Raw genomic sequence first — 53,957 nt, 5'->3', positions numbered from 1 at the left:
CGCCACCGTCGAGGGCGTCTGGGAAGGCGAGTCGGTGTCGGCCGAGTTCACCAGGTCGGACGGGTGCGAGATCGCCCGCTGGGACGCGTTGGTGCCCGCGCTTCCCGAGCTGGTGCCCTGAACGTGCCTGAACAGCAACTTTGTGCCGCCCCGTCGCGCCCGTTGCGGCGGGCCGTAGACTCCCTAATGACGCGCACGGGACGTGCACTACAGACACGTGGGTAGAGGGAGGAACCGACGTCGTGAGCAGCAGGCCAGCGAGAGGCGCTGCTCGCCTCGCCGCGATACTCGACGCGCTGCCCGACGCGCTGTTGCTCGTCAACGGTAACGGCACCGTCGTCAACGCCAACGCCATCGCGATGGAGACCCTGGGCGCCCCGGGCGCCCCGCTCGTCGGGCGCGGACTCCTCGACATCGTCCCGGAGTTCGACCCGCGCCGGATCCCCGGCTCGATGCGTCGGCCCGACGACGACCCGGCCGCCAGGACCAAGCCGACCCGGATGGTCGCCCGGCGCACGGACGGCGTGGAGCTCCAGGTCGAGGTGACGAGCGCCGGGCTCAACTCCGCGCACTCCCCCTACGCCTCGGCGATAGAGGCGGCGTTCGCGGACGACTACGGCGGCGAGGAGCTGTTGGTCCTGATCATCCGCGACCTGTCGGGGACGTTGGACACCGAGGCCGAACTGGTGCGCCAGCAGCGGCAGACGGAGATGATCCTGCGCGCCGCGTCCGAGGGCGTCATCGGCGTCGACACGGCGGGCCGGATCGTGCTGGTGAACCCGGCGGCCGCGCAGATCCTCGGCCACCGGGCCAGCCAGCTCGGTGGCCAGGAACTGCACCCGTTGGCGCAGCACTCGCGAGTCGACGGCACGCCGCTGGCCTTCGAGGAGACGCCGCTCCACGACACCCTGACCTCGGGCCGCAAGCACCGGGTCCGCGGCCAGGTGCTGTGGACCAGGGACGGGCGCCCGGTGCCGGTCGACCTGACCACGGCGCCGGTCCGGGACGGCGACCAACTGGTGGGCGCCGTGCTGGCGTTCAGCGACCGCCGGAAGTACGACGCGCTGGCGGCCCGGCACGCACAGCTGGTGTCGGTGCTCGGCGAGAGCCTGCGTGGCCCGCTCGACCAACTGCGCGGCGAGCTCGGCTCGCTGGCCGCCGACTCGGCGGGGCAGCTGTGGCCCGAGGCCAACCAGGTGCTGCACCATCTGGCCGCCGGCTACTCGCGGATGACCACGCTGCTGGACAACGTGCTGAGCTACCAGCGGCTCGACGAGGGCCGGGAGAAGCTGTCGATCGAGCGGGTGTCGCTCGACGAGGTGGTCTCGGCGGGCGTCGAGGGCGCGACCGAGCTGATCGGCCCGGGGCGGGCGCAGTTCGCGGTGCACGCCCCGCCCATCGAGGCCGAGGTCGACCCGGAGCGGATGGCGCAGGCCCTCGCCCATCTGGTGGCCGACGTGGCCGGCGTCGACGCGACCGGGCAGACCGCCGCCGCGGGCGGCGCGCCGGCCGGCGACTCGACGATCGTGGTGGCGGCCGCGCAGCGCGGAGACGTGGTGCGGATCGAGGTGCGCGGCCCGTACGGCGGCGGCAGCCCGGTGCACGAGCCGATCGTGCGCGGCATCGTCCGGATGCACGGCGGGGTGTTGCAGACCCACGAGGTCGGCGGCGCCGCCGCGTACGTGCTCGAGGTCCCGGTGACGGCCGGCGGCGGCACGTTGGCGCCCGGGACCGGGGCCGGCGCCGTGCGGGACGGCAGCGGCGACACGACGGTGATGCCGGTGCCGGCGCAGCCGGCGCGCGGCACGGGCGGCCCGGCCCGCCGGCCCGCGGCGGCGATCGAGCCGGCGCACCTGCAGAGCGACGGGCAACCGGCCGGGCAGCCGCCGACCGGGCGGCGGCGCAGGGCCGCCGCGTCCGAGGACCGTCCTTCGCCGGTGGAGCACGTGCCGGAGCAGCAGTCCGGGACCCTTGGTGGAAACGGCAGGCGGCGGCGTTCGCTGGCGGCCGCGCCGCAGGTGCAGCCGCCGGCCGAGGAGGTGCCCGCGGAGCCGGCACCCGGCGGCGAGCCGGCGGCGCAGCCGACCGGCCGCCGGCGGCGCGCGGCCGGCCAGGGCGGCGGCCAGGAGGGCAGCCTGGGCGGGGGCGTGCAACTGCCGCAGCAGCAGGGGCAGCCCGCGCCGCAGGAGCCGATCGCGCTCGGCCCGGCGCCGGTGCCGGCGCAGGGTCAGCCGCCGGCCCAACCGCCGGCGCCGGCCGGGCCCGTGGGCCTCGAACCGGCGATGGGCCAGCCGGGCGTCCCCGGGACGCCGCCGGGCGGCGCCCCCCAGCCGCCCCACCCCGGTCCGCAGCCGGGCCCGCAGCCCGGCCAGGAGACCCCCGCGCCGCCCGCTGTCCCGGAGGCCCAACAGGTCGCCCAGGGGCCGCAGGAGGAGGCCGGGGCCGAGGAGCCCCCGCCGGTCGAGCACTCGGTGGTGGCGGCGAGCCCGATCCTCGACGGCACCGCGCCGCGGATCCCCAACGTCCGGCCGCCCCGCGCCCTGCCCATGCCGGGCAGCGACCGCGCCAGGTCCGACCGTTCGCTGCCCGGCGTCGCCGTGCAGACCCTGGGCCAGGGCGTGCCGGTGGCCGGCGCGTTGCCCGAGCGCCGCCCGGTGGCCGGCGCACTGCCCGCCGCGGCGCCCCGGCCAGGGCCGCCGCGCCCGCAACCCGGGCAGCCCCAGCCGGCCCAACCCCAGCCCGTTCAGCCCCAGCCCGTTCAACCGCAGCCCGCCCCGCAGCTGCCGCAGCCGGCGGCGCAGCCCACGCGGCGCCGCAAGCTCGCCACCCCGCCCGCGGACGACACCCGCGGCGGCGGCCAGCAGCAGGCGGCGCAGTCGCCGGCGGCGGCCCCGGCCGGCACCCAGGGCCGCGGCCGCAAGTACGCGATCAGCGCCCCCGCCGAGGGCGCGGCCGAGGGCCCCGAGCCGCTGGACGGGCCGAACGGCGCGGTGGAGGTCACCGACCCCTCGCAGGGCGCGATGCGGCTGCCCGGGCCCGCCGACGACGAGCTGCCGCCCGAGCCGCTGGACAACCCGCGGCGGCTGCTGGTCTGGCCGGAGCCCGACGTGTCGACCCAGCAGGCGCTGCAGGACCGGGGCTACCGGCCGGTCATCGTGCACTCCCGCGAGGAGGTGGACGCGCAGATCGCGGCCTATCCGGCGGCGCTCTTCGTCGACCCGCTGACCGGGCCGATCACCAGGACGGCACTCCAGTCGCTGCGCGCCGCGGCGGTGGCGGCCGAGGTGCCGGTGCTGGTCACGGCCGGTCTCGGCCAGGCCAGCCGGGACGCGGCCTACGGCGCCGACCCGGCCGTGCTGCTGAAGGCGTTGGCGCCCCGGGACAGCGAGCAGCACCCGCCGCGGGTGCTGCTGGTCGAGGAGCAGCCGGCGATCGCGGCCGCGTTGACCGCCTCACTGGAGCGGCGCGGGATGCAGGCCGCGCACGCCACCTCGGACGCGCAGGCGATGGAGGTGGCGGCGCAGATCCGGCCCAACCTGGTGGTGATGGACCTCAACCAGGTGCGGCGCCGGCGGGCCGGGATCATCGACTGGCTGCGGGTGAACGGGATGCTCAGCCGCACCCCGTTCGTCGTCTACACGGCGGCCGAGATGGACCCGGGCCAGCTGCCGCTGCTGGCCTCAGGCGAGACGGTGCTGTTCCTGGCCGAGCGGTCGACCAATCCCGAGGTGCAGGCCAGGATCGTCGACCTGCTGACCAAGATAGGGGCCCACTAGCCCGGATCGGCCCGGCCGGCGTCAGGACGGCCGGGCCTCGGCCTCGGCCCCGTCCTCCGCCTCGCCCCGGCTCTGGCGTGGCAGCAGGGTGACGTCGAGGTCGCCCTTGGCGTAGCCGGCCCGCAGCGCCTTCTTGTCGAACTTGCCGACGCTCGTCTTGGGCACGGCCGTGATGGTGGCCCACCGCTCGGGCAGCTGCCAGCGCGGCACCCGCTCGCCGAGGTACGCGCGCAACTCGGCGTAGTCGACGGCCTCGACGCCAGGACCGGGGACGACGGCGGCCAGCGGGCGCTCGCCCCAGGTGTCGTCGGGCACGGCCACGACGGCGGCCTCGGCGACCCCCGGGTGGGCCATCAGGTGGTTCTCCAGGGCCACCGAGGAGATCCACTCGCCGCCCGACTTGATGACGTCCTTGGCGCGGTCGGTCAGCGTGAGGTACCCGTCGGGCGAGATGACGCCGACGTCGCCGGTGCGCAGCCAGCCGTCGGCGCTGAACCGGTCCGCCGGGCGCTCGGGCTCGGCACCCGCGCCGCCGTGGTAGGCGCCGGCGATCCAGGGCCCGCGCACCTCCAGCTCGCCGGCCGAGACGCCGTCCCACGGCAGGACCGTGCCGTCCGGGCCGACCAGCCGGGGTTCGACGCCGGCCGCGAACCGGCCCTGGGTGACGCGGTAGGGCCACTCCTCCTCGGGGGTGAGGCCGGTCGGCGGATGGCAGAGGGTGCCGAGCGGCGAGGTCTCGGTCATGCCCCAGGCGTGCTGGACGCGGACCCCGTGCCGTTCCTCGAAGGCCCGCATCAGCGCGGGCGGGCAGGCGGAGCCGCCGATCGTGACCCGGGTGAGGGCCGAGATGTCGCGCGGCCGTTCGGCGAGTTCGGCGAGCAGGCCCTGCCAGATGGTGGGGACGGCGGCGGCGTGGGTGGGGCGTTCGGCGGCGATCATGTCGGCGAGCGGCCCCGGCTGGAGGAAGCGGTCGGGGAGCAGCAGGTTGACCCCCGACATGAACGCGCCGTGCGGGATGCCCCAGGCGTTCACGTGGAACATGGGCACCACCGGCAGGGTCGTGTCGGCGGTGGTCAGGCCCATCGACTCGGCCATGTTGATCTGCACGCAGTGCAGGTAGACCGAGCGGTGCGAGTAGAGCACCCCCTTGGGCTCGCCGGTGGTGCCCGAGGTGTAGCAGAGGGCGGCGGCGGTGCGCTCGTCCAGCTCGGGCCAGGGGTACGAGGTGGGGCGGCCGGCGATCAGTTCCTCGTGGTCGTGGACGGCGGCGCGGGTGCCGGTGGCGGTGAGCGCCGCGTGGTCGCCGGGGCCGACGACGACCAGGTGCTCGACGCCGGGCAGCGCCGGCAGCAGCGGGGCGAGCAGCGGCACGAGGCTGCCGTCGACGAGGATCACGCGGTCCCCGGCGTGCTCGATGATCCAGGCCAACTGGTCGGGCGGGAGCCGCAGGTTGAGCGTGTGGAGCACGGCGCCCATGGCCGGGACGGCGAAGTACGCCTCGACGTGCTCGGCGTTGTTCCACATCAGGGTGCCCACGACGCCGCCCTCCATGACCCCGAGGTCGTCCCGCAGGGCGTGGGCGAGCTGGGCGGCGCGTTCCGCGCTCTCGGCGAAGGTGCGGCGGCGCGGCGCCCCCTCGCCGGTCCAGGTGGTGATGCGCGAGCCGGCGTGGATCGTGGCGCCGTGCGTGAGGATGCGGCTGACGAGGAGCGGGACGTCCTGCATGGTGCCGTACAACGGGGCCTCCAGGGGCACGCGTCGACAACGTTGTCCCCGCCGATTCTGGCGGCTGCGCCGATCCCCCGACACCCCCTGAGGGCGTGGTTCAGGCGGCGGCCAGCACGGTGTCCGCGCGCTCCACCCCGTCGACGATCCCCGCCAGCTCGGCGTCCTCCCGGAGCTTGGCGAGCGCCCGCGAGACGGCGCTCTTGACCGTGCCCACGGAGACGCCGAGCAGCTCGGCCGTGGCGGCCTCGCTCATGTCCTCGTAGTACCTGAGGACGACCATGGCGCGCTGCCTGGCCGGCAGCCGGACGACCGCCCGCCACATGGCGTCCCGCACGGCCTGCCGCTCGGCCGGGTCCGGCTCGGGCAGCGGCTCCGGCTCGGGAAGCTCGTCGACCGCGTACTCGTCGACGCGCCGCTTGCGCCACTGGGAGGTGCGGGTGTTGAGCAGGGCCCGGCGGACGTAACCGTCAAGGGCCCGGTGGTCCTCGATGCGTTCCCACGCCAGGTAGGTCTTGGTGAGGGCGGTCTGGAGGAGGTCCTCGGCGTCGCTCGGGTTGGACGTCAGCGAGCGGGCCGTGCGCAGCAGCACCGGGCCGCGCGCCTGCACATACGAGGTGAAGGTCGGCGGGGTCCCCATCTGGACCGTCCTGGGCGTGGTCATGCCTTACAAACTAGGAGACATCGACCCCCCTGCGGATCGGCCACAGGTCGCGATGGGACATCCCCCCCAGGGTGTAGAAGGGGGCCTGGCTCCACCTCCCACAGGTGGAGGGGGCGGTCGTCCTTCGTCAGGGACCCTCAGGGATACACCTGATGATCGTCAGGCGGTCAGCTCCTCGATGCGCTGCGCGAAGTCCTCGTCGGGGAGGGGGAGTTCGATCTCGTCGACGAAGCGCATGGCGTCCGGGACGTAGTGCACGACGGCCGCCGCGGCGGCCGTCAGATAGCCCGGCTCGCCGCGCAGCAGGGCCAGCACCCGCAGCACGAGGGCCGGGTCGCTGCCGTCCTCAGGATCGCTCACTGGGTCGTGCGGGTGCCGGTCGGGCTCGGCCTGCCGGTGCCACAGCTCGGCCTCCCACTCCTCCCCGAGGGTGAGGTGGTGGAGGTACAGGCAGTAGGAGGCGACCCCGTCCCCGGCGCCGGCGGAGAACTGCCACCAGAAGCGGGCGCCGTCCTCCTGCCCTGCCAGCTGGAGCACGCAGCCGAGCACCCGCGCCCCGTCCGGCTCGGGGATCCGGCCGCCGAGCAGGTCCGCCATGTGCTGGAGCGCGCCCTCCTGCTCGACCACCGTGCGACAGAGCGTCCGGAGGGAGCGGGCGATCTCGGCGGCCCTGCTGCCGGGACACGACAGCAGGTCGGGGCCCAGCGCCTCGCACCGCGTCCGGTCGGCCACCCTGGCCGCTATCCGCGACTCGGCCGCGTCGATCTCCTGCCGGGTGTAGGTGCGCGGCGCGCCGGCGAGCACCGCCCGGGCGAGCACCTCGTCAATGGACCTGCTCATCGTCACCGCCCTCCTTCGCCGCCTCGCCGCTCAGCCCCAGCGTCTCCTTGAGCCGGTGCCGCGCGTAGCGGGCCGTCGAGCGTACCCCGGGCTCGCTGATTCCGAGGATGTCGGCGGTCTCGGCGGTGCTGTAGCCGATGCAGTAACGCAGCACGATGACGTCGTGCTGCCGCTCGGGCAGCTCCCGGATGGCCTGGTACACGCTGAGGGACTCGGCGAGCTCCCCGACGGGGTCGACGGCGTCCCGCAGGGCCACGGTCTCGAAGGCGGCGGTGTCCATCACCACCGGCCGCCGCCCGCGCACTCGCGCGGCCTCCTCGGTGTGCCGCTTGAGCAGCGCCCAGGCGTGCCCGGCCGGGCTGTCCGCCCTGAGCACCTCGCCCCACTCCGCTGCCATCTGCTCGAACGTGCGGTCGACGGCCTCCTCGGCCTCGTCCCGACCGCCGAGGTGAAGCTCGGCCCAGCGCACGTACGCCGGCCGGTAGAGCTGGTGGAAGGCGCGGAAGTCGGCGGGCAACGGGGTCAGCGGAGCGACCCCTTCACCTCGTAAAGGGGATGTCTCAGTCACCGGTGAACCTCCTGACGGCCGCCCGTGTCGCCTTGTCCGGCGGATTGAGCACTTCCCCGAGAGCTTTCGTTGTCTGACGGAGCGTATCGGTCATCCAGATGGCGCACCAAGTCGCGAACCGGCGCACTTCGGGTGGCTTTCGTCACCACCGGCGGCTATGCCGGGACCATGCGTCTCCCTTCCGCCACGGCCCGTCACCTCGTCGCCGAGGCCCGCGTCCTGCGCCTGGCCACCGTCGCCCCCGACGGCACCCCCCACCAGGTCCCCGCCACGTTCGCGGCCCGCGGTGACACGCTCGTCACCGCGGTCGACCACAAACCGAAACGGCATCAGCGGCTGCGGCGCCTCGCCAACATCGCCGCCAACCCCCGCGTCAGCGTCCTCGTCGACCACTACGACGACGACTGGACCCACCTCTGGTGGGCCCGCGGCGACGGCACGGCACGCGTCCTCCCGGCCGACCCCCGCATCGCCTGGCTGCGCGCCAAGTATCCGCAGTACGACGACCACCCACCCGAGGGACCCGTCATCGAGATCACCATCACCCGCTGGACCGGCTGGTCCTACGCCGACCTCCCGTGATCCCCTGCCCTGCGTGGAAGCCATCATCGCCAGCGCGATAGCCGTCCTCGGCACACTCCTCGGCTCCGGCCTCACCCTCGCCTTCCAACGCCGCACGACCGACCGCACCCACGCCTTCACCCGCGACGAACGTCTCCGCCAGGAACGCCTCGACGCCTACGCCACCTACGCCGGCACCCTCCTCAACTACCGCCGCTCGCTCATCCACCTGTGGTTCTGCCTCCACGAACAGCCGCCCCCGGAAGACCCGGAGACGGTCCGGCCGCGCACCTACGACCTGCGCTCCGAGGCCCAGGAGGCCCTGTTCCGCGTCCAGATGCTGACGGACGACGACACCCTGAGCCGCACCGCCGAGGACGTCCTCGCCGCCGTCACCAAGCTGTACAAGACCGACACCCGCCCCGAACTCGACACCCGCCGCCGCGAAACCCGCGACGCCATCAGCGCCCTCGTCCGGGCGGCCAAGCGGCACCTCTGACGCCGGTGAGATCAGGCGTCAGCTCCCGTCGGCCGGGTCGCCCCAGTGCCACGGCACGACAGGAGGCTGCCACGCTTCGCCTTCTGGGCGGTCGAGGACCGGCGGATCGGCTCGACCGGGAAGCGGGCGTCCATCGATGACGGTTTCGAGCGAATGTTGGACGTAGCGAAGGTAGTGCTTCACGTCCCGTATCTGTCGTTCCCTGTGCCCCGAGCCCACCCCTCTCCACCCGACGTCGTAGGCCAAGCGCACGAGTTCGCGGTAGCGCTCACGGGTAGCCTGATCGCTGATCGCGTAGAGGTCGGTGATCATCCCGCGTCGGACGGACTCCATCGCCTTCTGGCATTGATCGCGTGCGTGGCGGCTGAAGTGGGGGTGCTCGGCGGAGACATCGGGGAGGGAGGGCAGCCATGCGTACAGATCTGCCAGCCGTTCCAGAAGCGTTCGAGCGGCGTCCGTCGACCTGGCACGTTCTCGGCTCACCTGGTCGAGACGCAGGCTGGCGGCATGCTCTGCGGTGGCCAGAGAAGCCTGAGCCGTGATCGACTTGTTGGTCTGCCAGCGCGCCACCAACACGGTGATGGCCCCACCGGCCAGGGTGCCCACCAGTGCGCCCAGCGACTGCGTGGCGATGTCTGCCCAGTAGCTCATACTGCATTGCTTCACCGCGCTACGGCCGCCCACTACCGTGGCCATGGGCGGCAGCGAGGTCCGCAGACCGAAAGGTTGAGTTCGAGCCACTCCGACTCGCAGGGCTGCTGCCCCACCGACCGCTCGCAGGGTGCCCTTCTTCCCCGCCTAGATGGCAGGGAGTTGGTAGGCGAGGACGTAGGCGTCAGCTGCCATCACGGTGTCGCACACCTCTACCGGCCGCCCCTTGGTATCGAAAGCGGTGCGGATCAGGTGGATGACGGGGACGCCGGCCGCCAGGCGCAGGAACTTGACCTCGTTCGGGATGGGCATCCGCGCGCGGATCTCTTCCTCGAAGTGGTCAAGTTGGTGGCCGAGTTCTTCGAGCCGGGCGTAGATGCCACCGGGCCCCGGGTTGGGCTCCGCGATCGGGGTGCCCCGGGCGATGTCGAGCGGAAGATACGACGTCGCGAACTCCACCGGCCGCCCATCCAGCAGATACCTCCGCCGTCGAGCCAGCACCCGGCGCGGGGTGCCCAGTCGCGCGGACACATCCTGTGTCGGTCGTTCTTCCTTGACTTCGAGGCTGTCGACTTCCGGGTGACTTCCCGCGGCTTCGGCCTCCACGGTGAAGGCCGCCTTGCCCTGGTCGCGGTGGCGCCGGGCGAACCGGTCCGAGGCCAGCCGCCGCACGGGCGGGCGAGGACGGACGAACACACCTCGGCCGTGCTCGGAGTGCACCAGGCCCTCGCCCTGGAGGACGGACAGCGCGTTCCGCACCGTCATCCGCGAAACCCCGTAGTGTTCCACCAGCTCGGCCTCGGACGGGAGCTTGGCACCCTCGGTGAACCGCCCCTTGTCGATCGCTTCCCGCAGTTGATCAGCGATCTGGCGGAACACCGCCCGGTCGCTGGTGGAATCCAGCGCGCCCAGCACGCCGGAGGGGATAGCGGCCATCACCGATTACTCCTTTAGATATCTAGACAAGTTGCCAAGCGTCCTTGCTACGGTGTGATCCTAGTCAGCTACCGAGAGAGTTGAGCCCGCGTGAGCACCACCCAACGCCTGCACTCCGTGAGCGTCGCCGGAGTCATCATCGACGACGCCGGCCGCGCGTTGCTGATCCAGCGACGCGACAACGGGCACTGGGAGCCGCCGGGCGGAGTCCTCGAAGCAGGCGAGACCATCCCCGAAGCCCTTGAGCGCGAAGTCCTCGAAGAGACCGGCATCAAGATCGCCCACCCGGCCACCTTGACCGGCATCTACAAGAACATGAACGCGTTGATCATCGCCATGGTCTTCCGCTGCGAAGCACTCGGCGGAAGCGCGACGACCGGCGCCGAGACCAAGGCCATCCGCTGGGCCACCCGAGACGAAGTCAGCCAGCTCGCCGACGAGGCATACGCCGTCCGCGTCCTGGACGCCATGGACACGGCCAACCCGCCGGCCATCCGCGCCCACGACGGCGTGAAACTCATCTAGCACAACCGACCTGCCCATAACCGTCTACCAGCAGAAAGGAACTTGTATGCACGAGTATATGAGTCGTTTCCGTGTCTGGGTAGTCACCTGTCGCGGCATTCCGCAAGAGATCACCAGGGCACGCAAATTCGTTCGAGAAATCTTCGAGGGCGAACCATGGGCCGACGACGCCGCCCTGATCGTCACGGAACTCGGCACCAACGCCCTCGCCCACACCACCGGCGGCGGCTTCCGCCTCACCCTCACCCGCTCCCCCGAAGGCATCACCATCGCCGTGACCGACTCGGGAGGCACCACCACCCGCCCCCACGTCCAGGACCCGACGACCGACAACACGGGCGGTCGAGGCTTGGCACTCGTCCACGCCTACGCCGACACCGTCACCATCCACGGCGACCACCGAGGCCACACCGTCACCGCCGAACTCCACCCCAACAGCACAGCACCCGAAACATGCTGACCAGGGCCCGCGCGGTCCGCCTCGAACTCCGCCTGGGCTACTGGTGCGAAGCCATCGCCTACCACCCCCAAGGGCACCGAACGTTCTGGCTCGGCTCCCACCCCGCAGCCACACCCCGCCTGGCGATGCGCTGGCTCCACACGCGCGCCGCCCACATCGCAGACCAACTCGACCCACCAGCCGCCACGATCGTGCGCCACTGGCTCACCGACCAAGCCGAGCACGAACACGCCCTTGCACTCCTCGTCAACGGCGAGCTCTACGCCCACACCATCCACGAAGACAGCCTCCACTACCTACTGTCCGCACGCCCCGCCAACCGCACCGCACTCCCCAAGCAGGCCCCATGACCAACCAACACCCCACCCACGACGACGACCAGGACCACGAGGCACCGCTCCGCCCCGAGATCGAACAGGGCTACCGCGACGAGTTCCGCGTAGCCATGAACGCCGTGATCCAGTACTGCCGCAACGCCGTCAACGAACACGGCCACCGCGGCCTCTGGGCACCACGCGGCGACAGCCCAGACCACTACGAACTCATCAGCCAGGCCCGCCGAGACATCCTCACCAAACTCCGCCTCGTCCTGGACTGCGCCGAAACCGCCGCCTACCAGATCGAACGCGACCGCCAACGCCCCCACCGCCGCCAGACCAAGTGACTTACAACCTTCTCCACGACTTCAAGGCGCCGCGCCCCAGGCGCGGCGCGCGCGGCAGCGGCGGCCCCGGGCCGCCGCTCCTGTCTCCGCCCCGCTCCGACCCGAGCCCGCCGGCCGCGCACCAACACAGGCTCAACCATGGTTGCGATGAAAGCGGGTCCATCGTGGCTGGGAGTCGGCTCCACGGCTTTACCCACCTCCCCGGTCCGGGGCCCTCATCGAGCAAGACCAGGTGGCATCGGCCGGATTCACCGGGCAGGGCTCCGCCCCGCCCGATTCGCTGAGGAAGCGTAAGACCCCCGACCATGCCCGATCCCAACCCAGGCGGGACACCGGCCAAACCCACTCCGCCGACCTCGTGGGATGACTTACCCCTGTGAGACAGGCACCGGTTCAAGATCGTTCTCATCAGCTGATCCGTTGTGGATCGCACCCATGGCAACCGATACGCTTACACCGCCAGCGTTCATCCCTCCATAGTCAGGGCCGGTAAACTTGTCGAGCATTTACGATTCGGGAAAATCCGCTCTTGATGAACTAATCGAGTGGGCTGAAAGTAATGCGGTCGGCGATAAGCGTAACGAGGCAACTACTCGACTCCACCTGATCGATAAACTTCTTATCGATGTGCTTCGTTGGCCAAGGGCTAACATTAGGGCAGAAGAAAAGGCTGGCACAGGTTGGATCGACTACGCCCTAGGTTCTCCTGCTACACAGCTCATCGTTGAGGCGAAGCGCGAGGGGATTCATTTCGAGCTGCCGGCAGGAATCGGTACCGGCATTCATAAAATCGAAAATCTCACCATCGGGGACAAAGGGAAGTCCCTCAAAGATGCCTTGACGCAAGTCGCAGAGTATGCCGCGCGCAATGGTGTGGCGCCTGCAGGCGTGACTAACGGACATCAGCTCGTCCTCTTTATTGCGGCCCGGATGGACGGGGTGCCACCCCTAAAGGGTAGGGCATTGGTATTCCCCAGTCTTGCCGATATGAGAGCAGACTTCAGACTATTGTGGGATAACGCTTCCGCGAGTGGTGTCGACGCCAAGGTTCTTCACAGCACGGTGAGCCTGCTTGAAGCACCTCCGCCCGAGCCTCTTTCGATGCATTTGGTCAACTATCCAGGATCGAAGCGGAGAAATAGTCTGCAATCCGGACTTGACATTTTGGGCGAGCTTTTCCTAGAAGACGTCACTCGCCTCGAAGAGTTGCGCAAGGATTTCTTGCGTGAATGCTATGCGTCGAGTGGTGCGCTCTCGCAGTATGCTGAGGTGAGTAAGCAAATCCTCCGAACCCGGTACGCATTGCTCAACGAGGAGGACGGGCCGGATGTATCTCCTATCGAGGGCAAGAAGGGCCTTAATCAGCACCTGACGCAAGACATGCTGGCAGCCGCAGCGGCGCGGAGGCCAATCGTGCTTCTAGGCGATGTTGGAGTAGGTAAGACAACCTTCATTCAACGACTAGTGCATGTCGATGCGGAGGAGTTGTTCGATAAAGCAATCAGCCTGTACATCGATTTTGGATCTTCTACGACACTCACCCGGATTGATTCACACGTGATTGAGGAGTCTATTCGGCAATTGCGCGAGAACTATGATGCTGATATCGAAGATGCTTCTTTCGTAGAAGCAGTGCATCATGGTGCGCTGAATCGGTTCGAACGGGGTGTGGTCGGCCGCCTCAAAGATATCGATCCTGTCGCATACGAGAAGGAAAAAATTAATCTTCTTCGGCGGGCTGTCGAGGATCGCGCTGGTCATTTGAAGGCCAGCCTAGAACACCTTCGATCCAACTGGCGCAGGCAACTCGTCATCTTCTTGGATAATATCGACCAGCGGAGCAGTGAAGATCAGGAACAGGTATTCCTAATCGCGAATGAGCTCGCGCAAACATGGCCAGCCACAGTCTTTGTAACGCTGCGTCCTGAGACCTTTTATCGATCCAGTCGTAGCGGCACCCTTTCTGGATACCAAGCACGCGTTTTTACTATCGCGCCACCGCGAGCAGACGTGATGCTGCAGCGGCGAGTTGATTTTGCTCTGGGGCAACTGCGGACAACGGGGCGCTTGGGTTCCTTTCCGGCTAACGTGACTGTCGATAGCGAAAGCCTTGAGGTCTTCCTCGAAATTCTCGCAGAGAATTTTCGATCGAATGATAACTTGCTCGCGCTCATCGATAATCTCGCCGGAGGCAACATGCGACTGGCGCTCACCTTCGTTACAGGATTTATCGGTAGCGGGCATATCGATACCGCCAAGATGATCCGAATTTTTCAAGAGAGCGGTCGCTACACCGTACCACTGCACGAGTTCCTTCGGGCTCTACTGTTCGGTGATGGGGTTTACTACGATCCGCAATCTTCCCCAATTGCGAATCTATTCCGAATCACCCAACCCGACGGCCGGGAACACTTCCTATTGCCGCTGCTTCTCAGCCAGGCCCAAATTTTGGGCGAGCGAGTCGGGGATGAAGGGTACGTTTCGGCGGAATCGCTTTTCGAATTTTCTCAGAATCTAGGCTTTGACATCGGGCAAGTGACAAATGCGCTTGACTATGCTGTGGAGAAAAGGCTTCTTGATACCGCTCCGCGCCATTCAGGAGAGACTCCGCGGCTTCACTATAGAATCACCACCGTGGGTGCATACACGACTCGTGTGCTGCTTGCCTATTTCGCGTACGTTGATGCGATGCTCGTTGACACGCCGATTGTTGACGATCAGTACAGAAACCTGATTAAAGATGATCACACCTTGCCGGAACGGGTCACTCGAAGTGAGTATTTTCGCCTCTACCTGGATAGGCAGTGGTCGAAAGTGAAAGACTCGGGATTGCCTTGGCGATGGTCGGATACTAGCGAAAAGCTGTCCGCAGATATTCGCCGAGTGGGCCGGAAGGCCGACCCTCAAGCTTGGAATTACTAGGGGCATGTGTATCATCTTCCACTTCAGTCAATAGGGTGTCGCTGTGGAATGGACTTCACGGCCAGGTAGTCGGTGACTGTTTGCCCCTGACCTCGCGCGACGGGTCGCATTCCGGGTGATGCCCAACTGGCACTGAAGGAGTACTTCGTAGTTTATGTGCGGATTGCTGTTCGACTGGTTCGCGACCGGGGCGTTCGTGCGACTGGCTCAGGGACAGCGGGCCCGTGCGTCTGGCAGGCCGTTCTACAGGTGAAGCCCTGTAGGGCGGGCTGGCCTCAGCGGTGACGACATCGGGGTCTCCTGGGCCGTCCGAGGCCCGCCGAGGTTGACCAACGGCGACCAGGTCAGCGCCCTACTGCAATACGGGTTTCCATCGCACGGTGACGTCAGGCGAGATGGGGTGTTTCTTGCCATGCCCCGGAGCTGCAACGCTTAGCTCATCGAGCGGTTGTGGGCACTGCGTCGGCACTGTACGTTCCTGTTCGCGGATCGGTGACCTCAAGGGGCGAGGATGGCTGGATACGGGCGCACGGACAGTGAATGGGAAGAGTTGGTACACGCTGGTCGTGGTTTCCTCGTCGAGCGAGCGGAGCTGGGCAAGCTCACCTCCTACACGGAGCTCAACGTGACTCTGGCCAGGCGAACCGGCTGCCGTCCCTTCGACTTCGAGCGTGCTGACGAACGAGCCGCGATGGGGCATCTGCTTGGACTGATCGTGGAACGAGACCAGGAGATCGCACCCTCAGACCCGCCTGTCATGCTCTCGGCCCTGGTGAACTACCTGGGGGCCAATGACGCTGGCTCTGGCTTCTACCAGCTGGCCAAGGAGCTCAAGCTTCTGCCCATGAGCGCGTCTGCCGATGAGAAGTTCGGCTTCTGGGTCAAGCAAGTGAAACAGCTTCACGAACGGCATGGAGCTGGTCCGACGGTGGCCTGAGATGCATCCTGAGTGTCTAACTGCGTGACATTGTCGACAGACAGCGGCGGACACCTGCACACATCTGCGGACCACGGCAGTAGGTGAGAGGCACAACCGCCCGAGGCCAGGCGCCCACCCAAGTTGCTTCGGGACGAAGAGCTCTGAGCGCCTCTGGTTGACAGGGCGGCTCCTGTCTCGCCCTCGCTACGCCCCACGGGCAAGGCCACACGCGGCCCACAAGGCAGGGCAGAACCCCGTTGAAGGCGCCTTCGCGGCTGGGGGTCGGCTCCAGGGCTTTACCCACCTGCCTGGTCCGGGGCCCTCATCGGGCAAGGGCAGGGGCCATCGACCGGATTTACTGGGCAGGGCTCCGCCCCGCCCGATCAGCTGGACGAGCGTAGGGCCCCCTGCCCATGCCGATCCCAGCCCAGGCAGGACACCGGCCAAACCCGCTCCGCCAACCACGACGTCGACCGCACCCACCTTGGATTCCAAGGTTATACGTCTCAACTTGCGCCAACCGATACGTAAATCCAAGGGAAGAAGGCCTGGCGGCCTTCGAAGTTGCGAGCGCTGGGCGTACTGGTGCAGAATCGCGGCACGCTGCGCGAGGCCCGCGCGGCGGCGAACAAGCTGAAGCCACCCGCGAACCCTTGGCCGGAGGGCGGGTGGCTGAGGCTCCTATCTGAGAGGTGCCGTGAGCATTATGGCTCAGCGCGCGCAAGATCATCAGTCAGTCCCGCCGTTAGTGACGGGCATCGTGTACACCACCGCCTTCGCGGCAGGCGTCGTCCTGATCAGCAGCGGGCAAGCATCCGCGTCCGAAGCGTCCGGCTACGTGGCCCCTCTCCTCGTTCTGTACGAGCGGCTTCTGTCCCGGCGTTAGCGCGAGTCGGGTTGCGGTACAGCAGCGAAGTACCGTAACCACAGCAACCGCAGGCGGCCAGGCCTGTCCTTCGCCGGCCCGCATATGACCTGTGCGTCCCTTAACGCCCGATCTCTGTTGAGCTACGGATCAGAAGGTGGGCCGTGCCGGCGGCGCGGCCCACCTTGGTCCAGGTCCAGGCATAGCTCAGACGACAAGCCCATGTCTGACGACGGGCCATCTTCTGCATCAGCTCACCGTGAGGCAACGAAGCCGGCGGATCTGTCGAGGTGCAAAGGGGGCCCGGGGACCGCTGGGGTCCAGCATTGGCGGAGGGCATGTTCGATGGCGTGAGCGACGTCGTACGGCAGCAGAGGGGTGGCCGGACGGCCGACCCAGTTGCTGACGTGCGGCTGGTTGGTGGTGACGACGAGCGTCGTCCCTGGAGTGTCTTCGTGTTCAACCGCGAAAGTGCAGGGGGTCCAGCACAGGGCCTGGGCGTACGTGGGGCGCCGGCGCAGCTGCCACCGGTAGGTCGTGCCGTGGACGACGATGCGTCGTGAGCCCTTGCGGGGCAGCGCCATGGGGCCTCCTCGACCGTCAGGATGCCCAGTGGGGCCCGTCCGCTGTCCGTCTCATTCAGCGCCGTTCACGGCCGTTCGGACGGAGCCGCCGCTCATGCTGCGGGCGACCTCCGGCCGTCGAGGACGCAGGCGGACGGGCCCGGACAACGCTCAGCGAAGCACGAACAGACTTGGCAAGTGTGTTGGTGAGGCCGTGGATGGCCGCGTGGCTCTGTCGTCACGGTTGGGGCCGGAGGCTCGCGCCTCAACCCGCCGTGCCGTGTTCTCGGCGCATGGTCTGAATCAGGGTGGTGAGCTTCGGTTCGGCGGCCTTGAGGGCCAGGAGGGCCTGGTCGGGGGTTCGCCGGCGCGGGGGTGGCCGCGGTCGATGCGTTTGGTCACGGCGTCGATGTCGGCCAGGACGGTGTTGAGGTCGCGGGAGGCGGCGAGGACCGGTTCGGGGCGAGGAGTTGGGCCTCGGTGCACCGGTCGCGGTCGTCGAGTCAGGCTGCGTTCCGGGTCCGTGTAGACGCCGTCGCGGAGGCGGTGGAGGGCGTCCTTGGTGAGGGCGTGGAACTGGCGGGACGCGCGGTTCGTGGCGAGGGAGAGGGCGCGGCGGTCCTCGGCGTGGGGGTGGTGGTTTTCGAGTTCGGCGTCGTGGTGACGCGGTGGGTCACCCAGGGGGAGAGCGGCGCGGCGGCGTTGTCAACGCGCGTTGCGTGCGCGGCGGTTGGCTTCGGCTACGCGGTGGCTCAGGGATTCGCTCGCGCTGATGGGGCGGACGTCCTCCGGGCGTGCGGTCCATTCCTGGCCGCCGCCGGGTGGGCGGAGCCAGATGGTGCCGTAGAGGTGGGCCATGACTCTGCCGACCCGGTCGCGCGCGGTGTCGCGTGCCATCGTGCCGATCTCCGGCACGGAGGAGGGCAGGGGGGACGGCATGGGGGAGGAAGTTCCTGTCATGGCCACACTCCGAACGCAGGTCCGGTCCCGCAGGGTCGCCTTCACATCACCACCATGCCCGAGCAGGGGCCCCTCGAAGTGTGGGGGCCGCAGTCTCAGAGCGAAATTTGAGGTTGGCGGTGGAGCAGGGACAGCGCGGCGTCCACGGCCTCGTGTTCGCCGGGGCGGAGGGTGGGGTTGGCGGCGCGGCGGGCGTGGGCGCGGGGGAGGTGGGCGGGGATGGTGGCGGCGGTCGGGCCGAGGGCGTCGAGGAGGGCGGTCAGGAGGGCCGCCGAGGGGCCGGCGATCGGGGAGTCGGCGACGGCGACCTCGGCGAGGATCATCGCGGAGACGGCGAGGTCGTAGCCGGGTGGGCCCTCGGCGCTGTCGTGCCAGTCGATGACGACGGGGCCGCGCGGTGTGAGGAGGACGTTCTCCGGGTGCAGGTCGAGGTGGAGGATCGGGTCGGCGTGGCGGGGTGGGACGGCGTGGAGGCGGGTGAGGAGGTCGGCGAGGAGCCGGCCGCCGGCCGGGATCGGGGTGTCGCCGGCGAGCAGGGAGGCGAAGAGGGTGGGTCCGGTGAGGCGTTCGAGTATCAGGTCGGCGGGCGTCGGGGCGCCGGGGTGTACGGCCGGGACGGGGTAGCCGTGGGTGCCGAGATACGCCATGACCGCCGCCTCTTCGGCGGCGTCCCGGCCGTCGCGGTAGCGGCGCAGCACGCGGTGGTCGTCCAGCGCGTGGACGTCGGCGGTGCGGCCGGAGCCGATGAGTTCCCCCAGGAGCATGAGGGGGAGGCTACGACTTCGCCGCGCGTTTCGCGGCCTGTTTCGTCTCGCGGACGCGGGTCAGGGAGTCGGGTCCCGTGATGTCGGCGACGGAGCGGTAGGCGCCCTCCTCGCCGTAGGCGCCCGCCGCCTCGCGCCAGCCGGTGGGGGTGACGCCGAGCTGCTTGCCGAGGAGGGCCAGGAAGATCTGGGCCTTCTGCCTGCCGAAGCCGGGCAGCGCGTTGAGCCGGCGCAGCAGCTCGCGGCCGTCGTCGACGTCGCGCCAGAGGGTGCCGGCGTCGCCGTCGTAGTGGTCCACGAGGTACTGGCACAGCTGCTGCACCCGGCGCGCCATCGAGCCGGGGTAGCGGTGGACGGCGGGCTTGGTGGCGAGCAGGGCGGCGAACTCCTCGGGATCGCGGGCGGCGATCTCGCGGGCGTCGAGGTCGTCGCCGCCCATCCGCCGGGCGATGGTGTAGGGGCCTGTGAAGGCCCACTCCATGGGCACCTGCTGGTCGAGGAGCATGCCGACGAGCCGGGCCAGCGGGCTGCGACCGAGGAGTTCGTCGGCCTCGGGGCGCTGGGCGAGGTGGAGGGTGTGGGCGGAGGGGTGGGGGTCGGGAGTGGTCATGGGGGTCATGATCGGGGCCGCGGGGCTATTTCAGGGGGAGCGCCTCGGCGAGAGCGCGGTAGGCGGCGAGCGGGAAGTCCTCGTGTCCGTCGCCCGTGACCACCTGGAGCGCGACGTGGTCGGCGCCGGCGGCCAGGAACTCCTCGGCCCTGGCCCGCACCGTCGTCGGCTCGCCGAGCGCGAAGAGCGCGTGGACGAGGCGGTCGCTGCCGCCGCCGGTGAGGTCCTCCTCGGCGAAGCCGAGCCGCAGCAGGTTGTTGGTGTAGTTGGGGAGCGCGAGGTAGCGCGAGAGGTAGGCGCGGGCCGTGGCGAGCGCCCGTGCCGGGTCGGGGTCGAGGACGGCCTTGAGCTCGGGGGCGAGCAGCGTGTCCTCGCCCAGGGTGGCGCGGGCCTGGGCGGTGTGTTCGGCCGTCACCAGGTAGGGGTGTGCGCCGGCGGCGCGGTCGCGGGAGAGTTCGAGCATCTTCGGGCCGAGCGCGGCCAGCACCCGGCGCCCGGCGGGGACGGGGCGCGGCGCGTCGTCGAGCGCCGTCAGGTAGTCGCGCATCGCGGAGTACGGCTTGCGGTAACGGTCCGTCAGGGCGCCGTGGCTGACGCCGAGGCCCAGCAGGAAGCGGCCGCCCGAGCTCTCGTCGGCGTCGGCGTAGCGGGCGGCGACGTCCTCGGCCGAGTGCAGCCAGATGGAGAGGATGCCGGTGGCCACGGTGATCCGGCGGGTGGCGTCCAGCAGCGGCACGGCCTGTTCGACGCCGGGGCTGCCGCCGAGCCAGATGGCGCCGTAGCCGAGCTCGTCGAGCTCGGCCGCCGCGTCGGCGATCTCCGCGCGGCGGCCGGGCTCCTCGGACTTGAGGGTGGCGCTCCAGACGCCGAAGGCGCCGAGCGTGGCCTTGAGGGTGGGGGTGTCTGCACTCATGCCGGGGCAAACCCGGCGCCGGAGGCGGCTATTCCGTCACGATCTGGTCGCCCTCGATCCTCACCCCGATGGCGGGCAGCGGCTCGGGGGCCGGGCCGCCGAGCACCTCGCCGGTGGCGGCGTCGAAGACGGACTGGTGGCAGGGGCAGCGCAGCTCCACGCCCTCGGGCTGCACGCTGCAACCGGCGTGGGTACAGATGGCGCTGAAGCAGGCCACAGTCGTCTCGTCGGCGCGGAAGAGCATGGCCTCCTGGCCGTCGGCGGTGACGGGTACGGCCTCGCCCACCGGCACGTCGGCGACGTCGGCGATCGCGGTGCCGCCGGCCGAGCCGGATCCCGAGCCGGCCGAGGCCTCGTCCCCGCCGGCCTCCGAGCCGGCGCCGCCGTCGGCGGCCTGGCTGGGGGAGGGGGAGCCGGAGGAGCTGTCGTCTTCGCTGCCGCACGCGGCCAGGGCCAGCGCTCCGGCCGAGGCGGCGGTCGCGGCGAGCACGGTGCGGCGGCTGTGTGAGGTCGCTGTCATACCCCAGCAAACGAGGTCCCGGGAGATTCGGTTCAACGGCGGGCGGAAAACGAGGGGAAACAGGAGGGCGCGCGATTGAACCCGGGGGGCGCGCGTCTCGTGTCAGGGGCGAACGGGTGCGTGGACGGAAGCGCGCATGGCAGCGTGGGTGCGTCGTGGGAGCGCGGCGGGAAGGTAGCGAGGGATGGTCATCGGCTGGCTGTCGCGACTGCTGGTCGCGGCGGGACTTATCGGCTCGGCGTGGGTGCACTGGGTGGTCTGGGACGACTGGGCCCGCTTCATGGACGTCGTCGGGCCGCTCTTCATGGTCAACGTGGTCGCGGGCCCGGTGATCGCGCTCGCCGTGCTGCTCTGGCGCGGCCACTGGCTGCCCGAGCTGGCCGCGGTCGGCTTCGGCGTCGCCACCCTCGGCGCCTATGTGATGTCGCTGACGGTCGGCTTCTTCGACGTCCAGGAGCAGTTCAGGACGGACGAGGAGCTGTGGGGCGTGATCACGGAGGCGGCCTGCGTGGTCTTCGGGCTCGTGCTGCTGGCGCGGCGGTACGCCGCCAGGTCGCGGAAGCGGGACCTGCCGCCGCCCGCCGGCCGCCGGGGCCGGCACCGCGGCGGGCTCCAGGGCCAGGGCCAGGGGCAAGGGCAGGGCCAGGGCGGGCAGGCATGAGCGATGCCGCGGAGGACGAGTTGATGCGTGCCCTGCACGAGCAACACGCCGCCGCGCTCTGGTCGTTCGCCCTGCACCTCACGGGGGGCGACCGGGCGCGGGCCGAGGACGTGACCCAGGAGACGCTGCTACGTGCCTGGCGCCACCCCGGCGTGCTTGACCAGACCGCGCGCTCGGCGCGCGCCTGGCTGTTCACCGTCGCCCGGCGCATCGTCATCGACGGGTGGCGCTCGGCGGCGGCGCGCTCCGAGATAACCACCGACGAGCCCCCCGAGCTCGCCGTGCCCGACGACACGGAGCGCGCGGTGCAGGGCTGGCTGGTCGCCGACGCCCTCGCGGAGCTCTCCGCGCGCCACCGCGAGGTGCTGACCCTCTGCTACTTCCAGGGATACTCGGTGGCCGAGGCCGCCGCCCGCCTCGGCGTCGCGGAGGGAACCATCAAATCCCGGACGCACTACGCCCTCCGTGCGCTGCGCCTGGTGCTCGAGGAGAAGGGCGTGACCCGATGAACGGGGTGGGGGCAGCGGGCGTCGACCCGTTCGAGACCTGGGACGGCGCGTACGTGCTCGGCGCGCTCTCCCCGCAGGACAGATCCGACTTCGAGGAGCACCTGCGCGGCTGCGACCGCTGCGCCGAGTCGGTGCGGCAGCTCGCCGGCATACCCGGGCTGCTCAGCCAGGCCGACCCGGACGGGCTGGCCGCGGCCGGCGTCGAGCCGGCTCCGCCGGAGGACCTGCTGCCGGGGTTGCTGACGCGGGTGGCGCGGGAGCGCCGCCGGCGCTTCACGACCACGCTCTCGGCGGCGCTGCTGGCGCTCGCGGCCTGCCTGGCGCTGGTGTTCTCGGCGGTGTTCGCGGGCGGTGGCGACGGCTCCGACGGCGAGGGCGGGCCGGACGGCGGTCCGCCGGTGGCGGCCGGCGGCCCGATGACGCCGCTCGGCGACTGGCCGGTGCGGGCGGACGTCTCGCTCGCCGACGCCGACTGGGGCACCAGGGTGGAGATGGAGTGCCAGTACGGCGACGGCGAGGGCGGCGCGTACGTGCTGGTCGCGGTCGGCAGGGACGGCGAGACGGAGGAGCTGGCCAGCTGGCGCGCGCTGCCGGAGAACAGCGCGTCGATGACGGTCGGCACCCCGATGTCGCGGGCGGCCATCGAGTGGCTGGAGGTCCGCACGCTCGACGGGGTGCCGGTGCTCAGGCTGGCGGTGGCGCCGTAGCGGGCCGGCCGCCGCCGGGCGTCAGAGGGCCGGGCGTCAGGGCGCCGTCCACTTCTGGTTGGCGGTGCCCGCGCACGTCCACAGCTGGAGCCGGGTGCCGTTGGCGGTGGAGTTGTCCGTCACGTCCAGGCACTTGTCGGCCTGCGGGTTGACGATGTCCCGGGCGGCCGTGACCACCCACCGCTGGTTGGGGCCGCCGGTGCAGTCCCACAGCTGGAGCCGGGCGCCGTCGCCGGTGGCGCCGTCCACCACGTCCAGGCACTTGCCGAGCGCGCGCAGCGTGCCGTCGGCGCCCACCGTCCAGGACTGCGCGGCGGTGCCGTTGCAGTCGTACAGCTGGACGGGGGTGCCGTTCGCGGTGTTGGCACCCGCGACGTCCACGCACTTCCCGCCGAGTCCGGTGATCGGCCCGGTGCGCGCGCCGGCGTCCGAGGTGCTGACCCGGACGTGGTCGACGACCAGTTGCTGCGGGAAGACGGTGGTGGAGTCCGGGTTGCCCGGCCAGTAGCCGCCGACCGCGAGGTTGAGGATCAGGAAGAACGGCTTGTCGAAGACCCAGGGGTCGCCGCCCAGGTCGGCCGGGGTGCGGGTCTGGTAGACCTGCCCGTCGACCGACCAGCTGATCCGGCCGGGCGACCAGTCGACCGCGAAGGTGTGGAAGCCGTCGGCGAACGCCTGGCCGCCGGGCAGCGTGTAGGCGGATCCGATGCCCTCGCTCCCCGAGTAGCCGGGGCCGTGCAGCGTGCCGTGCACGGTGCCCGGCTCGAAGCCGACGTTCTCCATCACGTCGATCTCGCCGCTGGCCGGCCAGCCGATGGAGCCGATGTCGTTGCCCAGCATCCAGAACGCGGGCCACATGCCCTGGCCGCGCGGCACCCGCAGCCGGGCCTCGACGTGGCCGTACTGCGCGGTGAACCGGCCCGCGGTGTTGAGGCGGGCCGAGGTGTACTCGCACCGGCCGTACCAGCAGGTGTAGTTGCCCGGGTTCTCGCGGCGGGCGGTGATCACCAGGTTGCCCTGGCCGTCGAGCGCGGCGTTGTTGGTGCCGCCCGTGTAGTACTGCAGCTCGTGGTTGTTGACGTTGTCGCCGGTCTCCAGCTGCCAGCGGGCGCCGTTGACGGCGGTGCCGGCGGGGCCGTCGAAGGTGTCCTCGAAGACCACGGCCAGCGGCGCGGCGAGGGCCGGGTCCTGGTCCGGCGGCCGGGCCTCGGCGGCGGCCCCGGCGGGGGTCTGGAGGAGCGCGCCGGCCAGGGCCAGCAGCAGGGTGCCGGTGAGCAGCCGGCGGAGGCGTGGGGGTGAGAAGCGTCTCATGTACACGACATAGCGCTTGGCATAGACCAATTCAAGAGCCTGGACCGAACCGGATGCTCGCCGCGAGGCGGACCGGGCTGTTCCGCTCCGGCCGGGGTTCGCTAGGGTCGGCAGGCATGGCTCACAACCCCCAAGCGCCGCAGGGCCCGAACCAACCGGACCCGGCCGGCAGCACGCAGATGTTCCAGGCGTTCGTCGACCAGGGAGGAACCGCCGGCGGCACGGCGAGCCGGCAGCCGACGCCGGTGGCGCCGCAGTCCTCAGGGCCCAGGATCGGCGTCATCCTGGGCATCGCGGCCGCGATCACGGTGCTCGCCGTGGTGGCCTGGCTGGCGTTCAGCTGACGGGCTGACACGCGGACACACCCGGACACACCCGGACACACCCGGACACGCGCGGACACGCGCGGACTCCGAAACGCGAGAGCGGGTGAGGGCACGCGTGGGCGTGGGATCCACGCGCCCTCTTCCCGGACCGGCGGCCCACCGCCGGTCCGGGCCTCCTCACTCCTCGGCCGTCAGGCCCTCGCGCAGCTGCGCCAGGGTGCGCGTCAGCAGCCGCGAGACGTGCATCTGCGAGATGCCGACCTCCTCGCCGATCTGGGACTGCGTCATGTTGCCGAAGAAGCGCAGCATGATGATGCGCCGCTCCCTGGCCGGCAGCCGGGCCAGCAGCGGCTTCAGGGACTCCCGGTACTCCACGCCCTCCAGGGCCGTGTCCTCGTAGCCCAGGCGGTCGGCGAGCGAGCCCTCGCCGCCGTCCTCCTCGGGCGAGGGGGAGTCCAGCGAGCTGGCCGTGTACGCGTTGCCCACGGCGAGCCCGTCGACGACCTCGTCCTCGCTGACGCCCAGGCAGACGGCGAGCTCGGGCACGGTCGGCGACCTGTCGAGACGCTGGGACAGCTCGTCGCTCGCCTTGGTGAGGGCGAGCCGCAACTCCTGGAGCCGGCGCGGCACCCGCACCGACCAGGACGTGTCACGGAAGAAGCGCTTGATCTCCCCGACCACGGTGGGCATCGCGAAGGTCGGGAACTCCACGCCCCGCTCGCAGTCGAAGCGGTCGATCGCCTTGATCAGGCCGATGGTGCCGACCTGGACGATGTCCTCCATCGGCTCGTTCCTGCTGCGGAACCTGGCCGCCGCGTACCGGACGAGCGGCAGGTTCAGCTCGATCAGCGTGTCGCGGACGTAGGCCCGCTCCGGGCTGTCCGCTTCGAGCGTGGCGAGCCGCTGGAAGAGTGAACGGGAGAGGGTGCGGGTATCGAGGTTGTCGGTCTCCGCGGGAGCTTCGGCCGGCAACGAGGGTACGTGCGGCGCGGGAACATGCGGCGTGCCGGTCGTGGTGAGCACCTTGGAGCTGCCCAGTTCTACGGACATGCCACCCCCTTAGGTCGTGGACGGGTCGCGGCGGCGCGCTGACGGTGACACAGGACGAGAGAACGCGCCCTCGTGGAGATACCGGCTCTGCCGCCACGGCAAACACGGTTTCCACAGAATGTCACCTGTCGTCAACGCGACGTAGCTTCATGTCGATAAAACGGCACAGCTGAGGTGCGAGTTCCCGGAGTTGGGTCCTTCGTCAGGCTTAGTTCTCGATCGGATTTGCGGAGCGGAGCCGGGTGAAGCTTCGCGACAGCAGCCGGGACACGTGCATCTGTGACATACCCAACTCCGCGCTGATCTGCGACTGCGTCAGGTTCCGGTAGTAGCGCATCAGCAGGATCCGCCGCTCCCGCTCCGGCAGTTGGACCAGCAGGTGCCGCACCAGCGCCCGGTGCTCGACATCCGCCAGCCCCGGGTCCTCGTAGCCGAGCCGGTCGATCGGGCCCTGCCCGCCGTCCTCCCGCTCCTTGGCCGCCTCCAGCGAGGACACCCGGTAGGCGCGGCCCGCGTCCATGCTCGCCAGCACCTCGTCCTCCGGGATCCGCAGCCGCTCGGCGATCTCGGCCGGCGTCGGGTGCCGCTCCAGCGTCACCGTCAGGTCCTCGGCGGCCGTCCGCACCTGCGCCCACAGCTCGTGCAGCCGGCGCGGCACGTGCACCGTGCGCACGCTGTCCCGGAAGTAGCGCCGGATCTCGCCGACGATCGTCGGCATGGCGAAGGTGGCGAACTGCACGCCGCGCTCCATGTCGAAGCGGTCGATGGCGTGGATCAGGCCGATGGTGCCGACCTGGACGATGTCCTCGAGCGGCTCGTTGCGGCTACGGAAGCGCAGCGCCACGAAGCGGACCAGCGGCAGGTTGGCCTCGATCAGCGCCCCCCGCACCCTGGCGTGCTCGGCGGTCCCGGGCTCCAGGGCGGTCAGCCGCTCGAAGAGCGCCTGCGTCACCGCGCGGGCCTTCGCACCCCGGGTCCCCGTCGCCGCCACCTGCCGACCACCCCTTACGGTGCACTAGCCGCATAGCCACACAAAGGCAGTCATAGCATCACAAGACATGTCCGTCGTGTGCAAGCACCGGCAAACCCCGTGTTAGTCGGCCGAACCGGTCACCAGATCCCCGACCCCGGTCGCCGCGTCCGCCACCGCGGTGAACGCCAGCTCGGCGAAGTCGGCCGAGCGGCTCGGATAGCTCACGATCGAGTAGAACACCAGCACGCTCAACAGGAACAGCGCGCCTCTGCGCGCCCGCGCCAACGTCATGTGCCTGCCCGCCTTCCGTCTCGGTGCCGTTCGTCTCAGGGACGGAACATAGCGGATGGCGCCGGGCGGCGGTGGCCGGCGACCCCCCTCCCAGTCGCCGGCCACCGCGAGCCGACCGTCAGCCGGCCGGCCCCACGGAGCGCCGAAGCCGCTCGATGCGGACCTCGGCGCTCGGATGGCTTCTCAGCAGTCGCTCGATCAGCCCCTGCCTGCCGCGCGGCGCGGACCCGCGGGCGGCGCGCTCCGCCAGGTCGGCCTGGCGCAGCACCTCGACCAGGGTCGGGGCGAACCCCAGCTGAGCGGCCTTCTCGTCGGCCCGCAGCTCGGCCCTCCGGCTCACCGCGGCCAGGATGTAGGGGCTCAGCAGCATCGGCACGAAGACGAACGGCATGGTGAGCACGGCGGCGGCGAACGTGACCAGCATGGCGAAGAGCACGGCGAACCCGCCGAGGCAGAACGTCTTCCGCGCGATCCAGAACACGGCGGCGGTGAGCAGGCGCAGCAGGAACCAGGTGACGCGGGTGGGCAGGGCGTACCAGGTGCCCATCAGACCGGCCCAGGGGTGACCGCCCACGTGGTGGCCGAGCTCGTGCGCCAGCACGGCGGCCAGCTGGCCGGGCGGCAGGGTGGTGACCGAGTGCCGGGTGACGCCGACGATGTGGCCGGCCGCGGCCACCGCGTTGATCTCCCCGCTCTCCTCGATCCACAGCTCGTAGACGGTGTGGTCGACCTGGGCGCGCTTGCAGATCTCGATCCAGATCGGCGCGAGGTAGGAGAACTCCTCGGCGGTCGGCGGCCGCAGCTTCAACAGCCGGTGGGCGAACCGGCGTTCGGTGGGACGGTGGAACACCAGGCCGCCGGAGAGCACCCAGCCGGCGGTCAGCAGCCAGCCGAGCACGTCCCCGAAGACGGCGAAGGCGACCGCGCCGACGATGAAGAAGCTGCAGAGGAAGTGCGGCAGGTGGATCAGCAACCGGGTGACGGCCGCGGAGTCCGCGCCGCGCTGACTGGCGGCGATGTGGTGGCGGCCCTGGTGGAGTGCGAGATCCCTGGCGGGATCGAAGACGCGCGGCGCGGGCGGCGCCGTAGGCGCCGGGAGAGCCGGGGCGTGGGCCGCGTTCGGGTACGGCGGTGGGCCGGCCTGCGGGATCGGCGCTACCGCGCCGGGGTACGGCGGTGGTGCGGTCGGCGCCGGAGGCCCCGGGGAAACCGGGGCGGGCGTTGTGTTCGGGTAGGGCGGCGGAGTGGGGGCGGTTCGTGGTGGGATCGGCGCAGCCGCGCCGGGGTAGGGCGGTCCGGGCGGCGCCGGGGGAGCCGCGGTGGGGGGCGTGTTCGGGTAGGCGGGCGGGGATCCCGGTAAGGAGGGAGCGGGGGCCAGCCTCGGGTACGGCGGTGGGCTGCCCTGCGGAGCCGGGCTCGCGCCCGGGTACGGCGGCGTGGGTGGGGGCCCGCCGGGGTACGGCGGTGTGCTGGCCTGCGGTGCCGGGCTGCCGCCCGGGTATGGCGGCGGAGCTCCCGGGCTCGTGCTCGGTAAGGGGGGAGCGGGAGCGGGGGCGGGGGCCAGGCTCGGGTACGGCGGGGGTGGTGCGGTCGGCGCCGGAGGCGCCGGGGGAGCTGGGACGCCGGCTGGGTTCGGCTGCGGGATCGGCGCTGCCGCGCCGGGGTACGGTGGTGCGCTGGCCTGCGGCGCCGGGCTGCCGCCCGGGTACGGCGGTGCGGGCGGCGTGGTCGGTCCCGGGTACGGGGGCGGGGTTCCCGGGCTTACGCCCGGGTACGGCGCCGCGGCTTCGCCGGTGGGTGCCGCCGTCGGCGGGGGGCCGCCGGGGTAGGGCGGCGGTGGGTCGTGTGGGGGCATCGTGGTCTCCGAACCTCGTCTCTTCCTGGTCGTCTCTCGGCGGCCTCAGCCGACGAGCAGTGCGGTCGCCAGGGCGGTCGCGCCGGTGGCGAAGGTCGCGAGGCCGACGCGGACCCAGCGGAGCTTGATCGCCGCTATGTGGCTGTTGACGGTGAGCGCGTGGAGTAGCCGGAGTTCGGCCGTCTCGGCGGTGGTCTCCAGCGCCTCCCGCAGGCGGCCCGTCCCCCGGGCGCGGTCGATGTCGCCGAAGTAGGTCAGCGGGTCGCCCGGCGACCAGCGTGGGCCGCCGTACCGTGGGGTCACGGCCAGCAGCAGCGCGGCCAGGGAGGCCACGCAGGCCACCGCGCCGAGCCACCACAGGATGCGGCCGGCGGGGGCCAGGGAGCCGGGTGACCAGTCGCCGCCGGCGGCCGCGCCGCCGAACAGCGCGACCGCCACCCCGAGTCCGGCCACCAGCACCGACGCCTTGCTGTCGGCCCGGTTGATCTCCACCCGGATCTCGCCCAGCAGCCGCTCCGCGAGCGCCTCGGGGAACGGGCGCCGCGTGGGCCGTGGCGGATCAGGAGCCGGCACCGTCGGCTCCGTCCCCCGACGGCAGTTCGGCGGCCGGAGCCGCCGGTGCGCGCGTCTCGGCGAAGAGCCGGTGGATGGCGCGCAGCGTCTGCCGCAGCGGCTCGGCCAGCTGGTGGTTCTCGAAGTGGCCGCTGGCCGCCACCCGGTCGAGCATCTCCAGGTTGCGGGTGACCAGCGCCTGCTGTTCCCGGCTCAGCAACTCCCGCGCCCGCGGCAGGTCCTCCGGGTGCTCCGCGAGTTGGAGCGCGAACGACACGACGCCGCCCTGCTCCAGGTACCAGGCGTAGTACTTGGCCTTCTCGGCCAACATCTGCTGCTCGTGGGCGAGCTGGGCCTGTTCCAACTGGTGCCGGTGGGCCTGCTGGAGCCGCTCGAGTTCGAACTGGGGGACGGCGCGATCCCGTTCGTAGCCGATGTCGCGCAGGGCGGTCTGCTGCGCGCGGGCGGCGTCGTCGAGGTCGAGCCGGACCCGGAACGTCAGGTGGAGCCCGAGGTCCTGGGCCAGCTGCGTCCCGGCGAGGTCGTTCCGCACGGCCGCCTCCGCGCGGGCGCTGTCCTCGATGGCGTAGCCGCGCGAGACCACCCGGAGCCGCTCCTCCAGCCTGGGCGTGACGTGCGCCGGCACGTCCCGCACCTGGCTGGCGACCACCAGGTCCGCCGCCACCACCCGCCACGAGACGTCGAGTTCGGCCCGGAAGGAGAACGCGTCGTTGTTGGAGGGCAGCGGGAAGAGACGCTGGAAGTGGTGGATGCCGAGGTCCACCTCGTGCACCGAGACGAAGCGGCCGGAGCTGAGCTCGCCGCGGCTCGGGCGGTGGGGCGGGACGTAGACGGCGTAGCCGCCCCGCGCGCTGGTGAACACCAGGGCGCTGTCGACCTGGTTGACCGGCTGCCGGGTGGTGAACTCCCAGCGGGACAGCGGCCGCACCACCAGGACGGGGTCGACGATGTCGCTGTCGCGGTTGGCGTGTTGGTCCCACTGGGGGGAGTAGCGGTATCCCGCCATGGTCGGTGGCTCCTCGCAGGCGTGTCGGCAGGTCACTTCAGGTCGTCAGGTCGTGAGGTCGTGCAGGCGCTCGGGGGCGCCGATGGCGGCGAGCAGCCGGTCGGCCACCGGCGGCGGCGGGCCGTCGTCCGCGCCCGGCATGGTGCGCAGCAGGTGGGCGAGCCGGTCCCGGTCGGTGACGCCCTCGGCGTCGCCCGTGGCGATCACCTGCCGGAGCAGCCCGCCGAGCACGGTCTCCGCCTCGGCGTCCCGGTCGGCGAACAACACCCAGTCGCGGAGCCGCCGTTGCGCCTCCACGGTGATCGGGCGCTCGCGCAGCACGCGCCGCCAGAGCGCGGCGGTCGCCTCGCGGTCGCCGGCCGCGTCCGCCTCCCCGTACTGCCGCAGCAGCAGCGGCCAGCTGGTGGGGGCGTCCGCCGGGTCCTCGTGGCGGGCGGCGGCGGTCAGCAGCGTGTGGTGGGCGAGGGTCCGGAGCACCGGGGCCTGGGCGTCGCACCAGGCGGTGAGCCGGCGCGCCACCGAGGTGCCGGGCACCGAGAGCAGCAGCAGCTCCGCCGCCTCGACCAGGCCGCCGAACTCGCCGTCCGCCTCGTTCCGCGCGGCGGCCCGCCGGGCCAGCTCCTCCAGGCTGTCCAGGGTGCTCGCGGGGGCCAGCGGCCCGATCAGCGCGTGCGCGCGCAGCGCGGTCCACCTGCGGCGGCCGTTGCCGTCCGCGCTCCAGTCACGCAGCACCCGGTGCACCCCGGGGTTGCCGGCGTACGCGGTCAGCGCCAGCGCGTTGGCCGCCTGGGTGCAGAGCCGGTAGTCGCCCGCCCCGGCCCAGCGCAGCAGCAGCCCGTGCAGCACGGCGGCGAAGTCGTGGGCGGCCAGGGTGGCGGCGGTGGCGGCGGCCCTGGTGCGCACGAACGGGTCGGCGTGCCGGGCGAGGTCGCTCAGCCAGGCGGCGAGCGGGGCGCGGACCGCCGGGTGGCCGGACCACGCCTCGCGGAGCAGGACGCCGGCGGTGTCGCGGTCCCGGAACCGGCACATGGTCTGCGGGAAGGCGCCCCACGAGGTGCGCTCGTTCTCCTGGTAGGAGACCGCGCCGGCCAGCTTCATGCGGTCGGGGAGCGAGGTGCTGAAGAGGGTGAGTCCGGGGTCCTTCTCGGGGGACTCCACGCCCTGCATCCGGCGGCACAGCAGGTCGCCGAGTTCGGCGGCGGTGGCGTAGGGGCCCTCGTCGCAGACGGCGAGGGCCAGCAGGAAGCCCTTGTCCCGCAGCGTGACGCGGTCGTCGGGGGCGCCGCCCTCGGCGGGCGCGCCGAGCAGGCCGCGCACCCGGGCGAGCAACGCCTCCTGGCCGAAGCGCGCCAACTCGTCGGCGCCGATCTCGCCGCGGTGGTGGCCGGCCAGCCGGGCGGCGAAGCCGGCGGTCTGCGCCACCGGGCGGTCGTCGGCCGCGAGGAACTCCCGCACCTCGGGCAGGTCGAGCAGCGCCGCGACCGCCTCCTCGGCCTCCGGGCCCAGGTGGGCGCGGAGGTGCGCGGCCAGCACCTCGGCGGGCCGTGGCGGCCGCCAGTCGACGGACGGCACGTCGCGCAGCACGGCGGAGCTCCCCACCGTCACCACCTGGTAGGCGTCCCGCTTGCGCAGCAGCTCCTGACGGCGCAGCACGTGGTGCTTGGCGAGCGGCCGGCTGCGGCTGGTCGGCAGGTCGTGCGCCACGTACCCGTCGGCCGGCTCCACCTCCCCGACGAGGCTCGTCGGCCCGGCGTCCGGGTCGATCTGGCGGACGTGCGTGGCGCCGACCCGGCGCAGCAGCATCAGCGCGGCGGTGTACCGTCCCGAGCCGTGCTCGCCGCGGAGGACGACGATCCTCGCGGCGCGCAGTTCGGCCAGGGCCTCCTGGAACGCCGGGCCCTCGTGGAAGGCGGCGGCCCTCGCGGCCAGCTCGGCGGCGGGCACCTCCCCCGAGCCGTGCGGCCGTTCGGCGGCCGTGGCGCCGAGGTAGATCTTGTTGCCCATGACGACGTCGCCGGTCACCCGGCCGCCACTGACGCCGTGCTGGTGGCCCGTCACCAGCCCGTCGAAGGACCCCGGGACGTAGTCGTAGAGCTCCTGGCGGGCCGCCCATGCCTCGGTGGGACGCTCCTCGTCCGCCGGCTCCTGCTGCCCGGCCGGCTCCTCGCCGTCCGGGCCGTCGGCCGGCCGCTCGCCCTCGGGCCACTCCGCCTCGCTCACGACCGGTCACCGCCGCGCCGGTCGTCGACGATCTTGTTGCCCATGACGACGTCGCCGCGCACCCGGCCGCCCGTGACGCCGTACTGGTCACCCCTCACCTGGAACGCGCCGACCTGGCCCCGCGCCCCCGGGTCCGCCCGCTCCTCCGCCGGGGCCCGCTCGGCCCGGTCCCGCGGTGGCCCGTCGGTCGCGGGGCGGCCGTGGTACCAGCCGCGCACCTGGCCCTCCTTGCCGGCCGCCGTGAACTCGTGGAACGCGTCCCGCCTGATGCCCCGGTGGTCGTGCCGCACCACGCCCGCGTACACGGCCTCGGAGACGCAGATCACCACGTCCTCCGCCGGGTCGCCGGTGCCGAGACGGCGCCGCAGCTCCGCGCGGAGCGGATCGCTGTCCAGCAGCCGGAACGCCTGGTCCAGGTCCCAGCCGACCACGCCGCCGAGCGCGCCCGGCATCTCGTGGAGCGCCACCTCGCCGGCCGCGAGCACCAGGCGCAGCCGCACCCGGGTGGACTCCGCGGCGATCCGGTTGAAGTCGTGCAGCCGCGCCGGCACCTCGGTGAGCAGGGCGCGCAGCAGCGCCGACTTGGGCACGGCCGGGCTCACCAGCGCCAGCACGCCGTCGCCGCGGTCCTCAAGGCGCTGGTCGGTGCGCTGCACGCCGGCGCTCTCCAGGGCGTACTGCACCACCTCGTACATCTGCTGCCGCCGCACCCGCCGGACGACGTCGTCGCTCCGCCCCGAGCCCTCGATGTCGGCGAGCAGGATGGTCTGGTGCACGGGTTCCGACATGGCGGCCCTCCCACGGCGTTGGCTTTCCGGAGATGAGCAGCCTGGTGCACCGGCGGATCCGCCCGTAGGACGCCGTGCACAGAGTGACTGTGACCGATGACGCAGAACGGGGACGCGGTCGGTGTTCCGGGGTGGTTCAGCCGGGCCGGCTGCCGGCGGCGATGCGCCGCAGCACCTCCGGTTGCACCACCCAGATCCTGCGCCGCGCCGTCACCACCGTGCCGCTCTCCCGCAGCCCGGTGAGCAGTCGGGCGATCGCCTCCCGGGAGGCGCCGACCGAGCCGGCCAGCTCCTGCTGGCTGAGGGGCACGGTGAGCAGCAGCCCGCGCTCGGTGCGGCGGCTGTGCGAGCGGACCAGGTCGAGCAGCAGCACGGCGAGCCGCTCGCGCACCGTCAGCGAGGCGAACTGCAGCGCCCTGCGGTCGCCCGCGCGGATGCGGTCGACGAGCAGCCCGCTCAACTGGTGGTGCGCGGCCGGGTGGTCGGCCAGGTACTTCAGGAACGACTCGCGACTGACGAGCGAGCACTCGGCGCTCTCCAGCGTGGTGACCGTCGCCGAGCGCGGCTCCCCGGACAGGGCGGCGGACTCCCCGACGATGTCCCCCGGCCGGCGGAGCGCGAGCAGCGCCACATAGCCGCGGGCGGCCGCCGCCGTCACCATCAGTCGGCCCCTGAGCACCAGCACCACGTGCGTCGACGGCTCGTGCTGGCGGATCACCTCGGTGCGCGGCTTGAACGTGACGGGCCTGCCGAGCCCGAGCAGGGCCCTGCGCTCGCGGTCCTCCAGCCGGGCGAGATACGGGACGCGGTCGTCGAGCGGCGGGAAGCCGGCCACGTCGGGTAAGTCGATGTCGGCCATGGATGTCCCCCGAGAGTAGTCGCGTGACGCTCCACCGTAGCGGCGGTCGAGGGGGCACACCACAGAGTTCCGGCGACCGGCGGGGCCCGGAAGACGACCGAGGGGCGGGCCCGGTGTGGGCCCGCCCCTCGGCGGTGTAACGAGAGCGGTAGCGGAGGGATTTGAACCCTCGGTGGAGTCACCCCCACACTCGCTTTCGAGGTCTGTTCCCACCTCTCAGGGATCGGTCCGCGACCGTTCAGCACCGTTCGGACCTGCCGGTCCGCGCTCCGGGTGGCCGCCGGTGAACGGCCCCGGACGCGGGTGAATGAGACGGAAACTGAGACGGACGGTGGACGGGCCGAAGCTGTTTGGCTGGAACACCCCGGGCCACGGTCGCGCACGTCAGACGGTGCCCCACCCATTCCGGCACCGGACCGACCGGACAGCCGGACAGGTGGGACACCCCGGGTGTTACAGCTCATGCTCTGCGGTCGGGTGATTGAAGGGGCGAAGACGCCGCCTCGGGGCCATGACAATCAGGTTGTCATGGGGCTTCAGGCGTGAACCTCACATGGTGCCGCGTAGACTGACGCCGCTGCACCGCCCTCCCCGCTCGGCTCCCGGTCTCACTGACCGGGCCCCGCCGGCGGCGGGGAATCGCCCCGCTCTCGCTGCGGGACGAATGGGGAAGGGAGGTGCGGTGATGGCAAGAAGGAAGCGCCGGCAGCGCCACGACGGCGGGCGGTCGTTATGGACCGACGTAGTGATGGCTGCAAGCTCGGTGGCTGGTGCCATCGCGAGATGGTTTGACGCTTTGACGCGCTGAGTCGCGTCCGGTCGGTAGAACCGGGATGCCGTTGTGCGGGCCCGGTTGGGGAGAGTCCGACCGGGCCCGCTCAACATCTCGCGGAGCCGGGTCCGGCTTCGGGTGGCTCCGAAGCCGAACCCGGCTCCAACCCGCGAGTCCTCTGAGCCAGCGCATCAGGAGCCGGAAAGATCACTCGGGATTAAGCGCCTTGACTGTCGTCAGTCTAGCGGCCAAAACGTGCGTTTTAGCCAGGGGCGAGTGATTGGGGTCACGGCGCTCCTTGCGCCTCCCGCATCATGTAGACCGCTTCAGTCCGGTCCCCCGACAAGGTCATGAAGGCCACTTCCACGACTCGGCCGGTGGTGTCCGTCGACGTCCGTTCGATGACGAGTACGGACACGCCGATGGAGATCCCCAGCGTCTCCGCTTCGCCCGCCGTGGGTGGGCGGGCGGTGACGCGCTCCACGGTTCGGTCGAGCTGGATTCCCGCGGTGGCCAGTCGTGACCGGAGATCGTAGGCCCAGGGCCAAGGGCCCGAGGCCGTGACCGGTGAATCCGCGGTGGCCAGGTCCCGAGGCACGTACCCGCGAACGATGCTGTGCGGGGTGCTGCCGCGTCGCCGAATGACATAGACGCACTCGACGATCGGGGTGCCCTCGGGCACTGCCATGAGCCGCGCGACCTCGCCCTGGGCGTCCGTCTCGTATGTGGCAACGTCCGTCTCGATGCTGCCCACGGTCCACCGATCCGGCACGAGATCAGCGTTGGAGTACGTGACCCTGGGTTGAGGGGCGCGGACGAAGGTGCCGCGTCCGTGTTGCCGGTCGATGAGGCCCTCGGCTTGGAGGACGCCGATGGCTTGTCGCAGCGTGGGGAGTCCGACGCTGTACCGCTTGCTGAGCGCGGTCTCGGTGGGCAGGCGGTCACCCGCCCGGTACTTGCCGCTCTGGATCTGGAGCCGTAGGTGATTGGCGATCTTCTGGTAACGGGACATCGCCCGCTCACCGTCCCTTCAGCTGCCGGTACGGCCGCCTGAGTGCCGTGTTCGGCTGCACGCGGTCGACAGACATGAGGGTGGACGGGAGCATGGTGAACGTCTCTCCGGACTCGAACACCAGCCGCTTGGCCCGGCCAGGCAGCGCGATCATGTCGCACACCCGGAGTTCACGGCCGCCGATGGTGACGACGTCGGCGACCTTGATCGTGTCGGCGTTGACGTCCACCGGGATGACGACTCGATAGTTCATGCTCGGCCCCCGCTCAGGCGCGAGGCGCACGGTGGACAGACGACGATGGATCGCCGGGGCTTGCAGTCACTCGCCGAGATGCGCACGACACTCGGCTGTTCCGTGTTGCTCAGGCAGTGGCCGCACAGGTGGATTACTCGTCCGTGGCGGCCGCCGGATAGTGGCAGCAGGATGCGTACTGCCCAGGCGGCGGCACGCTCGATAGGCTCGATCACTGTCATTCAGCTCCCTGATGCTGGTGGCCATGCCCCCGCGCGGCGTAGGGCGCCGTTGCGGGGGCTTTCGTCGATGACGGCCCAAGCGATGTGGCGGTCGTCGATGCCGTTCAGCCCGAACCGGTCGCCGCGTTCGAGTGCGACTAAGAGCGCGCGCCAGCGCTCTGGGGCAACCGGTTCCGAGACGTCCGTCTCGATCCGGATGTGGGTCTGGTGGCGGGTTATGCGCGGCGTGAATCCCCAGGCGGTGAGGCGTGCGGCGATGTCCTGCGCGCGCGAGGCAGGTGCGTGCACGGGGTGCCCTCCATCACTGTGGATCACATACGGTGAAGCTAGTTAACTAGATTAGAGCTAGTGCACTAGATTTGCCATATGCCTGAGCAGCCGCCCTATCTCCGTGTAGCCGACGCTCTCCGGCAGCGCGTCGCGGATGGTGAGTGGTCCCCTGGGGACCGTCTTCCGTCTCGCGCGGTACTGGCCGCTGAGTACGGCGTCGGCGACAACGTCGTCAGGCGAGCTCAGGAGCACCTGATCTCTCAGGGCCTCCTTGAGGGCCGAGCAGGCTCCGGCACCTACGTGGCCGAGCCGCGCGATCGGGTCCGGATGGTGCGGTCGTTCAGCCGCGAACATCGGGGTGGCTCACCGTTCCGCGCGGACATGGCAGCCCTTGGCAAGGCCGCTACGTGGGAGCACCGGACGGAAGCGAAGGTGCCCGCGCCCGCAGCGATCGCGGCGCGGCTCGGGATCGAGGCCGGCGGCCTGGCGGTACGCACCGAATACGAGTTCATGGCGGACGGGAAGCCGGTGCAGCTCTCCACGAGCTGGGAGCCCTACGCGATCACCGGCGGCACCATCGTGGTGCTGCCTGAGGGCGGGCCCTACGCGGGCAAGGGAGTCGTGGAGCGCATGGCCGCCATCGACATCGTGGTCAGTCATGCCGTGGAACAGCCGGAACCGCGCCAGGCGGCGCCCGAGGAGGCGAACCTCCTTGGCGTGCAGCGCGGTTCCCTGGTGACACATATCGTGCGGACCTATTACGACGTTGACGGCCGCCCGGTCGAGACGGCCGACATTATCGTTCCGGTTTCCCGTTGTGAAATCGTCTACGAATTTCCTATCGACAGACCGTAGACGTAGGTGGGTTTGTTAGCCGGAGACCGCCGAGGCGGATCCGGTGAAACGCCACTGCGCGAGTTCGGCCAGCGCAAGCGCTCGGGTCTCCGCGACGGAAGCACGCGCTTCGCGTTCTTCGCTGTCGGAGTGCGCTGCCTGGCCGGTGCTCTGCCCCGGCCACTTACGGTAGAGCAGTCCTGTTTCTCGAATGAACCAGCCGCGGCTGACCGCATTGAGTGCCAGAAGTAGCCCAGTGTCTTCTGATGCTGGCAGTGCCATCCACCCGCCCAGGGCAAAGACGAGTTCGCGCCGCATGCAGAGCGAACCCGGGATGACTGGGGGGAGGTAGTTGTGCGCTTTCCAGTGGGGCAAAACCGAGCCTTGCTCAATCGGCCCGCTTGGCGGGTCGTCGAAGGCGACCGTGGAGCCATCGGGGAGTAGATCGAGGGCGCTTGAGGTGGTCCAGCCGATATCCGGATTCTCCAGGAGTATGGCCAGGTCCCGCGCCAACGTGCCCGGGGGCAGGATGTCGTCCGAGTCCAAGACCTTGATGAACTCCCCCGTGGCGCGTGAGAGTCCCAAGGTCCGAGCCACCGCAGCACCACCGCGCCTGCCTTGAGCGAAGCTGACGCGCGGATCGTCCGGCACGAACTCCGACACGGCGTCCGTCGTGCCGTCTTCCTGGATCACCCACTGCCAGGCCCAGCCGTCCGGCAGCTCTTGCTCACACAGCGATCGGTAGGCGTCGGGAAGGAAATGGGCACTCGGTCCGTGAACGGCGGTGATGACAGAGATGGTGCGTGTCATGGTCACCACCGCGCCAGGGGGGTGACGAACGTCAACTCCGTGCGGTCGCCCGGCAATATCACGTCGGCGACTTCCACAACTCGGCCGGTCACGTCGATGCACATCTTGCGCAGCTCCATCACGGCCATGCCTGGTGACATACCCAATGCCTTGGCCTCTTCCTGGGTTGGTGGGCGAGCGGCGGTAATCCGCTCAATAACACGGTCGATTTCGATGCCGACTGTGAGCAATTGATTCTGTGTTCCGCCGGGCCACGGCTCCTTTGTCTCGTCCAGAAGGTCGGGGTTCTTCTCGATGTGTTCCCGGACGAGATAGGAATGGGAGACGTTGAACGGTGCTGGTTCCTTTTCGTATCGAGTCTGGTAGACGCGTTCCAGCAGCCGGGTTCCCACGGGTACGTCAAAGGCCGATGCGAGATCCTCGTTCGCGTCTCGCTCGCGGAACTTGGCGCTGAACACGAGTTCGTGGACGGTCAGCCCCGTGTCATGCTCGGTGGCTCCGGTCTGCTCGCGCTCCGTCAGGGACTCCCGGGCGCGGTCCTTCTCCCACTGGTGCCGCTCGTTGGTTCGGCGCACGACCTTCCTGGGCACGCGAACGAACGTGCCGCGTCCGTGCTGCTTGTCGATCAGGCCCTCGGTGAGCAGTACGTCGAGAGCCTGCCGGATCGTGGGCCCGCCCTTCCGGTAGCTCTGCTTCAACTCCTCTTCGGAGGGGAGACGGTCACCGGGGCGCCATGTGCCCGCTTGGATCTGCTGCCGCAGATCGTCGGCGATCTCCTCGTATGCCTTGGGCATCTGCTGCTCACCTTCCTCATCAGCACCCGCCGTGCTGGCTGTGCGCGGCTCCTCGCGTGGGCGGGGGCGGGCACGTCTCAGGATAAGTCCTCAAGAGGACTTGACGACCCTGTGTGCGGGACGTCATAGTCTTCGACAACTCCTCAAGAGGAGTTGATGACTTGACCTCTTGAGGATCCAAGTCCCGTGCTGCTCAGTCGCCTTCAAGGGGGAGTCTCATGCGCATCTCGATCGGTGACGTGGTCCGGATCAAGAGTGACCAGACCCTCGGCACGGTGGTGAGCATCACCACCGTGGGCAGGGGTGCCATCGTTCACCTGCACACCAACGGCCTCGGTTCGCGCGTGGTCGCGCCGCAGAACCTTGAGCGCGTGGCCAGGGCTTACAAGCCCATGACCGCCGGCCGGAGCATCGCCACCCTGGCTTTCCTGGTGATCGGCCTGGTGATCGCCGTCCTCACCGCGCGGTCCGTGTACGCGCTCGGGGCCGGCCTCCCGCTGACCGCTTTCGTCGCCCTGGCGTCAGGGGTGACGGTCGCGAACTTCCTCACCGAGTTCTTCAACCGCTCGCGCGCGGTTCGGCTCTGACGCTCAACCCGGGCCGGCGGCACTCCCGCCAAGGTCTCCCGCCGGCCCGGTTCATCCCTTCCTCCACCACCACCCCGATCAGGAGTGATCGATGCAGTCGCTCTACGAGGAACTTTTCCTGGGCCCGCTGGGCCAGGAATCGGCCGACGACCGCAAGGCGCGTGTCGCGGCGGCCCGTGACGTGCTGGCCCACCTGCGCGAGTCGGCCGAGGACGACCAGATCAGTGCGGCCGACGCGGCCTACGCCGAGGCGCTGTCCCGCGCGGTGCGGTTGCGCCCGCGCTCCCGCCGTCAGGCGCTGCGGGGTGCCGCGTGAGGAACCTGCCGTCGCGTGACATCGACAGCGCGCTGACCGACGCCTACAACGAGGCACAGAGCCAGATCGCGCGAACCGACGCCAAGACCGCGAACCTGACGACCTTCATCGGTCTGCTGCTGACCGGGGTGACCGTGGCCGCCGGGGCCATGTCCCTGCCGCCTGCCGCGCGGATCGTCGGTGGCCTCGGGGTGGCGACCTTGATGGTCGCCGGTGGTCTCCTGCTGTGGGTGGCCCGCCCGAGGCTCAAGCCCCGCACGCCTGGGACGTTCCCGCACTGGGCCAGGCTCAGCGCTGAGCAGTTGCTCACCGCGCTGACCATCGACAACCGCGCCGAGGCCGTGGTGACGCTGGCCAAGCTGGCCGAGGCCAAGCACGAACGCGTTCAGCGCGCGGTTGACCTCACCCTCGCTGCCGGTGGACTTCTCGCCATCGCGGCCCTGATCGCGATCGGGGGCGCGCTGTGAGCGAATCCCGAATGGCGGGCCGCTGTGTCGCGGCTCACCCGCATGATCCGACCGGTTGTGAGGGTGCGCGGGATGTAGTGCGGATCGTGGACCAGCACGGCACCTCGGTGCTGGCGTGCGTCCACCATGGCGCCCGTCTGTACGCCTCGCTCATCCGGCCGCGCGTCTACCCGCTACCCGGGAACGACCAAGCGGCCATCGAGGTCTACCGGCGCGCCCAGGACCTCCCCCCGTTTTGCTGGACGACCGAGAACGGCGGTGGTGCGAGGTGAGGCGCGACGTTGCGGCGATCCAGTCGGCTGAGCGCGCGTTGAACGTCGGGACGTGGGCGATCGTGTGCGGCGCGATGCTCTACAGCGTCTTGACCGTCACGCCGTTGATGCTGCGGCACACCCCGGCCGGGTGGGAGTTGACGGCGCCGATCCTTCCGATCGTGGTCGACGCGGCCGTGGTCATCGTTGTCCGTCTCGACGCGGTGCTGGCCCGTTTGGAGGCCAAGGGTGGCGCGTGGCCGTTGCTGTTGCGGTGGATGACCGGCCTGATGACCCTCGGCCTCAACACGGCTGATTCCGCGCTCAAGGGCGATCCGGTCGGGGTGGCCGTCCACTCCGTGGCGCCGCTCCTGTTGATCGTCACGGCGGAGACCAGCCTCTCCTACCGGCGGGCGATCGCCGCTGCACTGGCCCGGATCGACGCTGAGGAGCGTGCCGAGCGCGAGCGTGAACGCGCTGAGCGGCAGGCGCGTGAACAGGCGGCACGCGAGGAGCGCGAGCGTGAACAGGCCGCTGCCGAGCGGCGTGAACAGCAGGCTCGTGAACAGGCTCGGGAGGAGCGCGAGCACGCCGCACGGCTGGAAGCTGAACGCGCCGATCGCGAAGCGGCACGGGCGCGTGAGGAGCGTGAACACGCCGCCCGGATGGAGCGTGAACGCCTCGCTCACCAGGCCGACCGGGAACGTGAGGCGCGCGAGCACGCTGACCGCCTGCGGCAACAGCAGGAAGAGCACGCCCGGCAGGAGGCAGAGCGGCGCGAGCGGGAACAGCAGGTTCAGCGCCAGTATGCGGCCCGCGAACGCCGTGAACAGGCCGCGTCTCGCCCCGCCCGCCCGGTCGTTCATGAACAGCCCGAGGGTGTTCATGACGCCTCTGAGTCCGGTGCCGATGAACACGGCGAGACCGCTCCGGCGGTGCCGGGGCCGGAGCGTGAACGCACGAAGATGCCCGAGCCCATGGCCCGGCAGACCATCGTGAACGCCGCCCCCAACGCCACGGTGCGCGACCTGGCCAACCTCACTGGCTGGTCCGTCGGGTGGGTATCCGCTCGCCTCTCTGAGGCTCGTTCGAGCACGCCCCAACCGGAGCCGATCGGCGCGACGCGCTGACCGCCCGATCCGCTCCACAGCATCCCCGGGGCCCGGTCACGACCGACCAAAGCAGCGGCCGGGCCCCGGTGCGTCCCTCATCCATGAGAAGGGGAACCCTCAGTGAATCACGAGGAAGAGAACGAACTCTTTGCCCGACTCGAAGCCGAACTGAAGGGCGGTCCGACCGGCCGCGCCGATCGGCCGATCGAGTCGGCCGACCCGACTCGGACCGTCATCGTCGACGGTCCCGAGTCGGATCGGTCCGGGCTCTGGGAACGGATCCGCCGGGCCCGTCGTCGGGCGATCATTCCAGCCTGGGCCAGGTCGCGGACCGAACTCCTCGCGGCGGCCCGGTGGTTGGCCGGGTACAGCGGTCACGTGACCGGCTATCACGCCGTTCGCAGCCCGGTCTACGCGGTCCGCTTGGCGCTCCGCTCTCCGGCCGGCCTGGCCAAGTTCGTCGGGTCCGTGGGCCGTTGGCTGTCGGACGCCGAGGGCGGGCCGGTGCGGGCGGCGGCCGTGCGGGCCGAGAACGCGCACGAGTACCTTCGGCTCTCGCAGCAGCGGGACGCACGGGTCCGGGCCCGCGCCCTGCTGTTCGTCGTCGGATCGGTCGCCGGGATCGGATCGGCGATGGCGCTCTGGGTGCTGGCCCCGACCTGGCTCACCGTGGCCGCCGGGGCGGCGATCACCTTCGCCCTCGGCTGGCACGGTGCGCCCGCCGACGCGCCGCTGATCCACCGGGCCGTCGAGCGTCCCCGGGCTGACAAGCTGACGTCCGACATGGTGCTCAGGGCCCTTGGGTCTCTCGGCATCAGCGCCATCAACCAGGCTCAGGCCAAGGGCCGTGACGGGTTGGCGTTCGTCGCCCCGATCACCCGCGACGGCCCCGGATGGCGGGCCGAAGGTGACCTTCCCTTCGGCGTCACGGCCGTGGACGTCATCGACCGCCGGGAGCGTCTGGCGTCCGGTCTCCGCCGCCCGCTGGGGTGCGTGTGGCCGGAGGGGGTGCCCGAGGAGCACACCGGCCGCCTGGTGCTGTGGGTCGGGGATCAGGACATGTCCAAGGCGAAGCAACCGGCGTGGCCGCTGGCCAAGACGGGACAGGTGAACCTGTTCAAGCCGGTGGCCTGGGCGACCGATCAGCGTGGCCGGTGGGTTGACCTCACGCTCATGTACATCGCGGGCATCATCGGCGCGATTCCCCGCATGGGGAAGACGTTCCTTCTCCGCCTGCTGCTGTTGATCGCCGCGTTGGACCCGCGCGCCGAGCTGCACACCTTCGACTTGAAGGGCACCGGCGACCTTGACCCGGTCGGCGATCGAGTCTCCTACCGGCACCGGGCCGGCGATGACGAGGACGACATCGCGTACATCCTGGCCGACCTGCGCGAGGTGCGTGCCGAGATGCGGCGGCGGACGAAGGTGATCCGGAACCTGCCTCGGGACCTGTGCCCGGAGTCCAAGGTCACCAGCGAACTGGCCGACAAGAAGGAGCTTGGGCTCCACCCGATCGTGATCGGCGTGGACGAGTGCCAGGTGTTGTTCGAACACCCCAAGCACGGCGCCGAGTTCGAAGAGATCTGCACCGACCTGGTGAAGCGTGGTCCGGCCACCGGCATCGTGCTGCTACTCGCCACGCAGCGGCCGGACGCCAAGTCGTTGCCCACCGGGATCAGTGCCAACGCCTCGGCCCGGTTCTGCCTCAAGGTCATGAGCCAGATCGAGAACGACATGATCCTTGGCACCTCGGCCTACAAGCGTGGCGTCCGCGCGACCATGTTCGCCTGGGCCGACAAGGGCATCGCCTACTTCCTTGGCGAGGGGGCCGACGCCCGGATCGTGCGGGCCGTGTTCATCGACGCCGTGATGGCGGACCGTGTCGCGCTGCGTGCCCGCGCCCTGCGCGTGCTCGCCGGGACGTTGGCCGGACATGCGGCCGGCGAGGCGGCCGAGCCGGAGACCGGGCCCGGCTATGACCTCCTGGCCGACATCCTTGCCGTGATGCCGGCGGCCGAGCCGAAGCTGTGGAACGAAACGGTGGTCGGCCGCCTGGCCGTGCTGCGCCCGGACGTCTACGCCGAGTGGGGGCCGGAGCAACTGACCGCCGCGCTCAAGCCGTTCGGCGTCAGCACCGGCCAGGTGTGGGGCAAGGTCGACGATCGCGACCGGAAGGGCGCCAACCGGCGCGGCATCAAGCGCGCCGACATCACCACCGTCATTGCTCAGCGTGATGGGAATCGGGACGCGGCATAGCCGATCACGGCCGCTAGACCTAGCGGCCACCCCCGCTAGGTCTAGCGCTGCCGCTAGCGCGTCAAACCCTCGCTGATCAGGGCGCTAGTCGCTAGCGCCCTGCCCCAGACCATACCCGGATGCTCCCATGGAAGGGCCTCGATGACCCCCGCCGCGAATGCTAGCCTCGCGCTCCTTGTCGTCACTCTTGGTTATTTCGCTCTCTGTGCCGTCAGCCCGTTCGGCCGCTGCCGCAAGTGCGACGGGATCGGCTTCCGGCTCACCGTGACGCGCGCCGGACGGCCCAGGCGCGGCCGTGACTGCCGCCGCTGCAAGGGCGTCGGGCTCCGGATCCGTACCGGTCGACGTGTGCTGAACCACCTCGGGCGCATCCGCCGGAACGCCAACCGCTGACCGCTCCTCCCAACCCATCAAGGAGACAGCACGTGATCACCATGTCCCTGGTCGTCGTCTTCGGCGTCCTGGTCGGCTTCCTGCTGAAGTTCCGTGCCCTGGGCGTCGGCGGCTTCCTGGCCGCCGCCCTCTTCGGCTTCTACCTGGCCCAGACCGGGGCGGCGGACACCATCAATGACGTGACCCGCGCCGTGGTCGACGCCGTGTCGTCCATTGGCTCGACCGGTGGCCAGTCGTGAGCGACCGCATCACGCTCATGGCCGCCGCCGAACTCCGCGACGCCCTTGACGCCCATCGGCGGGGGGACCCCGTCGCGGCGGCCGCCGCCCTGATGAACATCGACGCCGAGTCCTGGGCGGCCATCGAACGGCGCCTGGCCGTGCTGGGTGGCAGCCTCGCCGAGCTCCTGGCCGTGGTCGCCGAACGGCGCCGCTGACGTCACGCGGTGCGGCGGATCTCCCGCCAAGGTCACCCGCCGCACCGCCCTTCCTCCACTCCATCCGAAGACAGAAGAGGAGACATCCAGCATGACGCACTCCGTCATGTCCCGTCAGGGCAACTCGGCCCTTGATACCGCCGCGCGCGGCGGCCACGTCTTCCCGCTCATCCCGGGCAGCAAGCGCCCCGCCATCAGCCGATGGGAAGTGCGAGCCACCACCGACCCGGAGCGAATCGGCCGGTGCTGGGGGCACGGCCCCTACAACATCGGACTCGCCACCGGTCCGTCTCGCTTGGTCGTCGTCGACCTGGACGTGCCCAAGCCTGGCGAAGACGGCCCGCACGGGGCGACGAATCTGGCTGAGCTGTGCGAGCGGCACGGCCGCCCGTTCCCTGGCGACACCTTCACCGTCGCCACCCCGAGCGGAGGCAGGCACCTCTACTTCACGGCGCCCCCGGGCGCGGCCCTACGCAACACCGCCGGGAAGCTGGCCCCGAAGGTGGACACCCGGGCTGGCGGTGGCTACGTGGTCGCCCCCGGCAGCTTCGTCGACGGCCGCGTCTACGAGCCCGTACGAGACGTTCCCGTGGCCCCGTTGCCCGCCTGGCTCGCCCGACTTCTGGCCCCTGCGCCGTTGCCCCCGCAGCGGGCCGTGTCGGTGCCGCTGAAGGGCACCGACCGCCGCACCACCTACCTTCGCGCGGCGGTCAAGGCCGAGTTGGCCCGGGTCACCGGCTCGGCCGCCGACGAACACAACCGGGACCTCTTCCGGGCGTCGGTCGCCCTCGGCCAGCTGGTTGCCGGGGGAGCGCTGAACGCCAGCGAGGTGGCCGCCTGGCTCACGGATGCCGCCGCCAGCGTCGGCCAGAAGCCGGGCGAGACGGCCCGCACGATCGCGTCCGGCTTCCGCATCGGAGCCAGGCGCCCCCGGACGGTGGCGTCATGAGCCACCTGGAACCCGCGCAGCAGCGGATCCGTACCGCCTGGACGGCCGACGAACTGATGGGAATGGAGTTTCCGGAACCGCGGTGGGCCGTGCCCGGGATCCTGGCCGAGGGGGTCAACCTGTTGGCAGGGCCTCCGAAGGTGGGTAAGTCCTGGCTCTCCCTCGGCCTGGGCCTGGCCGTGGCCGCCGGTGGCCAGGCGTTCGACACGGTGCCGGTGGAGGGCGGCCCGGTGCTCTATCTGGCCCTTGAGGACACGCCCCGCCGACTTCAGACCCGTATGCGGAAGATGCTCGGCGGCCAACCGGCGCCCGCCGGGCTCACGCTGGCTACCGCCTGCCCGCCGCTTCCCCAGGGCGGGGCCGAGGCCATCGCGCAATGGGTGGAGCGCAACCCGGACGCGCGCATGGTCATCATCGACGTCTTCGCCAAGATGCGCGGCGCCTCCATGCCGGGAGCCTCGGCCTATGACGCGGACTACGCGGCCGTTGGCCATGCCAAGCGCGTGGCCGACCACTACGGCATCGCCGTGGTCCTAGTCCACCACGTCCGCAAGGCCGCGTCGGACGACTTCCTGAGCGAGGTGTCGGGCACCAACGGCCTGGCCGGGGCAGCGGACGCCACGCTCGTCCTCAAGCGCGCCCGGGGCCAGGCGGACGGCGTCCTGCACGTCACCGGCCGGGACGTCGACGAAGCCGAGTACGCGCTCCGCTTCCACTCCGCCGCCGGAGCCTGGCAGCTTCTCGACGGTCCGGCCGCCGACCACACCATCGGCGACACCCGCGCCGCCATCCTCCGCCACGTCCGCGAACACCCCGGGGTCAAGCCCAAGGACATCGCGACCGCGCTCCCCGGCATGGACGCCGACACCATCCGCCGCACCTGCTCCCGCATGGCCGCCGACGGCCAGCTCACCAAGGACACCAAGGGCCGCTACTTCCCCGATATCGACTCCAAGCACGACGACCTGTCCGGGCTGTCCCACCTGTCCGACCGTCCGGCCGCCGAGGAGAGCGAGAGGAACGCCCAGTGACCGAACCGGATGCCACGCTCATGCTGCTCACCGTCGAAGAGGCCGCCCGCCGGCTCAGCATCGGCCGTACCACGTGCTTCGCCCTGATCGGCTCCGGCGAACTGGAGTCCGTACCCGTGGGCCGACTCCGCCGGGTGCCCGCCGACGCCGTGCGCGACTACGTGACGCGGCTCCGCGCCACCAACCGCACCACCGCCCCTGCGACCGCTACCGCCGCCTGAGGAATCCGCCATGGCAGAGAACAAGCGCACGCGTCAGCCCAACGGCCGGTCGTCCATCTACCTCGGCAGGGACGGGAAGTGGCACGGCCGGGTGACGGTCGGGATCCGCGACGACGGGAAGCCCGACCGGCGCCACGTGGAACGCAAGACCAAGGCCGAGGTGACCGAGGCCGTGAAGGAGCTGGAGAGGCAGCGCGACACGGGCAAGGTGCGGAAGGTCGGGCAGCGGTGGACCGTCGCCACCTGGCTGACCCACTGGATTGAGACGATCGCCCCGCTCGCGGTCAACGAGAACACGATGGTGGGCTACGGCGTGGCCGTCCGGAAGCACCTGATCCCCGGCCTTGGGGCACACCGCCTCGACCGCCTCAAGCCGGAGCACATCGAACGCTTTTACGCCAAGATGCAGGAGAACGGCAGCAAGGCGGCCACGGCCCATCAGGTGCATCGCACCTTCCGCACGGCGCTGAACGCGGCCGTGCGCCGGAACCACCTCGCCGAGAACCCGGTACGGCTCGCCATTCCGCCCCGGGTGGATGAGGACGAGATCGAGCCCTACACGGTCGCCGAGGTTCGGCGCATCCTGGCCGCCGCCGACCGCCGCCGGAACTCGGCCCGCTGGGCGGTGGCGCTGGCCCTGGGGCTCCGGCAGGGGGAAGCCCTGGGCCTGAAGTGGTCGGATGTCGACCTGGCCAACGGCGTCCTCTACGTCCGCCGCAGCCGCCGGCGGCCCCGGTACGCGCACGGCTGCGGCGAGACGTGCGGCCGGAAGGCTGGCTACTGCCCCGAGCGGCGCCGCACCAACCCGGAGACGGCCAACACCAAATCCCGCGCCGGCCGCCGGGCGGTGGGCCTGCCGCCGCAGCTTGTCGAACTCCTGCGCCAGCACCGGGCCCGGCAGGAAGCGGAGCGCCAGGCGGCCGGCGAACAGTGGAACGAAGAGGGATGGCTCTTCGCCACGCCGACCGGCCGGGGGACGTCGCCCAGGACTGACTACGACGACTGGAAGGAGCTCCTGCGCGCGGCCAAGGTCCGAGACGGCCGCCTGCATGACGCACGCCACACCGCTGCCACGGTGCTGCTGATCCTGGGCGTGTCCGAACGAGCGGTCATGGGCCTGATGGGGTGGTCGTCCACCTCCATGGCCGCCCGGTATCAGCACATGGTCGACTCGGTGCGCAGCAGCGTGGCCGCGAAGGTGGATGGGCTGATCTGGCAGCCGGATCACGGCTCAGGACGCGACGGGGAGAACACGCCAGACGCACCGAACGGGTGGTGAGCTGAGAGGCGGACTGGATGCCAGTCCGCCTCTGGCGCTAGCCGGGCATCCTGCATACATGGATCAGGGCATAGCCGCTGTCTTAGCTGGCATCACAGGGCTCCTCGGGGCCGCAATCGGTGGCTTCGCGGCTGCGTGGGGCGCTCGTATCGGCGCGGAGACGGCAGCGCGGGCTTCGGCCCAGCAGGTCCGCGACCAAGCCCAGGTAGACCACGACCATTGGCTTCGTGGACAACGCCTGGAAGCGTGGCGTGCCTTGCTTGCGCGGTACGACGAGTACGCCATAGTCGCGTCGAACATGACGAGAGTGCTTGAGGGTGAGATCTCCGGTTCTTCGGGCATCGGAGCGGAGTTCGGTGGGAAGGCGCATGAGCTCACGCAGGCATACTTCCTCGTCCGTCTGTTGGGCCCCGACACCGTGCGTGAAGCAGCGTTGCAGCTTCGGCGAGGGGTGCAAGATCACTTCGATTGCGTTAACGAGTGGACGGATGTGCTCCTCGGCATGGACGGCCGGGCGGTGGCTGCCCTCCAAGCCGAGGAGGAAGAGCTCCGCAACCGGTTGGGGGCGCTACACGATGCCTTGGTGGAGCAAGTGACGGGCAACTTGGCCAGCGCTCCGAGTGGGCGCTGAGCGGCGGATCTATCGACTGAGACGGAAACTGAGACGGACGCGCCGAGGGGCGGCCCCTGTTGGGGCCGCCCCTCGGCGTGTGTGCTGCTCACAGCGGTAGCGGAGGGATTTGAACCCTCGGTGGAGTCACCCCCACACTCGCTTTCGAGGCGAGCTCCTTCGGCCGCTCGGACACGCTACCGGGAGGAAGCCTATCCCACCCGGGGCGCTGGGCCGAAACCGGATACGGGTCAGCGGGTGCGGAAGAAGTCGGTGAGGAGCCGCCCGCAGTCCTCGGCGAGGACGGAGCCGATCACCTCGGGGCGGTGGTTGAGGCGGCGGTCGCGGACGACGTCCCAGAGGGAGCCCGCGGCGCCGGCCTTGGCGTCGACGGCGCCGTAGACCACGCGGTCGACGCGGGCCAGCACACTGGCGCCGGCGCACATGGTGCACGGCTCCAGCGTGACGACCAGCGTGCAGCCGGCAAGCCGCCAGTCCCCCGTGGTGGCGGCCGCCGCGCGCAGCGCGAGCACCTCGGCGTGCGCGGTGGGATCGCCGGTGGCCTCGCGCGCGTTGCGGCCCAGGCCGAGCGGCTCGCCCTCGGGGCCGCCGGGGCCGAGCAGCACCGCGCCGACCGGCACGTCGCCCGTCTCCAGCGCCGCGGCGGCCTGGGCGAGCGCCTGGCGCATCGCCGGCCGCCACGGGTCGCGCAGCGGATCGGTCACGTCCCGGTCGTCACTCGCGTCACCTGATGGCCTCCAGCAGCTCGGCGCAGCCGAGCGCGTCGGCGATGTCACCCAGGGCGTCGTCCGGGGTGAGCTTCAACACGGTGACGGCGTCGATGCCGAAGTCGGCCAGCAGGCCGGCCTCGCCGACCGGGCCGCTCGGCACGGCGTCGGGGCTCACCGAGTCGTCGTCCTCGACGGGGCCGTCCTCCGTGCCGTCGAGGTCCAGCTGCTCGAGGGCGTCCGCGGCCTCCGGCTCGCGGCCGAGGAGCTCGTCGGTCAGCAGGATCTCTCCGTAGGCGCTCCGCTTGGCGCGGGTGCCGTCGGAGACGAAGACGCGCGGGTCGTCCTCGCCGTCCACGCGGACGAGGCCGAACCAGGCGCCCTCCTGCCCGACGTAGACGAGCACCGTGTCGTCGTCACTGGCGGCGGATTCGCGGGCCAACTCGGCCAACTCGTCCAGGGTCTCGACCTCGTCGAGCTCTGTATCGCTCGCTTCCCAACCATCATCGGTCCGCGCGAGCAGTGCGGCGAAATACACCGTGACTCTCCCCACTCGGTTCGGCAGTGCCACCTGCATCGTGGCAGAAAAGGGGTGAGCTGTCGGGTAACTCGACAGTTCACCAATGGAATGTTCGCTTGCGCTGGGCTCAGCGCAGACGGATACGGACGCGGCGCGGCTGGCGTGCGGGCATATGCCCCCGCCTTCCTCCATGCACCACTCTCCACGTCGCCGCCGTCCTTTGTCCACCGGGGGGTCACAACGGGAAACCCGCCGGTCAGTCCTGGGGTGTCGGAGGCGTTCGGTACTGTCGACGGCATGCGGACCCATGTCGTCGACCACCCGCTGGTGGCGCACAAGCTGACCACGCTGCGCGATGCGCGTACCGACTCCCCTACGTTCCGGCGGTTGGCCGACGAACTCGTCACCTTGCTGGCATATGAAGCGACCCGTGACGTCCGCACCGAGCTGGTGGACATCACCACGCCGGTCGCGGAGACCACGGGCGTGCGACTCTCCCATCCCCGTCCGCTGGTCGTGCCGATCATACGGGCCGGTCTCGGCATGCTCGACGGCATGGTCCGGTTGCTGCCGACGGCCGAGGTGGGCTTCCTCGGCATGATCAGGGACGAGGAGACGCTGCAGGCCTCGACGTACGCGAACCGCATGCCGGAGGACCTGTCGGGGCGCCAGGTGTACGTGCTCGACCCGATGCTGGCCACCGGCGGCACGCTGGTCGCGGCGATCCGCGAGCTCATAGGGCGCGGCGCGGACGATGTGACGGTCCTGTGCCTGCTGGCGGCGCCCGAGGGCGTGGAGCGGCTCGAGGTGGAGCTGTCGGGCGCGCCGGTGACGGTGGTCACGGGCGCCCTCGACGAGCGGTTGAACGAGCAGGGTTTCATCGTCCCGGGCCTCGGCGACGCGGGCGACCGCATGTACGGCACGGTGTCCTGACTGGCGGCTTCGGCGACCGTCCGGCAGGCTCAGCAGGCGGGTGCGTCGGCCTCGTCCGGTTCCTCGGTGGGGGTGGGCCGGGGCTCCGCGAGTTCGGCGAGGCGGCGTTCGGCCTCGCGTTCCGCCGTCAGCTCCTCGAACTCCTCGCCGATGACCAGGTCGACGGACTCGGGGGTGTTCGCCCGCTGGCCCGGGCGGTTCTGGTCGGTCTCGGCGCCTTCGAGCTGGGTGGCGAGGACGGTCAGCGCGCCGGCCTCCTCGGCGGCCGTGGTGCCGAGCAGCAGCCCGGGGCCCTCGACCTTGCCGTCCAGCTCCTCGGGCGCGTTGGCGACCTCGCCGATGGTGAAGCCGCGTTCGGCGAGCGCGTCGGCCGTGGCCTGGGCCAGGCCGGTCCGCGAGGTGGCGTTGAGCACGTTGACGGTGATCGCGGAGGGTTCCGGCAGGTCGACGGTTGGTTGTTCCGGCTGCTCGGGCGCGCAGTTGGCCCCGGACTGGGGGCGCCCCGAGGTGGCGGGGGAGGTGCGCTCGGTGTCCTCGTCGCCGGAGAAGACGTCGACGAGCTGCAGCGTCCCGTAGCCGAGCAGGCCGAGCACGCTGGTGACGGTGAGGGCGGCGAGAGCTTTCCTGCGGCGGCGCGGGCGGCGCATCCGCGGGTAATGGTTGCCCGTGACGCGGAACTTCTTGCCGCCCATGCCAGGGGGCGTCAGCATGCTCATGGCCGCAGCGTAGCCACGCCCGCGACCCGAGCCCAATAAATGATCTGCTGAAAGGATCGCGCCTCCCTGAAACGGCGCAGTCCTGAAACGGCGCAGTCGCGAACGGATCCGGGGGAAGGGGTCAGTCGAGTTCGAGCACGCGGGCGTGCAGCACCTGGCGCTGCTGGAGGGCCGCCCGCACGGCCCGGTGCAGCCCGTCCTCCAGGTAGAGGTCGCCCTGCCACTTCACGACATGGGCGAAGAGGTCCCCGTAGAAGGTCGAGTCCTCGGCGAGCAGCGTCTCGAGGTCGAGCTGCTGCTTGGTGGTGACGAGCTGGTCAAGACGCACGGGGCGCGGGGCGACGTCTGCCCACTGCCGGGTGTTGTCCCGGCCGTGGTCAGGGTACGGCCGTCCGTTGCCGATGCGCTTGAAGATCACACGGAGAGCCTACCGGGCAGGGCCCTTCCCCCGCAGCCTCGTGTCAGGGTGACGTATCGGGCAATCGCGTCGCGTAGCGGCCGACGGAGTGGGCGATCGCCTTCACGTTCGCATCGAGCGCGGTTCGGCCGATGTTGTCGAGATCGTCACAGGACGCGTGGTAGCAGGGGTCGTACGGGGCCTCCGCGGTGCCGCCCCAGAGCTCGGTCTCGGCGGCCGACTTCAGGCCCTCGGCGCCGGTGAAGGTGCCGCCGGCCGGGATGCCGGCGTCGAGGAAGGGGCCGTAGTCGCTGCGGCCGTCGAACGGGGTGGGGCGGGCCGGCAGGCCGCGGTCGCCGAGGAAGGCGGTGAGGTCGTCGGCGATGGCCGCGGAGACCGGGTCGTCGCGTTCGGCGTCCGCGTCGTAGACGAAGAGGCCGTGGTTGGGTGACGCGATCATGTCGAAGTTCAGGTAGAGCGCGATCCGCTCCCGCTCCGCCTCGGGGAGCGCGGCGACGTAGTGCTCCGAGCCGAGCAGTCCCAGCTCCTCGGCCGACCAGAAGGCGAAGCGCGTCCGGTGCTCGGCGAGCTCGCCGGCCGGGTCGAGCTCGGCCAGGCGCAGCGCGGTCTCCAGCAGCCCGGCCGAGCCCGAGCCGTTGTCGTTGAGGCCGGGGCCGGCGAGCACCGAGTCCAGGTGGGCGCCGGCCATCACCACGGAGTCCGGGTCGCCCACCGGCGACTCGGCCACCACGTTGACGGTCTCGCGCTCCTCCGCCAGCTCCTCGATCTCCAGGCGCAGCGTCACCTCGTCGCCGGCGGCCAGCTCGGCGGCGAGGGCGAGGCCGTCCTCCTGGGAGACCGTCCCGGCCGGGATCAGCCCGGCGGCCGGCTCGCCGAGGGTGCCGGAGAGCGCGCCGGGCGCGTTGTTGTGCACGACGGCGCCCAGCGCGCCGGCGTCCGCCGCGTGGGCGACCTTCTGCGCGAAGGTGCAGCCGCCGCGCTCGATCAGCGCGATGCGCGCGCCGGTCGGGAAGCCGGCGTCGAAGTCCTCCGGCTCGCAGCCGTCGCCGGCGTCGGCGAGCGGCGCCTGGACGCCGCCGGCCGGGGTGTTGGCGGTGTACGACAGCAGCCGCAGCGGGATGTCGCGCTCCGCCGGGGTGAGTTGGGTGAGCCGCTCGGTGACCGGCTCGCGGTAGGGGAAGGCGAAGCGCTGGTAGGTGACGTCGTAGCCGGCATCGGCGAGCAGCGCGCCGACGTAGCGGGCCGAGCGTTCGTGGCCCGGGGTGCCGGCGGCGCGGTTGCCGTCCGCCCCGTCGGCGATGCGCTGGAGGGCGGCCAGGTGGCGGGTGGCGCCGTCGGCCGTGGTGGCGGCCACCAGGAGGCCCGACAGGGAGGGTTCGGCGGCGGCCGGCGAGGAGGGCTGGAGGGCGAGGGTGAGGGCGGTGGCCGCGGCCAGCGCGGCGGCGGTGATTCCTGTCACAAAATGTGACGTTAGCGCAGGGTATGCCCCGATCTCGGGATCCGAGATCATATTGACCGATCGGAAGATTCGTCCGAGGGTTCGATATATGGGCGGGGTGATCACGGGGTTCGCGATCATCGCGAGCGTCATCGGCACGGGCTACCTCCTCGGCCGCCGCGGCTCCCTCGGGGAGAACGGCCGGGAGGTTCTCACCAAACTCGCCTTCCACGTCGCCACCCCCGCGCTCCTCTTCGTCACCCTCGCGCAGGCCGACCTGACCCTGGTCTTCTCGC

Annotated in this window: 61 protein-coding genes and 1 tRNA gene (2 of these 62 running past the window's edge); 30 read left to right on the top strand and 32 right to left on the bottom strand. The window is 70.8% G+C overall.

What is annotated here, in order from left to right; all coding sequences use genetic code 11:
• On the top strand, positions 1-121 hold the 3' portion of the coding sequence (locus tag ACFWI8_RS14030) for an SSI family serine proteinase inhibitor (protein ID WP_387090100.1). Its footprint begins 308 nt before the window's first position; the window shows 121 of its 429 coding nt (coding positions 309-429); its start codon lies off the left edge, out of view; the stop codon is at positions 119-121.
• 121 nt (positions 122-242) lie between these two features.
• The gene (locus tag ACFWI8_RS14025; RefSeq protein ID WP_387090097.1) at positions 243-3,776 is read left to right on the top strand and encodes a PAS domain-containing protein; all 3,534 of its coding nucleotides are present in this window, start codon (positions 243-245) and stop codon (positions 3,774-3,776) included.
• Between the two features lie 21 nt (positions 3,777-3,797).
• On the opposite strand, the gene ACFWI8_RS14020 is transcribed toward ACFWI8_RS14025, so the two are convergent.
• From ACFWI8_RS14020 to ACFWI8_RS14005, 4 genes are all read right to left on the bottom strand, one after another.
• Positions 3,798-5,513, bottom strand: a complete 1,716-nt coding sequence (locus ACFWI8_RS14020) for a long-chain fatty acid--CoA ligase (protein WP_387090136.1) — start codon at positions 5,511-5,513, stop codon at positions 3,798-3,800.
• Between the two features lie 88 nt (positions 5,514-5,601).
• On the bottom strand, positions 5,602-6,165 hold the full coding sequence (locus ACFWI8_RS14015) for a SigE family RNA polymerase sigma factor (protein ID WP_311596513.1): 564 nt from the start codon (positions 6,163-6,165) through the stop codon (positions 5,602-5,604).
• Between the two features lie 159 nt (positions 6,166-6,324).
• On the bottom strand, positions 6,325-7,005 hold the full coding sequence (locus tag ACFWI8_RS14010) for a hypothetical protein (RefSeq protein WP_387090094.1): 681 nt from the start codon (positions 7,003-7,005) through the stop codon (positions 6,325-6,327).
• Positions 6,989-7,522: an RNA polymerase sigma factor gene (locus ACFWI8_RS14005; RefSeq protein WP_387090091.1), complete on the bottom strand. Its 534-nt coding sequence runs from the start codon at positions 7,520-7,522 to the stop codon at positions 6,989-6,991. The genes ACFWI8_RS14010 and ACFWI8_RS14005 overlap by 17 nt, the downstream gene beginning before the upstream one ends.
• 219 nt (positions 7,523-7,741) lie before the next feature.
• Here ACFWI8_RS14005 and ACFWI8_RS14000 point away from each other — a divergent pair, with 219 nt between their 5' ends.
• A complete protein-coding gene (locus ACFWI8_RS14000; protein ID WP_387090088.1) occupies positions 7,742-8,155 on the top strand; it encodes a TIGR03668 family PPOX class F420-dependent oxidoreductase in 414 nt (137 codons plus the stop codon).
• Positions 8,156-8,168: 13 nt separating this feature from the next.
• Entirely contained in the window at positions 8,169-8,633 is a 465-nt protein-coding gene (locus ACFWI8_RS13995; RefSeq protein WP_387090085.1) for a hypothetical protein, read from the top strand.
• A gap of 18 nt (positions 8,634-8,651) precedes the next feature.
• Here the strand turns inward: ACFWI8_RS13995 and ACFWI8_RS13990 are convergent, their stop codons facing one another.
• Complete coding sequence (locus tag ACFWI8_RS13990) at positions 8,652-9,284, bottom strand: hypothetical protein (protein WP_387090083.1); 633 nt, start codon at positions 9,282-9,284, stop codon at positions 8,652-8,654.
• A 147-nt stretch (positions 9,285-9,431) separates the two neighbouring features.
• Positions 9,432-10,220 carry a GntR family transcriptional regulator gene (locus ACFWI8_RS13985; RefSeq protein WP_387090080.1) on the bottom strand — a complete coding sequence of 263 codons (789 nt, stop codon included), beginning with the start codon at positions 10,218-10,220 and terminating at the stop codon, positions 9,432-9,434.
• A gap of 90 nt (positions 10,221-10,310) precedes the next feature.
• Here ACFWI8_RS13985 and ACFWI8_RS13980 point away from each other — a divergent pair, with 90 nt between their 5' ends.
• The 6 genes from ACFWI8_RS13980 to ACFWI8_RS13955 all read left to right on the top strand — a co-directional run bounded on the left by ACFWI8_RS13980 (position 10,311) and on the right by ACFWI8_RS13955 (position 15,728).
• Complete coding sequence (locus ACFWI8_RS13980; RefSeq protein WP_387090078.1) at positions 10,311-10,745, top strand: NUDIX hydrolase; 435 nt, start codon at positions 10,311-10,313, stop codon at positions 10,743-10,745.
• Between the two features lie 58 nt (positions 10,746-10,803).
• Positions 10,804-11,205 carry an ATP-binding protein gene (locus ACFWI8_RS13975; RefSeq protein ID WP_387090075.1) on the top strand — a complete coding sequence of 134 codons (402 nt, stop codon included), beginning with the start codon at positions 10,804-10,806 and terminating at the stop codon, positions 11,203-11,205.
• A complete protein-coding gene (locus ACFWI8_RS13970; RefSeq protein ID WP_387090072.1) occupies positions 11,199-11,555 on the top strand; it encodes a hypothetical protein in 357 nt (118 codons plus the stop codon). Before ACFWI8_RS13975 ends, ACFWI8_RS13970 begins: the two co-directional genes overlap by 7 nt.
• A complete protein-coding gene (locus ACFWI8_RS13965) occupies positions 11,552-11,869 on the top strand; it encodes a hypothetical protein (protein WP_387090070.1) in 318 nt (105 codons plus the stop codon). The genes ACFWI8_RS13970 and ACFWI8_RS13965 overlap by 4 nt, the downstream gene beginning before the upstream one ends.
• Before the next feature lie 495 nt (positions 11,870-12,364).
• Positions 12,365-14,791: a hypothetical protein gene (locus ACFWI8_RS13960; RefSeq protein WP_387090067.1), complete on the top strand. Its 2,427-nt coding sequence runs from the start codon at positions 12,365-12,367 to the stop codon at positions 14,789-14,791.
• 511 nt (positions 14,792-15,302) lie between these two features.
• The gene (locus ACFWI8_RS13955) at positions 15,303-15,728 is read left to right on the top strand and encodes a hypothetical protein (protein ID WP_387090064.1); all 426 of its coding nucleotides are present in this window, start codon (positions 15,303-15,305) and stop codon (positions 15,726-15,728) included.
• A gap of 2,115 nt (positions 15,729-17,843) precedes the next feature.
• On the opposite strand, the gene ACFWI8_RS13950 is transcribed toward ACFWI8_RS13955, so the two are convergent.
• The 5 genes from ACFWI8_RS13950 to ACFWI8_RS13930 all read right to left on the bottom strand — a co-directional run bounded on the left by ACFWI8_RS13950 (position 17,844) and on the right by ACFWI8_RS13930 (position 20,905).
• On the bottom strand, positions 17,844-18,098 hold the full coding sequence (locus ACFWI8_RS13950; protein WP_387090061.1) for a hypothetical protein: 255 nt from the start codon (positions 18,096-18,098) through the stop codon (positions 17,844-17,846).
• A gap of 95 nt (positions 18,099-18,193) precedes the next feature.
• Complete coding sequence (locus ACFWI8_RS13945; protein ID WP_387090059.1) at positions 18,194-18,862, bottom strand: phosphotransferase; 669 nt, start codon at positions 18,860-18,862, stop codon at positions 18,194-18,196.
• 10 nt (positions 18,863-18,872) lie between these two features.
• Positions 18,873-19,472 carry an HhH-GPD-type base excision DNA repair protein gene (locus tag ACFWI8_RS13940; RefSeq protein WP_387090056.1) on the bottom strand — a complete coding sequence of 200 codons (600 nt, stop codon included), beginning with the start codon at positions 19,470-19,472 and terminating at the stop codon, positions 18,873-18,875.
• 25 nt (positions 19,473-19,497) lie between these two features.
• Complete coding sequence (locus ACFWI8_RS13935) at positions 19,498-20,385, bottom strand: LLM class F420-dependent oxidoreductase (RefSeq protein WP_387090053.1); 888 nt, start codon at positions 20,383-20,385, stop codon at positions 19,498-19,500.
• Between the two features lie 28 nt (positions 20,386-20,413).
• Complete coding sequence (locus tag ACFWI8_RS13930; protein WP_387090050.1) at positions 20,414-20,905, bottom strand: ubiquinol-cytochrome c reductase iron-sulfur subunit; 492 nt, start codon at positions 20,903-20,905, stop codon at positions 20,414-20,416.
• Positions 20,906-21,089: 184 nt separating this feature from the next.
• Between ACFWI8_RS13930 and ACFWI8_RS13925 the strand changes: the two genes are divergently transcribed.
• From ACFWI8_RS13925 to ACFWI8_RS13915, 3 genes are read left to right on the top strand one after another with little or no spacing between them, the layout of a single operon-like run.
• Positions 21,090-21,566, top strand: a complete 477-nt coding sequence (locus ACFWI8_RS13925) for a hypothetical protein (RefSeq protein WP_387090047.1) — start codon at positions 21,090-21,092, stop codon at positions 21,564-21,566.
• Entirely contained in the window at positions 21,563-22,075 is a 513-nt protein-coding gene (locus ACFWI8_RS13920) for a sigma-70 family RNA polymerase sigma factor (RefSeq protein ID WP_132932233.1), read from the top strand. Before ACFWI8_RS13925 ends, ACFWI8_RS13920 begins: the two co-directional genes overlap by 4 nt.
• The gene (locus tag ACFWI8_RS13915) at positions 22,072-22,782 is read left to right on the top strand and encodes an anti-sigma factor family protein (RefSeq protein ID WP_387090044.1); all 711 of its coding nucleotides are present in this window, start codon (positions 22,072-22,074) and stop codon (positions 22,780-22,782) included. Before ACFWI8_RS13920 ends, ACFWI8_RS13915 begins: the two co-directional genes overlap by 4 nt.
• A gap of 36 nt (positions 22,783-22,818) precedes the next feature.
• Here ACFWI8_RS13915 and ACFWI8_RS13910 read toward each other — a convergent pair whose 3' ends face one another.
• Entirely contained in the window at positions 22,819-24,093 is a 1,275-nt protein-coding gene (locus ACFWI8_RS13910) for a lectin (RefSeq protein WP_387090041.1), read from the bottom strand.
• Between the two features lie 116 nt (positions 24,094-24,209).
• Between ACFWI8_RS13910 and ACFWI8_RS13905 the strand changes: the two genes are divergently transcribed.
• Entirely contained in the window at positions 24,210-24,437 is a 228-nt protein-coding gene (locus ACFWI8_RS13905) for a hypothetical protein (RefSeq protein WP_387090038.1), read from the top strand.
• A gap of 159 nt (positions 24,438-24,596) precedes the next feature.
• Here ACFWI8_RS13905 and ACFWI8_RS13900 read toward each other — a convergent pair whose 3' ends face one another.
• The 12 genes from ACFWI8_RS13900 to ACFWI8_RS13845 all read right to left on the bottom strand — a co-directional run bounded on the left by ACFWI8_RS13900 (position 24,597) and on the right by ACFWI8_RS13845 (position 36,580).
• The gene (locus ACFWI8_RS13900; protein ID WP_387090036.1) at positions 24,597-25,469 is read right to left on the bottom strand and encodes an RNA polymerase sigma factor SigF; all 873 of its coding nucleotides are present in this window, start codon (positions 25,467-25,469) and stop codon (positions 24,597-24,599) included.
• A gap of 208 nt (positions 25,470-25,677) precedes the next feature.
• Positions 25,678-26,460 carry a SigB/SigF/SigG family RNA polymerase sigma factor gene (locus ACFWI8_RS13895; protein WP_311596470.1) on the bottom strand — a complete coding sequence of 261 codons (783 nt, stop codon included), beginning with the start codon at positions 26,458-26,460 and terminating at the stop codon, positions 25,678-25,680.
• A 102-nt stretch (positions 26,461-26,562) separates the two neighbouring features.
• Positions 26,563-26,733, bottom strand: a complete 171-nt coding sequence (locus ACFWI8_RS13890) for a hypothetical protein (protein WP_387090033.1) — start codon at positions 26,731-26,733, stop codon at positions 26,563-26,565.
• Positions 26,734-26,851: 118 nt separating this feature from the next.
• Complete coding sequence (locus tag ACFWI8_RS13885) at positions 26,852-27,706, bottom strand: M48 family metalloprotease (RefSeq protein WP_387090030.1); 855 nt, start codon at positions 27,704-27,706, stop codon at positions 26,852-26,854.
• Positions 27,707-28,633: 927 nt separating this feature from the next.
• Positions 28,634-29,161, bottom strand: a complete 528-nt coding sequence (locus tag ACFWI8_RS13880; protein WP_387090027.1) for a Pycsar system effector family protein — start codon at positions 29,159-29,161, stop codon at positions 28,634-28,636.
• A complete protein-coding gene (locus ACFWI8_RS13875) occupies positions 29,148-30,167 on the bottom strand; it encodes a PE-PGRS family protein (protein WP_387090024.1) in 1,020 nt (339 codons plus the stop codon). The genes ACFWI8_RS13880 and ACFWI8_RS13875 overlap by 14 nt, the downstream gene beginning before the upstream one ends.
• A gap of 45 nt (positions 30,168-30,212) precedes the next feature.
• A complete protein-coding gene (locus ACFWI8_RS13870; RefSeq protein WP_387090021.1) occupies positions 30,213-32,387 on the bottom strand; it encodes a hypothetical protein in 2,175 nt (724 codons plus the stop codon).
• The gene (locus ACFWI8_RS13865) at positions 32,384-33,175 is read right to left on the bottom strand and encodes a hypothetical protein (RefSeq protein WP_387090018.1); all 792 of its coding nucleotides are present in this window, start codon (positions 33,173-33,175) and stop codon (positions 32,384-32,386) included. Before ACFWI8_RS13865 ends, ACFWI8_RS13870 begins: the two co-directional genes overlap by 4 nt.
• A 136-nt stretch (positions 33,176-33,311) precedes the next feature.
• A complete protein-coding gene (locus tag ACFWI8_RS13860; protein ID WP_387090015.1) occupies positions 33,312-34,034 on the bottom strand; it encodes a Crp/Fnr family transcriptional regulator in 723 nt (240 codons plus the stop codon).
• 1,058 nt (positions 34,035-35,092) lie between these two features.
• Positions 35,093-35,818 carry a GntR family transcriptional regulator gene (locus tag ACFWI8_RS13855; RefSeq protein WP_387090012.1) on the bottom strand — a complete coding sequence of 242 codons (726 nt, stop codon included), beginning with the start codon at positions 35,816-35,818 and terminating at the stop codon, positions 35,093-35,095.
• Positions 35,819-35,825: 7 nt separating this feature from the next.
• Complete coding sequence (locus ACFWI8_RS13850) at positions 35,826-36,071, bottom strand: hypothetical protein (RefSeq protein WP_387090010.1); 246 nt, start codon at positions 36,069-36,071, stop codon at positions 35,826-35,828.
• A 221-nt stretch (positions 36,072-36,292) separates the two neighbouring features.
• Entirely contained in the window at positions 36,293-36,580 is a 288-nt protein-coding gene (locus ACFWI8_RS13845; RefSeq protein ID WP_387090007.1) for a hypothetical protein, read from the bottom strand.
• Positions 36,581-36,658: 78 nt separating this feature from the next.
• On the opposite strand from ACFWI8_RS13845, the gene ACFWI8_RS13840 reads away from it, so the two are divergent.
• A complete protein-coding gene (locus tag ACFWI8_RS13840) occupies positions 36,659-37,417 on the top strand; it encodes a GntR family transcriptional regulator (protein WP_387090005.1) in 759 nt (252 codons plus the stop codon).
• Between the two features lie 15 nt (positions 37,418-37,432).
• On the opposite strand, the gene ACFWI8_RS13835 is transcribed toward ACFWI8_RS13840, so the two are convergent.
• Positions 37,433-38,206 (bottom strand): glycosyltransferase family 2 protein, encoded by a 774-nt coding sequence (locus ACFWI8_RS13835; RefSeq protein ID WP_387090002.1) that lies wholly within the window; start codon positions 38,204-38,206, stop codon positions 37,433-37,435.
• 2 nt (positions 38,207-38,208) lie between these two features.
• Positions 38,209-39,000: a GntR family transcriptional regulator gene (locus ACFWI8_RS13830; protein ID WP_387089999.1), complete on the bottom strand. Its 792-nt coding sequence runs from the start codon at positions 38,998-39,000 to the stop codon at positions 38,209-38,211.
• Between the two features lie 218 nt (positions 39,001-39,218).
• Between ACFWI8_RS13830 and ACFWI8_RS13825 the strand changes: the two genes are divergently transcribed.
• The 13 genes from ACFWI8_RS13825 to ACFWI8_RS13765 all read left to right on the top strand — a co-directional run bounded on the left by ACFWI8_RS13825 (position 39,219) and on the right by ACFWI8_RS13765 (position 48,929).
• Positions 39,219-39,587, top strand: a complete 369-nt coding sequence (locus ACFWI8_RS13825) for a hypothetical protein (protein ID WP_387089996.1) — start codon at positions 39,219-39,221, stop codon at positions 39,585-39,587.
• Between the two features lie 91 nt (positions 39,588-39,678).
• On the top strand, positions 39,679-39,903 hold the full coding sequence (locus ACFWI8_RS13820) for a hypothetical protein (RefSeq protein ID WP_387089993.1): 225 nt from the start codon (positions 39,679-39,681) through the stop codon (positions 39,901-39,903).
• Complete coding sequence (locus tag ACFWI8_RS13815; RefSeq protein ID WP_387089990.1) at positions 39,900-40,370, top strand: Pycsar system effector family protein; 471 nt, start codon at positions 39,900-39,902, stop codon at positions 40,368-40,370. Before ACFWI8_RS13820 ends, ACFWI8_RS13815 begins: the two co-directional genes overlap by 4 nt.
• Positions 40,371-40,456: 86 nt before the next feature.
• Positions 40,457-40,642 (top strand): hypothetical protein, encoded by a 186-nt coding sequence (locus tag ACFWI8_RS13810; protein WP_387089988.1) that lies wholly within the window; start codon positions 40,457-40,459, stop codon positions 40,640-40,642.
• Positions 40,643-40,716: 74 nt separating this feature from the next.
• Positions 40,717-41,751: a hypothetical protein gene (locus ACFWI8_RS13805; protein ID WP_387090133.1), complete on the top strand. Its 1,035-nt coding sequence runs from the start codon at positions 40,717-40,719 to the stop codon at positions 41,749-41,751.
• A 102-nt stretch (positions 41,752-41,853) separates the two neighbouring features.
• Entirely contained in the window at positions 41,854-43,989 is a 2,136-nt protein-coding gene (locus tag ACFWI8_RS13800; protein WP_387089985.1) for a cell division protein FtsK, read from the top strand.
• A 434-nt stretch (positions 43,990-44,423) separates the two neighbouring features.
• Positions 44,424-44,621: a hypothetical protein gene (locus tag ACFWI8_RS13795; protein ID WP_387090130.1), complete on the top strand. Its 198-nt coding sequence runs from the start codon at positions 44,424-44,426 to the stop codon at positions 44,619-44,621.
• Positions 44,618-44,818, top strand: a complete 201-nt coding sequence (locus ACFWI8_RS13790) for a hypothetical protein (RefSeq protein ID WP_387089982.1) — start codon at positions 44,618-44,620, stop codon at positions 44,816-44,818. The genes ACFWI8_RS13795 and ACFWI8_RS13790 overlap by 4 nt, the downstream gene beginning before the upstream one ends.
• Positions 44,819-44,909: 91 nt before the next feature.
• Complete coding sequence (locus tag ACFWI8_RS13785) at positions 44,910-45,767, top strand: bifunctional DNA primase/polymerase (protein ID WP_387089979.1); 858 nt, start codon at positions 44,910-44,912, stop codon at positions 45,765-45,767.
• Positions 45,764-46,798 carry an AAA family ATPase gene (locus ACFWI8_RS13780; protein WP_387089976.1) on the top strand — a complete coding sequence of 345 codons (1,035 nt, stop codon included), beginning with the start codon at positions 45,764-45,766 and terminating at the stop codon, positions 46,796-46,798. Before ACFWI8_RS13785 ends, ACFWI8_RS13780 begins: the two co-directional genes overlap by 4 nt.
• A 20-nt stretch (positions 46,799-46,818) precedes the next feature.
• On the top strand, positions 46,819-47,019 hold the full coding sequence (locus tag ACFWI8_RS13775; RefSeq protein ID WP_387090128.1) for an excisionase family DNA-binding protein: 201 nt from the start codon (positions 46,819-46,821) through the stop codon (positions 47,017-47,019).
• A gap of 10 nt (positions 47,020-47,029) precedes the next feature.
• Positions 47,030-48,298: a tyrosine-type recombinase/integrase gene (locus tag ACFWI8_RS13770; RefSeq protein WP_387089972.1), complete on the top strand. Its 1,269-nt coding sequence runs from the start codon at positions 47,030-47,032 to the stop codon at positions 48,296-48,298.
• 58 nt (positions 48,299-48,356) lie between these two features.
• Entirely contained in the window at positions 48,357-48,929 is a 573-nt protein-coding gene (locus tag ACFWI8_RS13765) for a hypothetical protein (protein ID WP_387089969.1), read from the top strand.
• A 94-nt stretch (positions 48,930-49,023) separates the two neighbouring features.
• Here ACFWI8_RS13765 and ACFWI8_RS13760 read toward each other — a convergent pair.
• The 3 genes from ACFWI8_RS13760 to ACFWI8_RS13750 form a co-directional block, all read right to left on the bottom strand.
• A tRNA-Ser gene (locus ACFWI8_RS13760) sits at positions 49,024-49,110 on the bottom strand.
• 49 nt (positions 49,111-49,159) lie between these two features.
• A complete protein-coding gene (tadA, locus tag ACFWI8_RS13755; RefSeq protein ID WP_387090125.1) occupies positions 49,160-49,597 on the bottom strand; it encodes a tRNA adenosine(34) deaminase TadA in 438 nt (145 codons plus the stop codon).
• Between the two features lie 55 nt (positions 49,598-49,652).
• Positions 49,653-50,174 carry a hypothetical protein gene (locus ACFWI8_RS13750; RefSeq protein WP_387089966.1) on the bottom strand — a complete coding sequence of 174 codons (522 nt, stop codon included), beginning with the start codon at positions 50,172-50,174 and terminating at the stop codon, positions 49,653-49,655.
• A 279-nt stretch (positions 50,175-50,453) separates the two neighbouring features.
• Here ACFWI8_RS13750 and upp point away from each other — a divergent pair, with 279 nt between their 5' ends.
• Positions 50,454-51,089: a uracil phosphoribosyltransferase gene (upp, locus tag ACFWI8_RS13745; protein ID WP_387089963.1), complete on the top strand. Its 636-nt coding sequence runs from the start codon at positions 50,454-50,456 to the stop codon at positions 51,087-51,089.
• A gap of 29 nt (positions 51,090-51,118) precedes the next feature.
• Here the strand turns inward: upp and ACFWI8_RS13740 are convergent, their stop codons facing one another.
• The 3 genes from ACFWI8_RS13740 to ACFWI8_RS13730 all read right to left on the bottom strand — a co-directional run bounded on the left by ACFWI8_RS13740 (position 51,119) and on the right by ACFWI8_RS13730 (position 53,682).
• A complete protein-coding gene (locus ACFWI8_RS13740) occupies positions 51,119-51,805 on the bottom strand; it encodes a LytR C-terminal domain-containing protein (protein ID WP_387089960.1) in 687 nt (228 codons plus the stop codon).
• Between the two features lie 121 nt (positions 51,806-51,926).
• Positions 51,927-52,223, bottom strand: coding sequence for a type II toxin-antitoxin system VapB family antitoxin (locus ACFWI8_RS13735; RefSeq protein WP_132932216.1), 297 nt, complete (start codon positions 52,221-52,223; stop codon positions 51,927-51,929).
• Positions 52,224-52,266: 43 nt separating this feature from the next.
• On the bottom strand, positions 52,267-53,682 hold the full coding sequence (locus ACFWI8_RS13730; protein ID WP_387089957.1) for a M28 family peptidase: 1,416 nt from the start codon (positions 53,680-53,682) through the stop codon (positions 52,267-52,269).
• A gap of 88 nt (positions 53,683-53,770) precedes the next feature.
• Between ACFWI8_RS13730 and ACFWI8_RS13725 the strand changes: the two genes are divergently transcribed.
• A protein-coding gene (locus tag ACFWI8_RS13725; RefSeq protein WP_387089954.1) for an AEC family transporter crosses the window boundary here: on the top strand, positions 53,771-53,957 show its start. 737 nt of this gene lie beyond the right edge of the window; the window shows 187 of its 924 coding nt (coding positions 1-187); it begins with the start codon at positions 53,771-53,773; the stop codon falls past the right edge of the window.

This window comes from Streptomyces sp. NPDC127098, assembly GCF_042722465.1.
Taxonomy (GTDB): Bacteria; Actinomycetota; Actinomycetes; order Streptomycetales; family Streptomycetaceae; genus Streptomyces; species Streptomyces millisiae.
This window is presented reverse-complemented; position numbering and strand designations above follow the sequence as displayed.

Excerpts from the sequence above, each read along its gene's own strand:
- ACFWI8_RS14015 (WP_311596513.1), bottom strand. The coding sequence starts at position 6,165 with ATGACCACGCCCAGGACGGTCCAGATGGGGACCCCGCCGACCTTCACC.
- ACFWI8_RS14010 (WP_387090094.1), bottom strand. The coding sequence starts at position 7,005 with ATGAGCAGGTCCATTGACGAGGTGCTCGCCCGGGCGGTGCTCGCCGGC.
- ACFWI8_RS14000 (WP_387090088.1), top strand. The coding sequence starts at position 7,742 with ATGCGTCTCCCTTCCGCCACGGCCCGTCACCTCGTCGCCGAGGCCCGC.
- ACFWI8_RS13990 (WP_387090083.1), bottom strand. The coding sequence starts at position 9,284 with ATGAGCTACTGGGCAGACATCGCCACGCAGTCGCTGGGCGCACTGGTG.
- ACFWI8_RS13985 (WP_387090080.1), bottom strand. The coding sequence starts at position 10,220 with ATGGCCGCTATCCCCTCCGGCGTGCTGGGCGCGCTGGATTCCACCAGC.
- ACFWI8_RS13975 (WP_387090075.1), top strand. The coding sequence starts at position 10,804 with ATGAGTCGTTTCCGTGTCTGGGTAGTCACCTGTCGCGGCATTCCGCAA.
- ACFWI8_RS13970 (WP_387090072.1), top strand. The coding sequence starts at position 11,199 with ATGCTGACCAGGGCCCGCGCGGTCCGCCTCGAACTCCGCCTGGGCTAC.
- ACFWI8_RS13965 (WP_387090070.1), top strand. The coding sequence starts at position 11,552 with ATGACCAACCAACACCCCACCCACGACGACGACCAGGACCACGAGGCA.
- ACFWI8_RS13955 (WP_387090064.1), top strand. The coding sequence starts at position 15,303 with ATGGCTGGATACGGGCGCACGGACAGTGAATGGGAAGAGTTGGTACAC.
- ACFWI8_RS13950 (WP_387090061.1), bottom strand. The coding sequence starts at position 18,098 with ATGACAGGAACTTCCTCCCCCATGCCGTCCCCCCTGCCCTCCTCCGTG.
- ACFWI8_RS13945 (WP_387090059.1), bottom strand. The coding sequence starts at position 18,862 with ATGCTCCTGGGGGAACTCATCGGCTCCGGCCGCACCGCCGACGTCCAC.
- ACFWI8_RS13940 (WP_387090056.1), bottom strand. The coding sequence starts at position 19,472 with ATGACCACTCCCGACCCCCACCCCTCCGCCCACACCCTCCACCTCGCC.
- ACFWI8_RS13935 (WP_387090053.1), bottom strand. The coding sequence starts at position 20,385 with ATGAGTGCAGACACCCCCACCCTCAAGGCCACGCTCGGCGCCTTCGGC.
- ACFWI8_RS13930 (WP_387090050.1), bottom strand. The coding sequence starts at position 20,905 with ATGACAGCGACCTCACACAGCCGCCGCACCGTGCTCGCCGCGACCGCC.
- ACFWI8_RS13925 (WP_387090047.1), top strand. The coding sequence starts at position 21,090 with ATGGTCATCGGCTGGCTGTCGCGACTGCTGGTCGCGGCGGGACTTATC.
- ACFWI8_RS13920 (WP_132932233.1), top strand. The coding sequence starts at position 21,563 with ATGAGCGATGCCGCGGAGGACGAGTTGATGCGTGCCCTGCACGAGCAA.
- ACFWI8_RS13915 (WP_387090044.1), top strand. The coding sequence starts at position 22,072 with ATGAACGGGGTGGGGGCAGCGGGCGTCGACCCGTTCGAGACCTGGGAC.
- ACFWI8_RS13910 (WP_387090041.1), bottom strand. The coding sequence starts at position 24,093 with ATGAGACGCTTCTCACCCCCACGCCTCCGCCGGCTGCTCACCGGCACC.
- ACFWI8_RS13905 (WP_387090038.1), top strand. The coding sequence starts at position 24,210 with ATGGCTCACAACCCCCAAGCGCCGCAGGGCCCGAACCAACCGGACCCG.
- ACFWI8_RS13900 (WP_387090036.1), bottom strand. The coding sequence starts at position 25,469 with ATGTCCGTAGAACTGGGCAGCTCCAAGGTGCTCACCACGACCGGCACG.
- ACFWI8_RS13890 (WP_387090033.1), bottom strand. The coding sequence starts at position 26,733 with ATGACGTTGGCGCGGGCGCGCAGAGGCGCGCTGTTCCTGTTGAGCGTG.
- ACFWI8_RS13875 (WP_387090024.1), bottom strand. The coding sequence starts at position 30,167 with ATGGCGGGATACCGCTACTCCCCCCAGTGGGACCAACACGCCAACCGC.
- ACFWI8_RS13865 (WP_387090018.1), bottom strand. The coding sequence starts at position 33,175 with ATGTCGGAACCCGTGCACCAGACCATCCTGCTCGCCGACATCGAGGGC.
- ACFWI8_RS13860 (WP_387090015.1), bottom strand. The coding sequence starts at position 34,034 with ATGGCCGACATCGACTTACCCGACGTGGCCGGCTTCCCGCCGCTCGAC.
- ACFWI8_RS13855 (WP_387090012.1), bottom strand. The coding sequence starts at position 35,818 with ATGTCCCGTTACCAGAAGATCGCCAATCACCTACGGCTCCAGATCCAG.
- ACFWI8_RS13850 (WP_387090010.1), bottom strand. The coding sequence starts at position 36,071 with ATGAACTATCGAGTCGTCATCCCGGTGGACGTCAACGCCGACACGATC.
- ACFWI8_RS13840 (WP_387090005.1), top strand. The coding sequence starts at position 36,659 with ATGCCTGAGCAGCCGCCCTATCTCCGTGTAGCCGACGCTCTCCGGCAG.
- ACFWI8_RS13835 (WP_387090002.1), bottom strand. The coding sequence starts at position 38,206 with ATGACACGCACCATCTCTGTCATCACCGCCGTTCACGGACCGAGTGCC.
- ACFWI8_RS13830 (WP_387089999.1), bottom strand. The coding sequence starts at position 39,000 with ATGCCCAAGGCATACGAGGAGATCGCCGACGATCTGCGGCAGCAGATC.
- ACFWI8_RS13825 (WP_387089996.1), top strand. The coding sequence starts at position 39,219 with ATGCGCATCTCGATCGGTGACGTGGTCCGGATCAAGAGTGACCAGACC.
- ACFWI8_RS13820 (WP_387089993.1), top strand. The coding sequence starts at position 39,679 with ATGCAGTCGCTCTACGAGGAACTTTTCCTGGGCCCGCTGGGCCAGGAA.
- ACFWI8_RS13805 (WP_387090133.1), top strand. The coding sequence starts at position 40,717 with ATGCTCTACAGCGTCTTGACCGTCACGCCGTTGATGCTGCGGCACACC.
- ACFWI8_RS13795 (WP_387090130.1), top strand. The coding sequence starts at position 44,424 with ATGTCCCTGGTCGTCGTCTTCGGCGTCCTGGTCGGCTTCCTGCTGAAG.
- ACFWI8_RS13785 (WP_387089979.1), top strand. The coding sequence starts at position 44,910 with ATGACGCACTCCGTCATGTCCCGTCAGGGCAACTCGGCCCTTGATACC.
- ACFWI8_RS13780 (WP_387089976.1), top strand. The coding sequence starts at position 45,764 with ATGAGCCACCTGGAACCCGCGCAGCAGCGGATCCGTACCGCCTGGACG.
- ACFWI8_RS13775 (WP_387090128.1), top strand. The coding sequence starts at position 46,819 with ATGCTGCTCACCGTCGAAGAGGCCGCCCGCCGGCTCAGCATCGGCCGT.
- ACFWI8_RS13770 (WP_387089972.1), top strand. The coding sequence starts at position 47,030 with ATGGCAGAGAACAAGCGCACGCGTCAGCCCAACGGCCGGTCGTCCATC.
- ACFWI8_RS13765 (WP_387089969.1), top strand. The coding sequence starts at position 48,357 with ATGGATCAGGGCATAGCCGCTGTCTTAGCTGGCATCACAGGGCTCCTC.
- tadA (WP_387090125.1), bottom strand. The coding sequence starts at position 49,597 with ATGCGCCAGGCGCTCGCCCAGGCCGCCGCGGCGCTGGAGACGGGCGAC.
- upp (WP_387089963.1), top strand. The coding sequence starts at position 50,454 with ATGCGGACCCATGTCGTCGACCACCCGCTGGTGGCGCACAAGCTGACC.
- ACFWI8_RS13740 (WP_387089960.1), bottom strand. The coding sequence starts at position 51,805 with ATGAGCATGCTGACGCCCCCTGGCATGGGCGGCAAGAAGTTCCGCGTC.